The organism is Bradyrhizobium sp. 14AA (assembly GCF_054185205.1).
The window spans coordinates 1-57,671 of record NZ_JAVAYM010000014.1; the positions used below are offsets into that span (position 1 = coordinate 1).

42 protein-coding genes and 6 pseudogenes (1 of these 48 running past the window's edge) are annotated in these 57,671 nt (G+C 58.2%); 29 read left to right on the forward strand and 19 right to left on the reverse strand.

Annotated elements, in window-relative coordinates; all coding sequences use genetic code 11:
• Positions 1-712: 712 nt before the first annotated feature.
• From RAD15_RS23995 to RAD15_RS24010, 4 genes and pseudogenes are all read right to left on the reverse strand, one after another.
• Positions 713-1,137 (reverse strand): annotated as a pseudogene (locus RAD15_RS23995) (aldehyde dehydrogenase family protein); the annotation flags it as partial.
• A 1,415-nt stretch (positions 1,138-2,552) separates the two neighbouring features.
• The gene (locus RAD15_RS24000; protein ID WP_458180674.1) at positions 2,553-3,335 is read right to left on the reverse strand and encodes an enoyl-CoA hydratase-related protein; all 783 of its coding nucleotides are present in this window, start codon (positions 3,333-3,335) and stop codon (positions 2,553-2,555) included.
• A 365-nt stretch (positions 3,336-3,700) separates the two neighbouring features.
• Positions 3,701-4,489, reverse strand: coding sequence for a carnitinyl-CoA dehydratase (locus tag RAD15_RS24005; RefSeq protein WP_458180675.1), 789 nt, complete (start codon positions 4,487-4,489; stop codon positions 3,701-3,703).
• Positions 4,490-6,030: 1,541 nt separating this feature from the next.
• Positions 6,031-6,333, reverse strand: coding sequence for a transposase (locus RAD15_RS24010; RefSeq protein WP_458180676.1), 303 nt, complete (start codon positions 6,331-6,333; stop codon positions 6,031-6,033).
• 450 nt (positions 6,334-6,783) lie between these two features.
• Here RAD15_RS24010 and ectB point away from each other — a divergent pair, with 450 nt between their 5' ends.
• Together ectB and RAD15_RS24020 are read left to right on the forward strand one after the other, a co-directional pair.
• Positions 6,784-8,061, forward strand: a complete 1,278-nt coding sequence (gene ectB / locus RAD15_RS24015) for a diaminobutyrate--2-oxoglutarate transaminase (RefSeq protein ID WP_458180677.1) — start codon at positions 6,784-6,786, stop codon at positions 8,059-8,061.
• A gap of 623 nt (positions 8,062-8,684) precedes the next feature.
• A complete protein-coding gene (locus RAD15_RS24020) occupies positions 8,685-8,840 on the forward strand; it encodes a hypothetical protein (protein ID WP_458180678.1) in 156 nt (51 codons plus the stop codon).
• 763 nt (positions 8,841-9,603) lie between these two features.
• Here the strand turns inward: RAD15_RS24020 and RAD15_RS24025 are convergent.
• The 7 genes from RAD15_RS24025 to RAD15_RS24055 form a co-directional block, all read right to left on the reverse strand.
• Positions 9,604-10,623, reverse strand: a complete 1,020-nt coding sequence (locus RAD15_RS24025; protein WP_458180679.1) for an ATP-grasp domain-containing protein — start codon at positions 10,621-10,623, stop codon at positions 9,604-9,606.
• Positions 10,624-11,396: 773 nt separating this feature from the next.
• Positions 11,397-12,986 (reverse strand): IS66 family transposase, encoded by a 1,590-nt coding sequence (tnpC, locus tag RAD15_RS24030; RefSeq protein WP_375849598.1) that lies wholly within the window; start codon positions 12,984-12,986, stop codon positions 11,397-11,399.
• Between the two features lie 69 nt (positions 12,987-13,055).
• The gene (tnpB, locus tag RAD15_RS24035) at positions 13,056-13,409 is read right to left on the reverse strand and encodes an IS66 family insertion sequence element accessory protein TnpB (protein WP_375849596.1); all 354 of its coding nucleotides are present in this window, start codon (positions 13,407-13,409) and stop codon (positions 13,056-13,058) included.
• On the reverse strand, positions 13,406-13,828 hold the full coding sequence (gene tnpA, locus RAD15_RS24040) for an IS66-like element accessory protein TnpA (protein WP_375849594.1): 423 nt from the start codon (positions 13,826-13,828) through the stop codon (positions 13,406-13,408). The genes tnpB and tnpA overlap by 4 nt, the downstream gene beginning before the upstream one ends.
• A 960-nt stretch (positions 13,829-14,788) precedes the next feature.
• Positions 14,789-15,043, reverse strand: a complete 255-nt coding sequence (locus RAD15_RS24045) for a hypothetical protein (protein ID WP_458180680.1) — start codon at positions 15,041-15,043, stop codon at positions 14,789-14,791.
• A 662-nt stretch (positions 15,044-15,705) separates the two neighbouring features.
• Positions 15,706-16,914 carry a pyridoxal phosphate-dependent aminotransferase gene (locus RAD15_RS24050; RefSeq protein ID WP_458180681.1) on the reverse strand — a complete coding sequence of 403 codons (1,209 nt, stop codon included), beginning with the start codon at positions 16,912-16,914 and terminating at the stop codon, positions 15,706-15,708.
• Between the two features lie 1,253 nt (positions 16,915-18,167).
• Complete coding sequence (locus RAD15_RS24055; RefSeq protein WP_458180682.1) at positions 18,168-18,371, reverse strand: hypothetical protein; 204 nt, start codon at positions 18,369-18,371, stop codon at positions 18,168-18,170.
• A gap of 820 nt (positions 18,372-19,191) precedes the next feature.
• Between RAD15_RS24055 and RAD15_RS24060 the strand changes: the two genes are divergently transcribed.
• Both RAD15_RS24060 and RAD15_RS24065 read left to right on the forward strand, forming a co-directional pair.
• On the forward strand, positions 19,192-19,974 hold the full coding sequence (locus tag RAD15_RS24060; RefSeq protein ID WP_458180683.1) for a class I SAM-dependent methyltransferase: 783 nt from the start codon (positions 19,192-19,194) through the stop codon (positions 19,972-19,974).
• A gap of 701 nt (positions 19,975-20,675) precedes the next feature.
• Positions 20,676-21,077, forward strand: coding sequence for a hypothetical protein (locus RAD15_RS24065; RefSeq protein WP_458180846.1), 402 nt, complete (start codon positions 20,676-20,678; stop codon positions 21,075-21,077).
• A 296-nt stretch (positions 21,078-21,373) separates the two neighbouring features.
• On the opposite strand, the pseudogene RAD15_RS24070 reads toward RAD15_RS24065, so the two are convergent.
• A pseudogene (locus RAD15_RS24070) lies at positions 21,374-21,509 on the reverse strand (IS481 family transposase); the annotation flags it as partial.
• 97 nt (positions 21,510-21,606) lie between these two features.
• A pseudogene (locus RAD15_RS24075) lies at positions 21,607-21,831 on the reverse strand (transposase); the annotation flags it as partial.
• A gap of 265 nt (positions 21,832-22,096) precedes the next feature.
• Between RAD15_RS24075 and RAD15_RS24080 the strand changes: the two are divergent.
• On the forward strand, positions 22,097-23,314 hold the full coding sequence (locus tag RAD15_RS24080) for an IS110 family RNA-guided transposase (RefSeq protein WP_458180834.1): 1,218 nt from the start codon (positions 22,097-22,099) through the stop codon (positions 23,312-23,314).
• Between the two features lie 336 nt (positions 23,315-23,650).
• Here RAD15_RS24080 and RAD15_RS24085 read toward each other — a convergent pair.
• Positions 23,651-24,650 (reverse strand): annotated as a pseudogene (locus RAD15_RS24085) (IS256 family transposase); the annotation flags it as partial.
• A 373-nt stretch (positions 24,651-25,023) separates the two neighbouring features.
• Here RAD15_RS24085 and RAD15_RS24090 point away from each other — a divergent pair.
• The 7 genes and pseudogenes from RAD15_RS24090 to RAD15_RS24120 all read left to right on the forward strand — a co-directional run bounded on the left by RAD15_RS24090 (position 25,024) and on the right by RAD15_RS24120 (position 33,682).
• A pseudogene (locus RAD15_RS24090) lies at positions 25,024-26,089 on the forward strand (IS630 family transposase).
• A 298-nt stretch (positions 26,090-26,387) separates the two neighbouring features.
• Positions 26,388-27,440, forward strand: coding sequence for a KamA family radical SAM protein (locus RAD15_RS24095; protein WP_458180684.1), 1,053 nt, complete (start codon positions 26,388-26,390; stop codon positions 27,438-27,440).
• A gap of 744 nt (positions 27,441-28,184) precedes the next feature.
• Positions 28,185-29,213, forward strand: a complete 1,029-nt coding sequence (locus RAD15_RS24100; RefSeq protein ID WP_458180685.1) for a radical SAM protein — start codon at positions 28,185-28,187, stop codon at positions 29,211-29,213.
• Between the two features lie 163 nt (positions 29,214-29,376).
• Positions 29,377-30,768: a hypothetical protein gene (locus RAD15_RS24105; protein WP_458180686.1), complete on the forward strand. Its 1,392-nt coding sequence runs from the start codon at positions 29,377-29,379 to the stop codon at positions 30,766-30,768.
• 1,212 nt (positions 30,769-31,980) lie between these two features.
• Positions 31,981-32,322: a hypothetical protein gene (locus RAD15_RS24110; protein WP_458180687.1), complete on the forward strand. Its 342-nt coding sequence runs from the start codon at positions 31,981-31,983 to the stop codon at positions 32,320-32,322.
• A gap of 335 nt (positions 32,323-32,657) precedes the next feature.
• Entirely contained in the window at positions 32,658-32,918 is a 261-nt protein-coding gene (locus RAD15_RS24115) for a hypothetical protein (RefSeq protein ID WP_458180688.1), read from the forward strand.
• On the forward strand, positions 32,915-33,682 hold the full coding sequence (locus RAD15_RS24120; protein WP_458180689.1) for an amidohydrolase family protein: 768 nt from the start codon (positions 32,915-32,917) through the stop codon (positions 33,680-33,682). Before RAD15_RS24115 ends, RAD15_RS24120 begins: the two co-directional genes overlap by 4 nt.
• Positions 33,683-34,359: 677 nt before the next feature.
• Here the strand turns inward: RAD15_RS24120 and RAD15_RS24125 are convergent.
• The 3 genes from RAD15_RS24125 to aepX all read right to left on the reverse strand — a co-directional run bounded on the left by RAD15_RS24125 (position 34,360) and on the right by aepX (position 37,150).
• Complete coding sequence (locus RAD15_RS24125; RefSeq protein ID WP_458180690.1) at positions 34,360-35,136, reverse strand: LysR substrate-binding domain-containing protein; 777 nt, start codon at positions 35,134-35,136, stop codon at positions 34,360-34,362.
• A gap of 172 nt (positions 35,137-35,308) precedes the next feature.
• Entirely contained in the window at positions 35,309-36,067 is a 759-nt protein-coding gene (locus RAD15_RS24130) for a phosphocholine cytidylyltransferase family protein (protein WP_458180691.1), read from the reverse strand.
• Positions 36,068-36,337: 270 nt separating this feature from the next.
• Positions 36,338-37,150 carry a phosphoenolpyruvate mutase gene (gene aepX / locus RAD15_RS24135; protein ID WP_458180835.1) on the reverse strand — a complete coding sequence of 271 codons (813 nt, stop codon included), beginning with the start codon at positions 37,148-37,150 and terminating at the stop codon, positions 36,338-36,340.
• Positions 37,151-38,069: 919 nt separating this feature from the next.
• Here aepX and RAD15_RS24140 point away from each other — a divergent pair.
• From RAD15_RS24140 to RAD15_RS24155, 4 genes and pseudogenes are all read left to right on the forward strand, one after another.
• Positions 38,070-38,243, forward strand: a complete 174-nt coding sequence (locus tag RAD15_RS24140; protein WP_458180692.1) for a hypothetical protein — start codon at positions 38,070-38,072, stop codon at positions 38,241-38,243.
• Positions 38,244-38,478: 235 nt separating this feature from the next.
• Entirely contained in the window at positions 38,479-39,561 is a 1,083-nt protein-coding gene (locus RAD15_RS24145) for a cytochrome-c peroxidase (RefSeq protein ID WP_458180836.1), read from the forward strand.
• Positions 39,562-39,785: 224 nt separating this feature from the next.
• Positions 39,786-39,935, forward strand: a pseudogene (locus RAD15_RS24150) (TrbI/VirB10 family protein); the annotation flags it as partial.
• A complete protein-coding gene (locus tag RAD15_RS24155; RefSeq protein ID WP_458180693.1) occupies positions 39,932-40,264 on the forward strand; it encodes a DUF2274 domain-containing protein in 333 nt (110 codons plus the stop codon). The pseudogene RAD15_RS24150 and the gene RAD15_RS24155, both read left to right, overlap by 4 nt.
• 57 nt (positions 40,265-40,321) lie before the next feature.
• Here RAD15_RS24155 and RAD15_RS24160 read toward each other — a convergent pair whose 3' ends face one another.
• Complete coding sequence (locus RAD15_RS24160) at positions 40,322-41,191, reverse strand: phosphonopyruvate hydrolase (protein WP_458180694.1); 870 nt, start codon at positions 41,189-41,191, stop codon at positions 40,322-40,324.
• A 46-nt stretch (positions 41,192-41,237) separates the two neighbouring features.
• Positions 41,238-42,380: an aminotransferase-like domain-containing protein gene (locus RAD15_RS24165; protein WP_458180695.1), complete on the reverse strand. Its 1,143-nt coding sequence runs from the start codon at positions 42,378-42,380 to the stop codon at positions 41,238-41,240.
• 167 nt (positions 42,381-42,547) lie between these two features.
• On the opposite strand from RAD15_RS24165, the gene phnF reads away from it, so the two are divergent.
• The 13 genes from phnF to RAD15_RS24230 all read left to right on the forward strand — a co-directional run.
• Positions 42,548-43,303, forward strand: a complete 756-nt coding sequence (gene phnF / locus RAD15_RS24170) for a phosphonate metabolism transcriptional regulator PhnF (RefSeq protein ID WP_458180696.1) — start codon at positions 42,548-42,550, stop codon at positions 43,301-43,303.
• A 359-nt stretch (positions 43,304-43,662) separates the two neighbouring features.
• Positions 43,663-44,829 carry an ABC transporter ATP-binding protein gene (locus RAD15_RS24175; RefSeq protein WP_458180837.1) on the forward strand — a complete coding sequence of 389 codons (1,167 nt, stop codon included), beginning with the start codon at positions 43,663-43,665 and terminating at the stop codon, positions 44,827-44,829.
• On the forward strand, positions 44,829-45,749 hold the full coding sequence (locus RAD15_RS24180) for a carbohydrate ABC transporter permease (protein ID WP_458180838.1): 921 nt from the start codon (positions 44,829-44,831) through the stop codon (positions 45,747-45,749). The genes RAD15_RS24175 and RAD15_RS24180 overlap by 1 nt, the downstream gene beginning before the upstream one ends.
• An 8-nt stretch (positions 45,750-45,757) precedes the next feature.
• Positions 45,758-46,579 carry a carbohydrate ABC transporter permease gene (locus RAD15_RS24185; RefSeq protein WP_458180697.1) on the forward strand — a complete coding sequence of 274 codons (822 nt, stop codon included), beginning with the start codon at positions 45,758-45,760 and terminating at the stop codon, positions 46,577-46,579.
• A complete protein-coding gene (locus RAD15_RS24190) occupies positions 46,576-47,850 on the forward strand; it encodes an extracellular solute-binding protein (RefSeq protein ID WP_458180698.1) in 1,275 nt (424 codons plus the stop codon). The genes RAD15_RS24185 and RAD15_RS24190 overlap by 4 nt, the downstream gene beginning before the upstream one ends.
• 327 nt (positions 47,851-48,177) lie before the next feature.
• Positions 48,178-50,313 (forward strand): TonB-dependent receptor, encoded by a 2,136-nt coding sequence (locus RAD15_RS24195; protein WP_458180700.1) that lies wholly within the window; start codon positions 48,178-48,180, stop codon positions 50,311-50,313.
• Between the two features lie 27 nt (positions 50,314-50,340).
• Positions 50,341-51,024: a MotA/TolQ/ExbB proton channel family protein gene (locus RAD15_RS24200; protein WP_458180701.1), complete on the forward strand. Its 684-nt coding sequence runs from the start codon at positions 50,341-50,343 to the stop codon at positions 51,022-51,024.
• 3 nt (positions 51,025-51,027) lie between these two features.
• A complete protein-coding gene (locus tag RAD15_RS24205; protein WP_458180702.1) occupies positions 51,028-51,423 on the forward strand; it encodes an ExbD/TolR family protein in 396 nt (131 codons plus the stop codon).
• A gap of 13 nt (positions 51,424-51,436) precedes the next feature.
• Positions 51,437-52,198 carry an energy transducer TonB gene (locus tag RAD15_RS24210; RefSeq protein ID WP_458180703.1) on the forward strand — a complete coding sequence of 254 codons (762 nt, stop codon included), beginning with the start codon at positions 51,437-51,439 and terminating at the stop codon, positions 52,196-52,198.
• 34 nt (positions 52,199-52,232) lie between these two features.
• Entirely contained in the window at positions 52,233-53,237 is a 1,005-nt protein-coding gene (locus RAD15_RS24215; protein ID WP_458180704.1) for a succinylglutamate desuccinylase/aspartoacylase family protein, read from the forward strand.
• Between the two features lie 53 nt (positions 53,238-53,290).
• Positions 53,291-54,520, forward strand: a complete 1,230-nt coding sequence (locus tag RAD15_RS24220) for a hypothetical protein (RefSeq protein ID WP_458180705.1) — start codon at positions 53,291-53,293, stop codon at positions 54,518-54,520.
• A 329-nt stretch (positions 54,521-54,849) separates the two neighbouring features.
• The gene (locus RAD15_RS24225) at positions 54,850-56,559 is read left to right on the forward strand and encodes a DUF1592 domain-containing protein (protein ID WP_458180706.1); all 1,710 of its coding nucleotides are present in this window, start codon (positions 54,850-54,852) and stop codon (positions 56,557-56,559) included.
• A gap of 12 nt (positions 56,560-56,571) precedes the next feature.
• Positions 56,572-57,671, forward strand: partial view of a DUF1552 domain-containing protein gene (locus RAD15_RS24230; protein WP_458180707.1) — the 5' portion only. Its footprint extends 244 nt past the window's final position; 1,100 of the gene's 1,344 nt are visible here — the first part of the coding sequence; the start codon lies at positions 56,572-56,574; its stop codon lies beyond the right edge, outside the window.

Sequence of the window (57,671 nt, forward strand, 5' to 3'; positions counted from 1 at the left end):
TCTACCAGCCGCGCTCGCCCCGTCTCCGCAACCCCGACCCGCTTCAACGGGCCGAGCGCTACCGTCTTGCCGTATGGCCTCAAAAAGAGAGTTGACATCAATCCGCAATTAAAGGGCCGATTGACATCGAACCGGCTACTTGTCGGAGATGGCATCTACCCCGGCTGGGGCGAAGGACCAAGTATGGACCCCAAGGAAAGAGACCCTCGTGTTCTCAAACCCGGCAAGTTCCTCCATATTGTACCGGTCCTTTCCCGGAGGCTGATGAAAGTGTTGGGTTTAATGCAGCCGTGCTCGTAACGAACATCGACGCGCAGATCGTCTCTGATTTCTCGCGCGAACTGCAATATTGATGGTGTGATATGAAAGGATTGTCCTGCACAACCTGCAGGTTTGCGGGCGAGGCCGACGACTAGACGAGGGTGGCTTGCATGCCGACGTGACATCACAACCCACTCTCCGATTATTAAGTGGGTTAGAAACGATCCTTGTGTCAGCGGGGTAGGAGGAACAGCTTCGTAAGAAGCCATTGCCCAGATCGTAAGTGATATGGCCGACAAGGTGGACTCGCGCACCAGGAGGAAATGGCTAAGGATTTCGGATCATTTCATCGGTTGGAGGCAGCAGGAACGGTGACGCGAGAATGGGCCTAAGCCCAAAATAAATTGGTGATCGCGAGGCTCGGCGCCCGGCCCACAGGAGGTCACTGGGATTAAAGCCCCGCCATCATCACGTATTTGATCCCGACATATTCTTTCATGCTGTGGCGGGAGCCTTCGCGTCCCAAGCCGCTTTCCTTGACGCCGCCGAAGGGAGCGACCTCGGTTATGATTCGGCGGCCGGCTCGAAGAACGAGCGTCCCAGCGCATGGCGCTTGCCGACGGTCACGACCTTGGCGCCGCGCTTCACCGCATCCGCGATGTGCCTCTCCGTCTTGTCGACCAGCTCCATGTTTGATCAGCGGCCTCTGCACCACGCCTCGTTCCGTGCCGTCGCCGATCCTCATTGCCGCGGCCTTCTTCGACAGCTTCTGCACGAACTGATCATAGATGCCCGCCTGGGCGTAGAGGCGATTGGCGCACACGCAAGTCTGGCCATGTTGCGGTACTTCGAGACGATTGCGCCTTTGACCGCGGCATGATGACAAGGCAGACGCTGCACGACCAGGTGGATGACCTGGAGCAGATCTACGAGCGCATTCATCCGAGGCTCATGAGGATTGTAGCTGCCGTGGAGGCTCATTCCCGTCTGGCGGGCATTCGTGCGGATCACATTCAGCGGCAGTCTTTCTGGATGATAGGGCTGGGAACGTCGCTCGTGGGACTGCTCGCTTTGCTATTTGGTCAGCGGATTGCCAGGACGGTCGCCTCAATGACGTCGGCCATGTGTCAGCTTGGCGAGCGCCCGGCTTGGTGTCATTCTGCCGGGCCTCGGGCGCGAAGATGAGCTTGGTGACATGGCTAAAGCGATCGAGATGTTCAAGCTGCGAGCGAGAGGGCGCAACTGAGCTCGATGCAAGAACCAAATAGAATCGAGCGGGTTGCGAGTCGGTCGATGAGTTTAATATGAATCTGCTCGATCTCCATCGAGACGGCGAGTTATCTGGTCGGAGAACGACTCTGCGGACCGGAATGACGGCTTCACTGGCTGTTTCAACGCGATAGCGAATCTCTTCCTCGGATCGGACCGCTTGATCGCCGGTTCAATTGATGAGACCGCTCGTGATCTCGTCGAATCTCTATCAGTTTCTCAGTAGTTCACCATCGCTTCTGCCGGCAGAGATCATGCCTCTGGACTCTGGCAGCCTACGATCAGAAGAAATGAACATTTTCGAGTTGATACTTTGCGATCAGCTCCACAAATGTACAGTTCGTGCCACGTTCAATACAGATGCTGCAGTAACGGCGACGTCCGCGAAGGAACATTGCACGTCGTAAGAAACAAAAACGAATTCGTTTCATTGACTGAGCGGAGATCGGTCTTACGTTTTCAACGTCAGGCGAGGGCATCGCGCCACGGTAGAGTCCCGGCGGGGTTGTGCGAACAAAGTCGGAAATCTGAACCAGGAACGCCAAGTCGACGATCGCTCACGCGATCGCGAAAGGCGGAGTGTTTGGCTACTGGATCATAGGAACGAGGAGTGAACGATGCGAAATGCGAGAATTGTTGGGACGTCTATTCCGCGGGAAAACATTATCAGGCGCGGGCCTCGGCCACTGCTTGTCGCTCAGCCAAAACAAATTCCTGCTCACGATCCCAATCGTCCACCAAAGAGAATCAGTATCGTATATGTCACAGCAGAGAATTTAATGAGTTCTCACCTTAGTTAGTCCGGTTGAGCACACTCTACGCTCTCGGCCTGGACACATTCATGATGAAGTGTTCTTCGAGCGCAATGGCCGGGCCGAACATGAATCGTGCCGAGGTGGCAAAGCGCACGTTCCGGAAATCTCTTTCGGGTAGCGCCCGACTTGTTGCCGGCGGATCAGTATGTTGTGGCAAAAGACAACGACACAGAAGCTACTTTTAATGCGAACCTGATGATGTGAACGCTAGCTTCCTGTGAAGTTTGGGGCTCGTTTCTCGACGAAATGCGCGACGCCTTCTTTGTAGTCATTCGAAGCGCAGGCAGCCCGCATCTCCTTGTCGGCCAAGGCACATGCTTGAACGAGCGACTGCACGTTCGTATCGTAGATCTGCCGCTTGATTACACCTATAGAACGCGGCGAGGCGGTCGTCACCATCTCGCGCGCGATTCCTTGTACTGCCGCAAGAAAATGTTTCGCAGGCAATGAGCGGACCAGCCCGAGGCGCTCCGCTTCGCGTGAATCGATGACGCGCGCCGAGCAGAGGAGGTCGAGCGCGTTCATCATGCCAATCAGGCGAGGGAGCATCCAGGATATACCGAATTCAGCGATTAGACCGCGTTTGGCGAAAGACGTCGTGAGCTTTGCCCCCTCGGCCATATAGCGGAAATCGCCAAAGGCGCAGAAGACTAACCCGATTCCTGCGACCGGACCGTTAATCGCCATAAAGATCGGTTTGGGTACGGCCAGCAGATAGGCGAATGTCTGGTCATAGTTGTCAGGGTTCCGTAAATGCACTGCCTCGTCATTTTGCTTCGGGGTCAGGAGCGACATGTCGTATCCAGCGCAAAAGCCGCGCCCGCCCCCCGTGACCACGATGGCTCGGACGTTGTCGTCGGCAGCTGCTGCAATCATTGCAGCGCGTACTTCCGCATCCATTAGGGGGGTCCAAGCGTTCAGTCGATCTGGACGGTTTAGCTTGATATTGGCGACAAAGTCGCCGACCGAATAGAGGATTTCCTTGTACAATCTCAGTCCTCTCCATTGGGCCCCGAAGTGGGCTGAGTCAGCGACATCGTCACTCACTGTGATTCTTGGTGATGCAGCATCTTTAGCGTTGTAGAGCCGCGGCGTTCTCTAGATCAACCTATGCCACTTGATTACATTGCCCACAGATGGGACGAGAGCGGCTTTCCATCAGGCGTTCGGTCCGATGTCCGCATAAGAGCGATTTCAGGATGAACGCCAGCCTTCTAGTGCGAGCCGGTGACCGAAATTATCGGGAATTGCGCCGCACAAGCTAAGACCCTTCCTGGCCTGTCGAAGGTTCCGCCTGCGCCATTGGGATATTCCGGCAGACGCGCGGGATAGAACACCATCTTTTCGCAATACCGCTATCTCCCCTTCCAAACCGGATCGCGCTTTTCGGCAAAAGCTCGGGGACCTTCAAGTTTGTCCTCTGAGCCGTAGAGCATGTCGACTGTCGCAAGCTGGCGACGTGTGACCCGGTTCAAGGCGTCCTGGAACGTGAGCGACTCGGCCACGCGCGCAGTCTCCTTGATTGCTGCTAAGACCAGTGACGGGCCGCTGGCGAGCAGCCGCGCGACTTCCCAGACGCGTTCTTCGAGCTTCTCCTTGGGCAGCACCTCGTTGATCAGGCCCCAGCGATGCGCCTCGGCAGCATCCATCCAGCGCCCGGTGAGCAGGAGTCCCATTGCGATGTGATAGGGAATTCGTTTCGGCAGCTTGATCGTTGCCGCATCAGCGATCGTTCCAGCACGGATCTCCGGCAATGCGAAGGAGGAGTGTTCTGAGGCATAAATCAGGTCGCAGGAGAGCGCGAGTTCGAAGCCTCCGCCAACCGCCATGCCGTTGATGCAGGCAATCACCGGCTTATTGAGATCGCGCAACTCTTGCAGTCCGCCGAAGCCGCCGACGCCACAGTCGCGGTGAGCCTCGTCTATCTCGCCGCGGGCCGCCGCCTTGAGGTCCCAGCCGGCGCAGAAGAACTTGTCGCCCGCGGTCTTGACAATAGCGACGTGCAGGGTTGGATCGTCACGGAACGCCTTGAACGTCTCTCCCATCAGCCGTGACGTAGGCGCGTCGATCGCATTGGCCCTCGGTCGATCGAGAGTAACCTCGAGGACAGTATCTTCCCGGCGGGTAGTGATCACGTCAGACATTGCTTTCTCCAAGGACTACCATCGCGTCGATGATCCAGGTACCCTTGCCTTCTGCGCAAATGATCAGTGGGAGATATCGAGTTCCTTTATCTACGGGCATTCTTCTGTACGAACTCGACAATGCCGGCAATGATCGATTGCTGCCGCGACTTAACCACGGTGTATCAACGGAATTGGGTACATGCTGACCCAAGCCGTCTTCATGTCGATCCGGACGAAAGACGTCCCCTGCTGTTTTTGATGTCTGGATTGATCCTGATCTAGCAAACGATCCAATTGACGTCCCGCGGCGATGTCGTCCAGACGTTCGGACGTTGACGAAGTAGTGGCGGCCCTGGCGCACCGCGCTCGTCCAGAGGGAAGCGAGATCGGAGCCTAGGCTCGGCTCGGAGAAGCATTGGCGCCACAAATCCGTAGGCAGACAACAGACACTCCGTAGCCGAATGTCACCCGCGCGGGAGCCGCCCGAACCTCTTCTTCGAAAATGTACTGTTTCAAGGGAGACCACCAGGGTCCTCCATATCGTTGGGCCAAGTCGGGACGCCCTTCTTGCTGACGATGCGCGCCCCCGCGTTCTTCTCGTTGTCCGACCACCGCCGACCTTCGCCGCTGCGAACGCCTGGCTGCGACAGCTCTCATCCAGCAATCGGCGTGCCAGTGGCGAAACCCCGTTCGCCAACAGAAAACTGCGTAGCTAGCAGCCCCTGATCTTGGAAGTGATGCTGCGGCTTGTCGGAGTTCCGACCCCGCCGTAGCCAACCGGACACCGTTTGCGAGACACGGGCTGTTACTAGCTACTTTCTGGCGCAGAATGCGTCTTTATCGAATTGAAACGATCTGGAATGCATGCTGGAACGACGACACCCCGCCGGTATTGCCGGCGGGGTGTTCATAAATTCGTTCGTGATCCTCGGTGCGTTTCTAGTGACGATTTCTCGTTGATGGCGCGACCGATGGTGATGAGATTATCGGAGATCACGCGGAGTGCGTCCCAACGCTTCATTCCATCTTCGTCTTTGTAGCGACAGCGGTTGAGCCCGTGTCGCCGCTTCGACACGCTGATGCGACCCTCGCGCCGGTCCGCCATTGTCTGACCGCGATGGAACCAGCGCCTTTTTGTTCGCGTCGGCGCTCAACGCTCTTGGTGAGCGGTTGGGCACGCAGACGCGCTTGACGCCCTTGGCTTTGGCTGCGGCCCCGTTCCTGCCGGAATAGAACGCCGCGTCGGCAGCACGGCACGCGTGGGGCACTTGTCAAAGACCTCGAGGTCGATCACGATCTGATTTTCGGTCTCCTGCAACTTTACCATCTTGCGGAGTTCGTTGGAGGCTGCTGGCTTTGCCTTTTTGCGGAGGATCTCCGTAGACGGTTCAAGCAAGCTCAGCAGCTTGCCCTCTAAGTGAGTATCGCTGCGATATCCGAGCCTTGGTCTGTTTCATGACCTGATTTACCCATGGTACGATCGTATCGATCTCGTGGCGCAAAGGATCGGGCCTCAACTGCCCCGTGGCATTGTTGGCCTGCTTCACTTCCGCGGCGATCTACACCGAGAACTGCCTCCTGTCCGAACACGCGGCTGCTCGAGTTGAGCAACTGGTCGTCGGTACAAAGCCGGGACTCGCCTGTTCAGTACCATTCGTCCGGGTCCCAAACGATAGCCGCCAAGTCAGCAGCAACGAACGCGAGATGCCATATCGCCGCGCCGTCGATGATACGGCGCGCGGTGTCAGCAAACTCTCCAAGGCGATCTTGCGTTTCTCTTCATCGGTCCATCGACGGCGCCGACCAGTATGAACAACCAATTTGAGCACTGCACTTATTGCTGTCCATCTGGACTGTTGCACAGCACTCGCCTTAACGCGACGAGGCGGCCGTTATCGGAGGGAGGGCCAAAGGAGAAAAAGCGCAGGAATATTTGACAGCGATATCGTGGCCTGTCTGCGATGCGCTTTCGTAGTCCGCCTCCAGCACAGTCTCTGGAATCCAAAGTACACTCGGGTTTGACATGAGTTGTACTTGGGTTTCAACATCGCCACTCGCATTTACCGTTCACCTTTCCGAGGCTTCCGAGTCGAGGACGACACCACTCGCAAGGAGTTGAGCCTTGCATGCCTAATCTAAGGCCAGATGACTACTGGTCCTAGTAGGTGCGCTGCGTGGGTTTCCCAGGTAAGCGAGGCGAGCCGTTCTGAGAGGTAACTGGTCGGTCAAACACGCGGCCTGCCGACACCAGCGAGCGGAATCCGATGCAGCATGCTTGGCCGCCTAGCGGCATACTTGCGAAGGAGACGGTGATGAGTGGAGTGATTGGTGGGTCACGCAATTTGCGGGCTCTCGAAGCTCTAGAATCAAACGTCCGCGTGTACTCACGATCATTCCCGACCCTTTTTACTCGAGCGCGAGGCTCCACTATGCTAACGGAGGATGGTCGGAAGATAATTGACTTCTTCTCCGGTGCTGGAGCGCTGAACTACGGTCACAATAATCATCAGATCAAATCTGCCATTACCGAGTATTTAGCGTCTGACGCCGTAGTCCACGGCCTTGACATGGCCACTCCTGTAAGATTGGAATTTATGCAGACTTTCGGCTCTGTAATACTTCGGGAGCGAAGTATGCAATACCGTTTCCAATTCACGGGGCCGACAGGTGCTAATGCTATCGAGGCAGCATTAAAACTCTCGCGCAAAATTACAGGCCGTCAAAATATCATTTCATTCACTAATGGATATCATGGACTCAGTTTAGGAGCGGCCGCCGCGAGCGGTAACCGCTTTTACAGGAAAGCCACTGGGATCTCGTTGTCCGGTACAACTTTTATGCCCTATGATGGCTATCTTGGGCCAGTTGACACCGCTGACTACCTGCAAAAGCTACTGAGGGACGAGGGCAGTGGCATCGATCGTCCGGCTGCCATTCTCGTCGAAACTGTGCAGGGTGAGGGAGGAATTAATGTGGCCGGAAAGGAATGGTTGCAATCAATTCAGGACATTGCAAAAGAGGCTGGTGCGCTTTTCATAATTGACGATATCCAAATGGGGTGTGGCCGCACTGGCGAGTTCTTTAGCTTTGAGTTTGCTCGATTGTCGCCAGATATAATCGTCCTGTCGAAATCGCTAAGTGGGTATGGTTTGCCATTGTCAATGTTGTTGATCAAAGACGGACTCGACGCGTGGCAGCCAGGAGAACACACTGGCACGTTCCGAGGAAACAACCTTGCACTTGTATCTGCAGCCGCCGCTCTAAACATATATTGGCGCTGCGGCACGTTGTCGGACCGAGTTCGCCGAACGGGACAACTGATGCGGCGCCGACTTGAGACTATTGCATCGGAGCACGGAAATAGTTTTGCTGTTCGCGGGCGCGGTATGGCGTTGGGATTCGATTGCCAACTGGCCGAAATCGCAGAGGCCACGACACGAAAGGGGTTTGAGAAGGGATTGATTGTCGAACGGTGCGGGCCGGTTGACCAAGTCGTAAAATTCTTGCCTGCGCTCACGATCGACCTTGAGATGCTCAATGAAGGCCTGGATATATTCGAGGAATCCTTGGCTGAAACGCTAGTCAATTAAATAGTGGCCGGGATCACTAGAGACGGGAATTCCGCAAAACCAGTCGTCATGGAACTATGTGTTTGTGGACGGATTCCTCGTTTGGGCTGAGTGAAACGAGGATGGTTACTCTGGCTAGATGGCGGCGGGGTTTGAATTGGCGTTGACTAACGAAGACATTCTCAAGCTGAGACATTGCCTGGCGGACCGCGATCCTGCGGTCGCGAGCCGAGCGACGCAGGCTGGTGGATAGGCTAGGATGCTCTGCTTGCCTATCGCGCGAGCCCGCCGTTCTTTGCCGGCGGGCGTGCCTTGCGTGCTCACATCAGATAGTCGAATGTACATCGAATGGGCCCTAGCTTAGGCCCGCTTTCGGCGCTTGACGATCGAGCGCGACGAAGGCAAGAAATCGGTGATCATGCCGGAGGCCAAGGCTTGGTTAGTGTTTCTGGCATGCGACAAGCCAAGGAGCACGGCTACCGCACGAACTGCGGACGACGCACCTTTTGGCATGCCATGCGCGAACACGCACCCTCGGCGGGGTACCAATACCGAGCCACGGTGGTCCAGCGGTACAGTGTACAAGATTCTCGGTCTAAGAGGAAATTGCACCCCTATCTAGAGCGATGCCGAGTTCGAGCAGAATGGTGGAGGTTCTGTGTGTCTATCGCGAGGGTCAGGTCCTGAAAACAGCCGCAGCCAAGTCGAAGAAATTGGGCAAGCCGGTGATGATCATCTCCTACGACGAAATGCCGGCGATCCAGGCCGTTGCGACCACCGCGCCGGATTTGCTCGATTAAACGAAAAGCCTTTCCGCACCCGTGTCAGGCCTCCAACGGGCCTTCTCGATTTTGGTATAGGCCTCATGGAACGCTCAGCTTGTTAGCTGGAATCGACCTGCTAACTGGGACAGTCCACGCCTCGTCATAGATCGCCACCGCGGCGGCGAGTTCATTGAATTTCCAAATTTCCCGATGCCGCCTACCCGGCCAACACCACGATCAAGTTATTCCTCGACAATCATTCCGCCCACATCTCGAAAGAAGCGACAAAACCAGAGTTTGGCTAGATACACGAACAGGCGGCCGCTTCGAACTTGCGTTCGCATCCAGGTGGATGATTTGATCCAGCCTGGCGCGGAGCAGATCGCCGGCCGCCGCCTATGGCTTCTTCGGTCGCGTCGTTCCCCTCCGGTGCGAGCAGAGAAATGCCTGCTGATTCGAGGGGATATTCCAGATGAATTCTGCAAGCTTTCAAGGCATCCGTTCGCGAAAGCTTGCTATCCCAAAACCGAAGCCGAATCTCGATCAACAGCTCGGGCCTCTTTTTCACGGGCAACTAGAGAATGATGCATTCTCCCGCTGGATCTTTATCTTTCCGGACGAAGCGCGCAACTCACAACGGCACGCGGATTCTCTTCAAGGACGTAGCTCCGCAAATAAAAACTAGGTGGGAGCCGTGGCAGCTGCATCTCGTGCACTCTTAGGATCGCGTAATCTACTCTTCCCGGAAAAGTGGCTCCCCTTTCGCTCTCGTCACGTCCGGCCCAGAGTAAACTTCAAATCATAGTCCAACCTCATGGGGGCACGCAGATCTATTTTTCTTGAAATGAGAAATGACCAGTTTTGCAACCTTATCCGAACAGTCTATTCCAGAAGCCAATTGCGAGTCGTATAGTCCCCCTGGGTTTACAAGATTAATTTCAACTATATAAGGATAAGCCATGTCTATCCCTGCGAAGTTAATCCCGTGCACCATCAGCTTTTGACCGATCATTTCGGCGAGCTCGAGTTCACCGGAATGCAAATCGACTGAAAGAGGTTTCCCTCCTAGCACTATGTTCGACCTGTGATCGTCTGGATGCCCTTGGCGTCCATGCCAAGCAACCACTTTGCCGCAAGCAACGACGACGCGCTTTTCGCCTTGGGCCACTTCCGCAATAAACTGCTGAAGAACAGCGTATTCAGCTTTGAAGCCGCCTAGCTTACCGTAACTGTCCTCTTGTGCAATTGTGTTTCCGGTGAGGCATTGCAGGATCGCTCGAATGTTAGGTCCGTTTGGGGGTAGTAAGAAGACGTTTTGCCCACAAGTGGAATTTGTTGGCTTGGCCACCCACCACTGATCCGGGGTTTGTCGATACCGCTCCCACAGTAGGGAAAACTGGTTCGATGTATATGAAATCGCCCTATTTGCTTCTGGCACGATATAGCCCAATGCATGTTTTGGAGTTAAAAACATCAGGCCCTCGACGCTGTTAACAAATGCGGTAGTTCGAGAAGTCAGCCACAGCATTTGCCAAATATCGAGTGATACTCGATCCTGCGGATGGCTCGTGACCCAGACCAACTGGCATTCGTCAAGAAAAAAAGTGTGTCGATCTCCTCGTGCCGCAGAGCCGGGATAATATGGATCCCCGCTTTGAGGTAGCAACACTCCTCGTGTGAAAACGCGGTAGTTGTCTGCGGCGAGAGAGTTGAGCTCGCCGAGAATTACGTCACAGCCGAGACGGCGGAACGCGTTGCTTATAGGCGCATCGTTTTCACCTAAGCAATCGAGAGTGTTTGTGAGTATGAGCAATCTCATTGCGTTCTCCTACCTCGATAGAGCGAGCGGACTAGCTGCACGATCCCGAGCTTCAATATTGCGATGCCCGTCTGCCTCATCACGTAGCAACCCTACATCGGAACTCGTCTGAAGATAGACCGCGCTATTCGCGAAGGTGTGCTTCGTCGTCTTGACATCCGGGCCCACCTAGCATCGCTCAGTGTTGCTTCGTCTTTTAGCAATCCCCGTGCCAGGCGTGTCGTTGTTCGGTAGGCTACCAATCGTGCCTTGAAAAATCGCAGTCCCGCGAAGGCGCCAGAATGTTGGAGCTGACTAGATTTGTGCCGCCGTTCGAAACCCGACAATGATCAAAACATCGAGCCAGCAAAACCCCGCTCGGCGATGAAGGGTTTGGTGTCAAGTAGCGTGCGGGTTTGACCCAGCTATTGCATCAGATGCCAATGTTACCGAAGCCGATCCTGGCTGCTTTCTCCATGATTATATTTGTCGAGTCGGCGCAGACCGCCTGCGAAGCGCGCCCTCCACCGCACTGTGGCGGGCGAGCGGCCTTGATCGCAATTCTTCACCAGTCGTTGCACCGTACGCAGCTGACCGCCGCCGAGTCGATCGGACGGGGCGCTTCCAGCCGAAGAGGATGTCGACTGGGGATAAGTGCGCAGCCGCCGCGAGCCGTTCCTCGATCATGAGAATATGCGGGTTTAGCATCGACGGTCGACGTGGCAAAGGCTGGGCCGCACATAGCGGCGCAGATGATTGAGCCGCTGCTCTCCCGTAAGCGCTCAGCCTGGGCCCTATTGAAGCTGGCTTGACGCCTTGCGGAAGCGCCACGGCATAAGTTCGCCGATTCTGCTATTGGGATGGCCGTCGATGATCGCCTCGAGTGTTTCGGCGGTGTAGGCGGCCGGATTGACGTCGTTGAGCTTGCAGGTGGCGACGATCGACGCGAGCAAGGCCCAGTTTTCTGCTCCGATTTCATGACCGGCGAAGAGAGCGTTTTTCCTGGTCAAGCAGACTGGCCGAATGGCGTTCTCGACCGGGTTGGTGTCGAGCTCGAGACGCCCGTCTTCGAGGAAGCGGGTCAGCCCCTGCCAATGATTGAGCGCATAGCGGATATCCTCGGCGAGCGTCGAACCGCTGGAGATCATCGACAGCTGTTTCTCGAACCACGACTTTAACGCGGCTACCATGGGCAGTGAGTGCTCCTTGCGCGCGGCCAAGCGGATGTCCGGCGATGAGCCGCGCACCATGGCTTCGATGGCGTAAAGCTGCGCGATGTGCCGAACGGCGGCCTCAGCGATCGGCGACTTGCTGTTGCGTACCAATTTGACGAAGCGTCGACGCAAATGGCTCCAGCAATGCACGAGCGTCCATGGCCCTTGCGGCCGAGCAACTTCGGTCAGCCGGTCATAACCGTCATAGGCATCGCATTGCAGGTAGCGTCCGCCAAAACCGTCGAGGAACTGCTCAGCAAAGGCACCGCTGCGACCGGGGGCATATCGGAACAGCACGATCGGCGGACTTGGACCGCTGTGGCCGCGGTCGTCTGAGGCGATCGCCCAGAAGTAGCCTTTCTTCGTTTGGCCGCGCCCCGGATCGAGTACCGGCGCCTTGGTCTCATCCATGAACAGCCGATCCGCCATGGCCAGGTGGTGGCGCATGTGGTCCGCGATGGGCTGAAGATGGAAGCAGGCGCGGCCAGACCAGTTGCCCAGTGTCGCCCGATCAAGCCGGATCCCCTGGCGCGCATAGATCTCGGCCTGACGGTAAAATGGCGTATGGTCGCCAAATTTGGAGACGATCACGTGCGCGATGGCCGCTTCGGTCGGTAGCCCGCCGGGCACGACGTGCTCTGGTGCGTGCGCCTGCACGACGGGGCCTGAGCAGCGGCGACAGATGTATTTCGGGCGGCGCGTGACCAGCACGCGCCATTGCGCCGGGATCACGTCAAGGCGCTGGCTGACGTCCTCGCCGATATTCGTCATGGCGCCGCAACCGCACGGACAGAGCGTGCTCACAGGCTCGATAATCCGCTCCACCCGCGGCAAATGGGCAGGCAAGCAGCCACGATTGCTATGAGAACCATGATCTGGCGCGTTCCGTGATCGGCCCTGGATCGCTGCCTCGGCTCTCTCCTGCGCGGCATCCAGGATGCCTTGCGCGATCTCCACGTCTTCGAGCGGCAAATGATACTGATCTGGTCGCAGCTTCTCGGATTTCGCACCGAACCTGTCGCGTCGCAATTCGCCGAGAATGATCTCCAGCCGGCGTCGGGCTTCTTCCGACGCCGCCAGCGCCCCCTGATGCTCGCTCAAGGCCGCCTGTGTTTGCGCCAAAAGCGCCTTCAGGCGTTCGTTTTCGTCGCGCAGCGCCGCGATGCTCATGCGCTATTTCGAGCACATCGCCGCCGCGCGTGCCACGATCAAAATAGCTGCCGAGTCATTCTGCCGCAGTTATCCCGCCGCCCGCGGGCGCCGTGCTTCTTCCGGGCGAACCAATCTCCAATCCAGCCCTTCGAACAAGGCAGCGAACATCGCCGGCGACATTCGCATCACGCCGTCCGCAATCGTTGGCCAAACAAACTTGCAACCTTCGAGGCGCTTGTGCACCAACACCAGGCCCGTTCGATCCCAGACCAAAATCTTGATCCGATCCGCTCGTTTCGATCGGAACACGAAGGCTGCGCCGCTGAACGGATCGAGACGGAGCATCTCCTGCACCTTTGCCGCAAGCCCATCGTGGCCACAGCGGAAGTCGATCGGCCGCGTTGCAACGTAAATCTTCAGATCAGCACCGGCCGCGATCATCGTGACGCTCGCACCGCACGGATCACCCGCGACAGCTGCTCACCATCAATGGCCGTATCCGTCCGCAGCACGACATCACCGATCGCGATCTCAAGCTTGATCGCCGGAGCCTGACGCTCCTCCAACGCACGTTCCACGACCAGCGGCGCGAATGTCGGCGGGGACGCCTCGCATGGCGGCAACATGCCTCGCTGTCGAAACCGCCGTCGCCAATCGTAGATCTGCCAGCGCGTCGCTCCGTGCTTGCGCGCAACCTCGGACACCTGGGCACCCGGCAACAGACTCTCGGCGACGATCCGAGCTCTCTCAGCTTCCGAACGTACGCGGCGCCCCGAAGGTCCTTCAAGAACTTCCAGACGGCTCACCGACCCTGCCGATGAGCCGTCTAAGTGGACGTCCTTTTTGCTGTCCGATCCCATCCCAAACCTCCGTCAAAGCCGGAGGCTTCTTCGCATAGCTATCCAGATCCCGAAGCAAGGGTTCCGGCTAAGCGCTTACGCTCTCCCATGGTCACCTGGCTCTTGAGCAAAGGCCACCACCGAATCACTCCGCACCTGCACAATAGTCGTCCCTAACATTCCGCTCCGCTGATTGCCCAATTCATTTGTCAGGTCGCGCGTCTGTACTAGCAGTGCCAGCGGATCAGGCTTGCGCTGGATCTCTTGCCATCGCCTGCGCAACCTCGACCATATCCGTCGGCACGAGCGCTACCACGCCCTGTGAGGCCGATTGAGCGCCGAGCAACGAGACTGAAGAGCTTGAGCCGCACACCAGCTCGTAGCAGTAGATCTGATTGCGGAATGCGTGATCCCGGGGCTGTTCGATGAGCCGCGCAGGATGCTTCCTGACCAGCCCAACAAGACCCCACATATCACGCGTTTTCCAACCCTGCCTTCGCTATCGAACAGGTGCTGGCAAAGCGCCTTCGAGCTGGCCGGCTGCTCGCAAGCAGGGAGCCGTTTCGCGGAAGGATTAAACGGGCGTTCGCTATGGGGCAAAATGGCCGAACCGATCGTCAACGCATAAATGCGCACCGCGACCTGACTGCCAATCGGTGCTGGTCGTGCGCCGTGATAGCTGCCGTCCATCCGCACGGTGGTATCATCGCAGGTGAAATTAGTGGAATCCAATGACAAGCAGCGATCGCAGCTGCGGCTTCCCCTCCTGGAACATGGCCTAGCGGCCCGTAAATATCCAAATCTTGCCGGATGTTAGGTACGCGGAGTTTGGAGGGCGGCCCTTGAATGGTTGCTCTTTTCCTTCATTCCGATGATCACAGATGCAAAGCGGGTCGTCGCGCGAACGCAATCCTCGCATTGCCGATCCGCACCAGATGGACGCGCAGCAAGGCCCGACCACTCAGGTTGCTCGACTCTTTATCAGGTTGCGCGCCTCGTGGCCGCGAGCTGCGCATTGGCCGAAATGTCGAGTTCGATCTCTCCCGCCACCTCGACGATCGTTTCTGGGTGATGGCCATTCTCGAGCAACGCATACTTGAACGCTTGGGCGCGATTCACGAATAGGCCGCCAAAAACGCCATTCTGTTCTCGAGCAACCCAGCTTCCATGGCGATTCCTGCCAACAAAGACGATCCGCGCTACGGGGCTGCGCGAAGGAGGCTCGACCAGATTCATGCAGTTGTCCTTCCACTAATTTGACGGTGTGCTCCTTTGGAGACTACGAGATCCATGATGTTTCTGCTCTATGCATGCAAAGATGTTTGATTGTCTGCCCTCGAACGTCTTCCCCATCGAATTGAATTTGGAGCAAGCCTAAGTCTCCCAAGAGCCGCGCAAGCGGCCAAAATCCGCGATCTGAGGAATCCGCACGATCTGCGGAATTCGGGGCTTGTGCCGATTGAGCACGTGAAGATGCCGTCCAATAGGGGCGCACTCGAGTGATAACTATAAGCTCAGCCTTGCGCTGACGATCAGCCCGGCCTCACTGCCCGTTTTCAGTTCGAAAGCTCCGGTAATGTCATTGATCAGCCCGCCCGTTGATGTCCGCCGCTGTGGCAACACGAGTGTTCGTCAGCGTATTCGAGATTGATATCGGGCAGGCCTCATCCGAAACTCCCGGAACGAACACACTACCTGTGTAGCTTGCTGCGTTCTCTCTCTCTCTCTCTCTCTCTCTCTCTCTCTCTCTAGCCCAGCAATCGGCATGCCAATCGCGAAATCCGGCGCGCCGTTTACTTAAAAGGAACGACGCCGACTGCTTGTCGGCTCGCGAGGCAGTGTGTAGGAGATATGTGCCATTGACTTACGCGAGCCACGTTCACCTGGTGTCAAATCTTTCAGATTGCGACTTGCCTGCTCTTGAAGCTATTCAGGTATTTAACGACGCGTTCTAGTCCCGTTGCCAGAAGATCTGGTGGAGCGCCAAAGCAGAGACGTAAACCGTTATCGTCCCCAAACACGCCTCCGGCAACGGACCCGACACCGACCTCCTCAAGGAGTAACCGCGAAATATCGTCAGTTGATCGAATCGGACATCGAGTCGGCAGGCTAGAAATAAGCCTGCTCAGATCGAGATAGAAGAAGATTGCTCCGTCCACATCCGGCGGAGTTACGTCGGATAAGTCAGACAAGATCCGAAGACCAGCCTTCCGAGCGTCGGACAAGCGCTGATGCATCGACCGCTCAAAGCTGCCGTCGCGACCTTCGAGATGGTGCAAGATTGCGTGCTGCGCAATCACATTGGCGTTGGAGGTCGTATGGCTCTGCAGTTTTTTCGCCGCGGAGACAATCTCCGGGGGAGCTGCGAGATACCCCAAGCGCCAACCAGTGACGGCCAGCTCCTTGGAGAACGCGTTGATCAGAATTGTCTGTGAGCGTACACCCGGATGCGCCATCACGATCGACTCGTGGCGGGGGGCGGTGAATACCAAGCTAGAGTAGCATTCGTCGGAAATGATCCAGAGCCGATAGTCAATTGCGATGTCGCCGATAGCCCGAAGGGTCGCTCGATCGTAAATGGCGCCGGTAGGGTTGTTCGGCGAGTTGATAATAATAGCTTTAGTCTGCGATGTAACAGCGCCACGTATTGCATCGATGTCCGGAATGTATCTCGGCGGGCGCGCATCAACGAACAAGGGCTTCGCGCCGGCCATAAAAACCTGTGACGCGAATGTCTGCCAGCAGGGGCGAACGATAACGACCTCATCGCCTGGATTAACCACGGCCAGAATAGCGTCGAGCAGCCCCTGCGTCGCGCCCGCAGTCATAACAATGTGATTCGCAGTCCAGTCGATTCCTGTTTCCGATGACAGCTTCGTAGCGACGGCTTCGCGAAGCTGCGGCATTCCGATGGAATCTGTGTAGCGATTCACTCCGGCCTTGATCGCAGCAATTGCTCCTTCACGGACGGATGATGGTGGCTCGCTAATAACTTCGCCGATCGCCAGATCGATGACTTGGCGGCCGGTTGCTGCAACTAGGTTAGCTACATCGTGCGCCAGGGCAGTACCCGAGCTTGAAAGCAAAGATATCCGTTGTGCCAACATGTGGGCTTCATCCTTCACCGGTTCGCGATCTGATTTCTCAGGATGCTATTCCGAATGGGCGGTTACGTCTCAACTTGTCGGGCTGCGGAGTTGATCCCAACCTCTTGTACCATTCCGTTTGAACGCGTTCGCATTTCAAGTCGGTCCCGTATACCGCTCGGAGAGCGGTAAGCGAGAGTATGGCTATAAAGGGTTGCGCTCCGGGGCGAGATAGTAGAACTGGCGACTCGGGCGAGCACGGCCGTGACTCCAAGAGACCGCTCAAGCATTATGCTCGGTGATCGCACCTGATGTTTCGTTATGCAAGTTGAGCAAAAGTGACGACGCGCGGCAAGTAACTGCTTCCGCCACGGTCGCCAACTAACCGAAATTGATTTTCCATGTCGACTCGATCTGCTCATGAAGCTCAACCTACGCGCATCAATACCGTTACTTGTCATGCGTCTGTGTCCGAGATCAATGACCAGCTATGGTAGTTGACTGCGGTAAAAACATTAGCAGGCTGCCGAGTCGTGAAGGGCGAATTTCCTCGTGTGTGCGGCGAGGATGAGCCAATCGAAGGGGCGTAAACGGGCTGCATGCGCGGTTTTCGGTGTCGTTTCGTCTCAATGTTTGAGGCTCCAGACAGAGTGATCCCGTTGCTGCGAACATCTTCGGAATGCGAACGAGGTTGCAAGCGGCGGCGGTGAGCACGCAGAGCAACTCGACCAGGCCGGCCACAGTACCGGGTCTTCCGCAGTCCGCCGATCGTCGTGATCCCGAATGGTTCTTCGATCCGTTTGCACTTGATCGTGCTGCAATAGCAGGGATTCCGGCCGTGCGCGCGTCGACTGCCGAGGACATGCCGAGTGCAGCCGAGCGCGCGGCAACCGGCGACAAAGTCGGCGATGTCCGTAGCTCTTGTCGGTGCTCACCGTGGTGCCCGGCTTGACATTGTCTTCAATCATGTCGAGCGCGGTCGTTCGCTCCGCCGTCCCCGTGGCCTCGGTGAGGCCGCCTTGACGATCGGCCCGCTGCGGTTCTCCATCATCAGAGACCCCTACGTGGTAGAGCTTGACCTCTTTGCCAGCGCCTTGCGGAATAAGCAGGCATCGGGATCGGTCGTCGTGGACTTCGTGTCTCGTCGTCCCTGCGCTTCTCGCAATGAAAGTCGCGCTCGCCGTTGCGCCCCTGACTACTGCCAGATCGCTTGCCAGTGGTGGAATCATCGCCATCCTTCCGCATGAAACCCTTTATGCTGGCCCATGCATCGGTCAACGTGCGGTCGACCGGAAAGTGCTTGCTGGACAAGGGGCCGCAAACCGGCGGCCGCTTTTAAGCACGGTGAAAAAGTACTTGGCCGCAATGCCGCCATCGAGGAACCGATCCCGCTTCTTGCAGAACACGGTCGTATCCCGCGCCGGAGTCATCGAAGGAATCACATCGTCACGCATGATCCTCCGTACAGTCGTGGTCATGTCCGGCATCGACGGTACTGTGTGAATACGTCGTGCTGCCGTCGTGATCGCACCTTCATTTTAGAGGAATTAATGACGATGCCTCGTTAAGGTGCAGATCGCGGGCAATGGACGCTACTGTCTGAATGCCGACACATCTTGTCTGGTTTGTCGGGTTCGCAACACAAGCTCGTTGGGCCAATCACTCACTTTGCCTCGCGGGTTAATAGCTGAAAGCGATCGCGCACTTCTTCCGGCCTCGATCAATCAAATTGGCACGAGTTTTGATTTATTTGTTGGGAGGCGGCGGCGGGCTGCCAACGGGGTTCATGTCGCGTGTGACCGCGATAGACGGAACGAACGAAGGAAAGCAACATGTCGGGCCAGCGTCAGATTGCATTCTTCGCGAAGGAGGCCATTGGCAGGTCCGCCTCAGAACGAGTTTGCAGATGCCTATATCAACGGACGAGAATCCGCCAGGTGTTTGCGTGGTGCTGCCGTAAGCCGGCCGCACGGCGCGCGGGCGTGGGAGATCTCCACGACTTCGCAACGGCAAAGCTGCTACGCGTCTGTTCTTTTCCTCGATCGGCAGAAAGATACAGAGGGTCACAAGGCGCCGACCGTTCGACTGTTTGCCGCAGCGAGACAGCTGGACCGAAATGGCAGGCGGTCTCGCGCTTACTAAGCGATCTCGTGACGATGCAGCGAGTTGCAGGAGATCATCGGCTTTGTCGCCGTGACACGCAGGCGCAGCAGCGTGATGTTCTGACGGCAATTCGCATAAAAGCAAGTTGCCGTGGCCGCGGCACCCTAACCAATCATCAACTTGATGGAGCAGAAAATGCAAGTTGCGAAGACGGCGTACGTTGGAAGCTTTTCCGAAGTAGCAGAGTATTATCCGGCATTCCCACCCTATTCACGGCGACTGCTTGACATACTTGTTGATCAGGTAAAGCACCTCACCGAGCGCCCGATCTTCGGGGATCTCGGCGCCGGGACGGGGGCGATTGCCTATGCTCTAGCTGACATGGGTCTTTCAGGCTATGCAATCGAACCTGAAAGTCAGATGGTTGCGGTGGGGCAGAGGCTCGGCGCAACTTATCCAAGCGTGTCTTGGATCAATGCGCCGGGAGAATGTACAGGCCTGGCCGACAATTCGCTAGATTGGGTTTGCTACAGCACGTCGTTCCATATGACGAACGCGAGCGAAGCGCTTCGCGAAACGATGCGAATCTTACGACCTCGGGGGTTCTTCACCATGATATACGTTCTTCCGGATCTGGCGACTGATCCCTTTCAACTCGAAATCGAAAATCGTATACGCGACATGGCCCCGGCTGTACGACGGGCGGTTACTCCACTCTTCGGTCAGATGGGAAGCTACGAGGCGCTCCTCAACCAATATCCCGACCTTGGGAACTGCGTCTATCTCGCTACCACCGAAGGGGTATACATGAGCGAGGACCGGTTTATCAGGTATTGGACTGGGAGGCGTGATATCCCGAGTCAGGTTTCCCCGGAGGTGTGGAATTCCATACTACAAATGATCGCGGAGACGTTCCGAAGGTGGCGGCCGGCCAGCCTGCGATTTCGCTCGACAGCATGGCATGCTGAACGTACGTGAGGCGATTGCCGTGAATCTCAAGAAAGCAATAAGTCGAATTCCGCAGGAATCGCTGTCCAGTGCGCAAATGGTGACGTCCTCATCGATCCAGCGGGACCAGATCGAGGTCGAATCGCCGCGATGATGACCGCTTCAATCTCTCAGTTTTTTCATAACGCCGCACAACTACCTGCGAAAATCCTGGTCTGATCGCGTGCGCGAATCGGCTTCCTCGGACTGTGGGAGCATCGCTCGACGAGTTTCCTCGAGTTGTCATTTGACGAGAGAAGCAGCCGAAAGGCGAGCTTTGCGCGTCTCCCTGTGAAGCTCCGCTCGCGTCGGAGCCCGGGATGTCCTCATGACCAGCTTTAGGCTTGAACAATCTCTGTGGCTGCGTTTGAGTTGGCGACAAAGAGCACATACTTACGGGCGACGTGCGCGGCGTGCAACCATATCGACTTCTCCTCAACCACGCCGACGCACCGCTGCGCTTTCGCTTCCGGGGGCTTACCCGTGATGATTTCGCTGATGGGACCGCTGATGTGCCACCTCAAATCCGATCAGTCGTAGATGCTCATTTGATTGTCCCTCAGCTTTGTGGGCGTTATTTGAGACTGCGCCATTTGGGGGAGCTCGTGCGTTTAGTCGTCAGAAATCCGAAAGCAGCGACTTTTCTTTCTAGGAACGCCTGAGTGGGGACGGTCGGCGCAGTCTCATCCTGATTGTCGCTGAAGTCTCACCTTGATCGCCGCCGCCCAACCTTCAAGGACATGAAGGTTGCCGAGCGACGCGCCCGTATCGTGCCGCATGGTTACGGTCAGGCGCGAACGATTGCGACCGGGGTCGGCCCAGTCGAGCTGGCGCGGGCCAAGATTCGCGACCGCGGAGCGACCAGCGATATCGCAATTGTTGATGGGAGAGCGTTAGCAAGGTCAGCGGTTTCGGAGTGGTACTTGCGAGGACGATCAGGTGCTACGTTCGATAGCTCACACATGAAGAAGAACTGTGACCACAAATCGGCGGCTGCCAGCCGCGCTCTGCTCACCAGGGTGATCGTTGGAACGCCGATCGGCCCCGCCATCGCGTTTGCCGGCAAAATCAATCGCCGGCATTCCTCGAATTAGCCCGTAATCTCAGGCTGTTCGCGTTACTTCACGAGCGACTGCACAATCGGCTCTGCTATCGCGGAGACCGTGCCATCCTTCGCAAGCCTAGCCTGGAGCGATAAAGATTGCGGACCGAGAGCACCAGCAAATCTCAGTTGATCGCCATGAGCACCGCCCGTCCTATCCGCGAAAGGCGCTCGACATAATCCGAATCCGCGGGGCTTGCAGGCTTCATTGTAGCCCTACGTAGCCTCCCGGACTAGCTGTTTAGTCCCGGCATTTGTTGGAGCGGGGTGGAGCTTGAATCGTCCCCCGGGGCCAGTTGAGCGATCGGCGGCGGTGTCGCGCTGCTTTCATTTCGCGACGTCTTCTGGTTGATTCCGTAGCGCTTGCGAGCGCTCTCTTGCTCTCTTGACTATTTTGTAGTGCTCGACGGACTGCCTCAGTCATTGTGGCGCAGCCGTGTAAAACTATGCTATAACGGATCGTGTCCCCGGGCGTGGTGTAGCTGGTGTGTCACCTGCTTCAGCGGAAGGAGCCGGGCCGGTCAGCTGGCGATAGCCGGAAGGCTGACGGTTGGATCATCGCTCAATGGCGCGATGGTTTCCAGCGTCATGTAGCGGGCGCGCTGGACCGCCCATTCATCGTTTTGTTCGAGCAGGATCGCGCCGATGAGGCGGACGATGGCATCCTAGTTGGGGAAGATGCCGACCACCTCGGTGCGCCGCTTGATCTCGCCGTTGAGACGCTCGATCGGGTTGGTCGATCGGGTTGGTAACCGGTATGAGATTTCTCGGTGCCAACGTTCCGCTGCGATATTTTACATCGTGGCGTATGGTGCGACCATCGGGACAGAGGCACCGGGAGCACGATGTGCGGGCAGGCCGATACACACGATGAGCCGAGAGCTCGAGTTAGTAGCTGGCCGCCTCTGCGACTCGCCCGGTTGCGCCGAGAGCGCGAATCCGTAGTTGTCGTGTCGCCCGCAGCTCCCGTCATGTGTCTGGCAGGAGGTGCGAATGCGACGGGTAATTGGCATCGATGTCCACCGAACCTTCGGGGAGGTGGTATTTTGGGAGAACGGCAGGCTCCGACACGCGGGCCGCATCGATATGACGCGGACTGCGCTGGAGGGATTTGGCAAGACCCTGCTGGCCAGTGATGAGGTTGTGCTCGAAGCGACTGGCAACAGCATGGCGGTCTCGCGAGTGCTGGCGCCCTTCGTGGCGCGGGTAATTATCGCCAATCCCCTGCAGGTGAGGGCGATCGCCCAGGCTCACGTCAAGACCGACAAGATCGATGCTGGCACGCTCGCCAGTCTGCAGGCGGCGGGATACCTGCCGCAGATCTGGACGCCTGACGCGGAGACCGAACGCAAGCGCAGGCTGGTGGCGCGGCGCTACCAGATCGTGCGGCACCGTACGCGGCTCAAGAACGAGGTGCATTCGGTCCTGCACGCACACCTGATCCCGAAGTGCCCACATGCCGATCTGTTCAACGCTCGCGGCCGGGCGTGGTTGACTGCTCAACAGCTGCCGGACGATGAGCGAGCGGCCATCGATCGGCACGTCCGTGAGCTTGACCGGCTGGCGGAAGACCTGGCCCTGCTCGACCGCGAGATCGCGCAGGACGCAATCGAAGATTCCGCCGTCAACAGATTAATGACGATCACCGGCGTGAATCTGGCGGTCGCCGCCGGCATCGTGGCGGCGATCGGCGACATCAGCCGGTTCAACAGCCCGCAGAAGCTGGTGAGCTATTTCGGGCTGAATCCGCGGGTGAGGCAGTCCGGGCTGGGAGCGGCCCACCACGGCCGTATCAGCAAGACTGGCCGCAGTCATGCGCGCGCCATGCTGGTCGAGGCGGCCTGGGCAGCGGCCAAGGCGCCAGGTCCACTGCATGCTTTTTTCGTGCGCATCCGTGCCCGGCGCGGCCATCAGATCGCCGCCGTCGCCGTGGCTCGCAAGCTCACTGTGCTCTGCTGGCATTTGTTGACGAAGGACGAGGATTACCTGTGGGCGCGCCCAGCGCTGGTCGCCAGCAAGACCCGCGCGCTGCAACTTCAAGCCGGACATCCACAACAGAAAGGTAGCCGTCGCGGACCAGCCTACGCCTACAACATCAAGGCGCTGCGCGACCGCGAGATGTTGATTGCCGCCCAAGCGGAGCAAAGCTACGAACGCTTCGTGTCGCAATGGAAACCGCGGCGGCCAAAACCCGGCGCGCGGGCGCCTCAGTCCGGCAGGACAAAATAGGCAGTCCGGTGACGCTTGCAGCCGACGCGTCACGCTTCGCCACGAGGTCGCCCGCGCCCGACAACCATAGTCGCGGCTGACGGCAAGGTCTAGCCACGCCAGGAATGCAGTCCCGTTCCACGCCAGCGTGCCGTCGTGCTCGGGCCGGTCAAGGCCAAGCCGTGCGGTGGCCGCGAATGCGGCCAGCCTTGACCGCCCCTGCGCGCGGCGGCTGCGAGATCGGTGGCCGGGACGGAAGAATGCCCCGCCCGTGGCCGAACAAAAGAATGGACGTACGGCGATCTCCGCAATCGTCGTCTCGGCCATGAAGAAATCGCTTGTCCATCTCATCCGTCGCTTGTCCATCTCATCCGTTGAGTGCAGCTTGGTTCGATGCTGCTGGGAAGGTCATGTAGGCGAGCACGTCGGTCTCGGCCTCGTCGAGGAAGCCAGAAAGCTTGGGCAGCTTGGGGCGAAGCTCGTCAGCGACCTTCCGCCACTGCGCTCGTGCGGCGTCGGCATCGTCCTGGGCGAAGGCGGTGGCAATGAAGGCGGAGACGACGCGCCGGCCGCTCTTGCCGGCATGAGCCAGCGCGTTACGCATGAAGTGCACGCGGCAGCGCTGCCAACTAGCGTTGAGCACCTTGGCCACGGTGGCCTTGATGCCCTCGTGGGCGTCGGAGACGACCAGCTTGACGCCGCGCAGGCCAGGCCGGGCGAGCTTGCGCAGGAATGCCGTCCAGAACGTCTCGGCTTCGGAGGGCCCGACGTCCATGCCGAGAACTTCGCGCCGGCCATCACTATTGACGCCGACCGCGACAATCACCGCCACTGACACGATGCGCCCGTTCTGGCGCACCTTCACGTAGGTGGCATCGATCCACAAATACGGCCAGTCGCCCTCGATCGGGCGGGCGAGGAACGCCTTCACCTTGTCGTCGATCTCTCCACACAGCCGGCTCACCTGGCTCTTGGAGATGCCGGTCATGCCCATCGCCTGCACCAGGTCGTCCACCGAGCGGGTGGAAACGCCTTGCACATAGGCTTCCTGGACGACGGCCGCGAGCGCCTTCTCGGCCATCCGGCGCGGCTCCAGGAAACCCGGGAAGTAGGAGCCCTTGCGCAGCTTGGGAATGCGAAGCTCGACCGCGCCGGCGCGCGTCTCCCAGATCCGGTCGCGATAGCCGGTGCGCTGCGCCAGACGTTCGGGGTTCTTCTCGCCGTAGCCGGCCCCGGTTTGGCTTTCGACTTCCAGCTCCATCAGGCGCTGGGCGGCAAAGCCGATCATCTCGCGCAGCAAATCCGCATCGGGGGTCTTCTCCACGAGCGGTCGCAGGTTCATCATCTCGTCGGTCATCGGTGGTTCCTCGGTTGCGTTGGCGTGTCGCAACCCGATCCTACCGGAGAACTGCCGGTGACCACCGCAAAGCCGCCCGCCCGCTACGGCGCTATTGGGGGCGCGTACGGGCGGCTTTGCTCTACTGAGCTACACCATCACTGGGGACACGACCCTATAACGCATCCTTCGAATAATACGAAGAATGAACCAGCAAGGCTTGGAACTAAGTATCCAGACCATTACACATGCGAAAGCCGGATCACCAATCGCGGCATCACACCGGCCCCGAAGGATTCGGCCCCAACAGCGCCGCAACGTCATCGTGGAGAAGAATTTCGGAGCTCCGCGCATCCGATAGCGCACATCGGCGAGCCATGTTTTCGCGATGGGGATGATACCCGAAGCAAGAGAAGTCCACCTTTCGAGGAAAGATCGCAAGGTGCTTGAGGAACGTTGCCGCTCACCGGTGACGTTGCAGCGCGATTTGAAGCGGGCGCGGATCGTTCTTTTGGCGGCTGCCGGTCGCAGCACCCGATCGATCGCCAGGGAGGTTGGGGTCCAGCCGCGGATTGTCAGCCTTTGGCGGCATCGCTATGCGGATCTTGGTCTTGAAGGTCTGCAAAGCAAGCCCCTGCCGGGCAAGCAGCCGATCTATACGAAGGCCACCGACAAGCGGATTTTGAAGTTGCTGGATAAGTCGCCTCCCGCGGGATACGCGCGCTGGACTGGGCCTCTGCTGGCTGAGGAGCTTGGCGACGTCGACGTGCAATATGTCTGGCGGTTCTTGCGCAGCAACAAGATCGATCTGGCGGCTCGCAAGTCCTGGTGCTAGAGCAACGACCCGCAGTTTACGGCCAAAGCTGCCGACGTGGTTGGCCTCTATGTCGCCCCGCCCAAGAAGGCCATCGTCCTATGCGTGGACGAAAAGCCCTCGATCCAGGCCTTGGAGCGAGCGCAGGGGCTATCTAAAACTGCCCAATGGCAGATCCCTGATCGGGCAAAGTCACGACTACAAGCGGCACGGCACGACCACGCTGTTTGCAGCGCTGGAAGTCGCCACCGGGAAGATCCTTGCGACGCATTCGAAACGACGCCGCCGGGTCGAGTTTCTCGACTTCATGGATCGCGTCACCGCAGCATTTCCGAACCGCCGGCTTCATGTCATTCTCGACAACCTCAGCAGCCATAAAAAGAACGAGGAATGGCTCAAGGCGCATCCCAATGTGAAATTTCACTTCACGCTCACCAGCGCGTCCTGGCTCAATCAGGTCGAGGTCTGGTTTTCGATCTTGCAGGGGCAGTCGTTGAGCGGCGCCTCATTCACAAGCCTCAAACAGCTCGAGCAGCACATCGATGCCTACATCAACGCCTATAACGACAGAGCCGAGCCATTCGTCTGGACCAAGAAAAAGGTCCGCCAGCGCCCCTTCAAAGGCCGCCGTATCACCCAGCTATGATTCCGGGTACTAGCTGCTGCAAGCTCGTCGAACTGAACTGCCACGTCGTCTGTTGCAAGCCGCGCCCCCGGAACCAGACGGGAAACTCTGCCGCCATTGAGTGTTGGTGCATTCCAACATCGCGTCCTCAACCATCGGTTCCGATACCTCTCACCAGAGTAGGTAGGTTTCGATCTACCATTGATGCTGTATCGTCAGTAAATAGCTCACCTTACCGGTTACGACGGAGCTCATCACCATAGGACGAGGTGCAGCAATGAGAGCCCCAACTAACGCCCTGCATTTTACAGGACAAGTCATGAAGTTCATCGAAGGGACGCGTGCAGTTACCGAGCCTGAACTTCAAGCCAACAACATCACCCGTTATCATGTCACAAGCTTCTATCGCGAACAGATTACCAACAGTGGTTACTACGACGAGCTCAAGTACATTGTGGAGCCCTCAGTTGAGGAGTTCGATAGTCCTGGCAGTCTGGATACGAGTGGCGAGCACAACAATACGGTCGTACCCGGACTGCAGCACAAGTACGACCAGACTGGGTTGTTGCTGGTAACGGACCGTTGCGCGTCGTATTGCCGGTATTGCTTTCGCAAAAGAATTGTCGGTAAGAATTCGGATGAAATCGTGCCTGATTTCACCCAGGTTGCGCAATATATCGGCGACCATCCTGAGATGACGAACGTGCTGCTATCGGGAGGCGACCCGTTCGTGCTCAGCACCGGGAAGCTCAACAAAATTCTCGATCATCTGCTGCCTATCCCACATTTGGATTCAATTCGATTCGGCACAAAGATGATCGCCTATGAGCCCAAGCGGTTTGAGGATTCCACTCTAACGGCATTGTTCCAACGAATCCATCAAGCAGGCAAGGCGGCAATAATCGTTACACATTTCGATCACATCGGTGAGATTTCGCTCGACGCGGAGCGCATAATTTGTGCTTTGCGCGCACAAAGCGTGCAATTCCTCAATCAGGCCGTGCTGCTCGCGAAAGTCAACGATGATCCCGAGGTCTTGGCGAGAACGTTTGCCAAATGTCACCAGATCGGGGTGCGACCCTATTATCTGTTCCAGGGCAGGCCGGTGAAAGGCGCGTCGCACTTCCAGGTTCCACTGCGCCGCGGAGTAGAGATTACGCGCGGCATCAACCAACGGCTCAGCGGCATCCACAAAACATTCAAATACATCATGTCGCATTACACGGGAAAAATTGAGATTCTCGACCTTGGAGACGATGGCCGCGTTTATATGCGATATCATCAGAACAAGGTGCCCGCAAAGCTCGGAAAGATCTTTTCGCGACCGTACATCGAAGCGGCCTGCTGGTTGGACGATTTGCCCGAAGGATGAGAACATACAGCATGTAACGTCGACTGCCGCCGCAGACTGCGGGGACTGCAAACGCCCAGCCCTCTATACGGCTCAACACGCGGCGGTGGGGATTGCCGCGCTCGCCCAAGGAATGGCCGGAATGCGATCGGCGCGGCGGTGCGCCGCCAGTTCATCTTGGTGGAGCGCATGTTCGCCCGTCTCACGGACTTTCGCCGTATCGCGACCGCTACGACAAGTTCGCTGGCGCCTTCATGGCTCTATTGAGTCCGGACCCTAGCGCACGAGCTTTCCGCGGCAGGCTGAGCAGAGATTATTCTGCCGCTCGGCGTAGCGCTCGCAACGCTGCCGACCTCGCCTCGTATGTAAAATTCTTATTTGCTCGCGAGATTACTCTTCCAGTTCTGCAAGTCCGCCGAGAGCGTATTGCTTATGTCTACTGCAAGCCGTCGCGGTCGTGCTGCTTCAAGAAGACTAGCGAAGTACGTTACGGTAGCTGCGGATGAATGATGAGTATGTATGATCAAGGGAACGACCATCGCCAGCAATGGGTGGCTGACCCGCCGATGTGAGCCGGACGGCCTGTCAGGGCTCGTAGCTTGCGGAGGCCATGTGTGTCTGTCTGAAACCAAACACGTCTGATGTCGGGAATCCGCCAAGCTGTTTGGAGCGGGACATTCCACCCTCAAAGTCGTCAGCGATCCGGCGCGCCGCACTGGCATAAATCCTGCTGCAACCTTTCTGGGAGAAAGCTAGGAGGATGCCATGCCAAGCGACCATCCGTTACCCATTGTCTTCAACCACGCGAGAATTTGCGTATCTTTCTACTGCAATCTTCATTGCGAGCACTGCTATGTTCCTGAAGAGTATCGGGATCAATACAAGCGGCTTTTGGAGCCATCACAATTATCTATTGAGGAGATGATAGATTTCATCGATCTTCTCGCCGACAAATATTCCCTGAGAAAAGTCTCATTGACGGGTGGCGAGCCGCTTCTGAAATTGGTGTTCCCGCGCACGGCAGCCCTGATGGCCCATGCGAACAAGCGAGGCCTTCACGTGCAACTGAACACTGGAGGGCTCGGCCAGGTGCCAATTTATGACGTCGCCTCGTTCTTCGACGATCGCGAGAAGCTGACGTTACAGTTCAGCTTTGACGGCGCAAAGCGGAACACGGTGGACCGCTTCCGGGGTAAGGCGGGTGTTTACGATTCTGCGCTCCGGCAGATGGCTGAGGCGGCCAATTGCGGGGCCTTGGTGCAGGCCAGGATGACTGCCAACCGGCACAACATCGGTGAGGCGCTCGACGCCTACCGGCTCCTGTCGTCAATCGGCGTCTACTCCTTCAGGGTTAAGCCGATGTTCGCCTCGGGCGTTGCTCTCGGCAATGAGGACGCGCTCTTGGGCTCGGCTGACGAAATTCGAGAGCTGCAGGAAGCCCTGATGGAGATTGCTGCGCAACCCAGCTCAGCGCGCCTCGAACTGCCGCCGCCGATTTTCATCGATACGTCGCAGCCGCAGCCAAACGTCAGATATACCGAATGCGACTGTGGTGCCACCGCGGTCTACCTCTCTACAAACGGCGATTTGTATCCCTGTTCCTTCGTCGTCGGGGATCCCGATAGCCGCGAGTTCCTCCTCGGCAACGTCCGATCGCCGGAATTCGATCTTGAGAAGGTTTGGCGTACCTCGCCGGCTCTCAAGAAATTTCGGGCGAACAGCGGCTGCGGCCAATGCCCGAGCCAGGTCGCCCTCCTGAAGAATGTCGAGAACCGTGCGCTTGCCTGCGCCTGACCGGGCGAACGGTGAACGAAAGGCGGTCTCAATATCGGCGGTTCTCGGTGCGCGAGGAGGCAGGCAGTATCCCACCTTATCAGCGTCCGTCAGGTCGCCCCCCGTCTGGCCTCATCGGGTCCGAAGTTCTGATTGAGGCAAAAGCGAGAGAGTATCAGAAGGCATGCGAGGAGATATCATTCTCGTCGGGCTCGGTGCTTATGCCCGGGCGAGATATATTCCTCTAATCGAGGAGGCCGTCTCCAGCGGTCGAGCATCGGCCTTCCATGTCGTCGAGCTCGACAGCGTGCGAGGCGATGTGGATGCCTTTTTCTGGACCCGCTCCTGCAAGCCGGCGAGCCTCTCATGGGTACCCGATCTCCGGCGACGGGCGATCTGGTATTCCGGCCATGGGGAGGACGTCCTGACGGCTGTGGCACGTCCAGGCACGAAAGTGATCGTCGCGACCGAACCCAAGGCTCATTTGGGCTACCTGCGCGCGGCTCTTGGACTTGGCCTTGATTGCCTGGTCGACAAGCCCGTCGTTCTGCCCATGGGGTCGAATGGACGCCCTGCCGCGGACCGTCTGGTTGGTGCGGTAGCCGAGCTCAAGGAGATCTGCAATCGGACTGGCGGTCGTTGCGTGGTCATGACGCCGCGCCGCTACAACGCAGTCTACGAATTGATTGGACGCTATGCGCGCCGCGCCTCCCGAAACCTTGGCACGCCGGTCACCTATATTGGTATCGAGCATCACGCGGGAGTGTGGAACACGGAGGAGGAGATTCTCTCCCGGGAGGACCATCCTTACCGCTACGGCTACGGAATGCTTTGCCATTCCGGCTATCACTACATCGATATTCTCTCCGGTCTCCTGGCTCACAATGAGGAGCACTTCGGGAGGCTGGCGGTCGAGCTGGATGTCCACCGGGCGACCGCCGCCGATCAGGTCGGGCAGGTTGGCCCGGATCCGGTGAGCAGGCTTTGCGGCGACGCGCCAGTCGCTCGACTGTTTCCCGCGCCACTGTTCTGGGGCGAGACGGATATTGTCTCGTCCGGAGCCGCAAGGCGTCCCGGAAGCCGCGAGACCGTCTGCCTGTTTCGGCTCGACCTTCTGCAGACCAGCGTGTCGCTGCGCAACTGGCGGCAATTGCCAACCGATGTTTACAACAAGAACGGACGGTATGGGTCCGAGACCATTCGCTTGAATATTGGTCCCTTCGCAGCGATTGAGGCCAGGATCTTCAAGCGCGCACATTTGAGCACGGAAGCTCATCCGCAACTGAGAAGGGAGGCGCACATCACGCTTTGGCGGAATGCCGGTTTCCTCGGCGGGGCAGCCTTACGTGAACGGGTTTATCCCGCGCGGGACACACTTATCCGAAACGCTGATCTGGGCGCTGGCCGCGAAAGGCTGTTTGACGATTGGCTGGCGGGACGGAGCGACAAGAGTTCCCTCGATTCGCACACGCGGACGATAGCGCTCTTTGCTCACTATTTGGCAGCGCTCACGACGGATGGAGCGAACAGAGATCAAGCGCCCCCATTACGCACTGTCAGCAAAGTGCCGGCATGAATGTCGTTGCTTCGGCTTCAGCGCGCCGTCGGCATTCTGGGCTCGCCGTGTTCGCCGGAAACGGTCCGACCTTGGCCATCGTTGATCGTGACCGGGAAGGGGAGGCGCTTGGCCGTGCGTACGGCATGCCAGATTTATTTTCCGACCAACTGCGAGGCGAATGATGAATGGTGACCGTCACGACGTCCTATTTGACGGCAGCCATCCTCTGCCCAGCAACTACCGGGCGTACAGGCAGTCGGTTCATACACGCCTGGTGAAGATCCTTCGGCAGAATCCGGGGTGCCGCTTTCTCGAGATCGGCGTAGGGCCGACGTTCAGGCAGGAGCGGTTCAGGACGATCAGCGAACTCGGCATCCACTATGTAGGCTTGGACTTCGAATCGTGTCTGCGCCCAACGCCGGGCCGATCTAGCGGCGGCCGGCATCGCCGATCGAAGCATCACCTTTCTGGGAAATCCATCGGGAACATACCCATTCAACCTGATTAGGCTCGCCAGGAATCGAGAGACGTTTGATATCGTCTATCTCGATGGTAGCCATTCAATCTATGTCGATTTCGCGGCCGCGATTGCAGCAGTGCGGTTGTTGAAGCCTGGCGCCTTGTTCCTTTTCGATGATGTGAGGTTTTGCTTCGGTAGGAGATATCTGATTCAGACCACGGCTCAATATGCTGATGCCAATGAGAACGGGCCGTTGACCGAGGATGAGGCCAGCGAGCCTCACGTCACGATCATACCCCGAGACTATCTGATCCTTTGTTCAGCTTTGTGGTGGAGAGTCGTGGTCGGATCCTGATTAAATCGCACTCCGCGCGCCCGAGTCTGCACCCTGGATGCGGATTTGACGGTTCTCGCACGATCGGGCTCCGCGATCGACACCGCTGTCACGAACGAAGCCCGCATGGTTCGCCATCTTGGCACGCCTGAAGCTGCCGCCATGGTCATTCGAGGTCTTGAACTTGCAAACGTTCCCGACTGTCGTGTCGTCGTTCTTTCGAAAATCGATGATCGAGCTATGATCAAGGAGCCCGCGGGCAAATCAGCTACGAGCTCGGCACGGCGCGTTTCGCGCTCCAGGCGCCGGCTGAGATCGCGCCGCGCTGCAGGCAAGTAGTGCCCCGATGTGCTCGGTCATGGCCTTTGGTTTCTGGTTCACGTGTCCAATTTTTGCAAACCCCTGCCTGCGTGCGTTGCTAGAGTGAACGAGGCCCATGCTGCTTCGTGTCGACGGCGTTGATGTCCCGAGCCTAGGTCAGGATGGCGTTGCTGGTGAGTTCGCTGCTGTTATGGCTGACCACTATCTTCGATCTGCCATGCTCAATCGCCGGCCGCTTAATTCCTGCGGCCATCCGGCTGCCGGAAAGCGAGGGGCAGGTGCGATTGCCTTTCGATCGCCCGCGCAATCACAAACCATGGCGAAGATAGAATTCTCCGGAATCCTGCGTAGTGGTGCAAATATTGCTGGATTTCTGCGTGAGTTGATCCTGCGTTGCGAGCTTGCAGCAAAAGGAACTGCTATCCGGATTGGAAAATGTCTTAGGCGAGATTGCTAAGGGAGTTCGGTGTTACCAAGGAAGTCATGCTGGACGCATAAATGTCGTGTAGGCCTTACGATTAGAGCCCACCGCAACATATGGCGGTGGCCGGCCACAGTGCGGCAATCGAGACAAATGTCGGCGGTGGCATTGGCGGAAGGAAGACAATTATACGCACGGAGTTGCGAACGATTTCTGGAGTTCGCTCGCAAGGTATTTGCATTGCGCGAAATGATCGTAAGGCCTCAAAGGGGCGGGCCTTCCGAAGGGCATCACTGCAAGAGAACCGGATTGTCGTGACTTATCTGCATCCCGTATGTGTTTTCCGCAACGAGACTTGCATCGCTGGCCAAATGACCAAGAAGAGCATCTGCAGCGAGCCCGTATTTGCAGTGGCGCGCGAGCACTCGGTGTACGGATTCGGCCCCACTGGTGAGGGCATGGCGGCCAATGTCCATCGCGCGGACTCGCAGCCGGACATCAGCGGCAGCGTGCTTGAGCAGGAGCTGGAAAGTCTCCACTCTCGCGCTGGCATCGAGGATCTGGACAGGTATGTGAGCTACGGCCTTGCGAGCGTTATTCAGGCGGAGCTCTGCGGCGAGGGCGCTTCATGAGGATCGACTGCGAGGTGCATGCTTTCGATCTTAAGAGCCGGCAGGCTGCGCCCATCATCGACGGCTCCATGGAAACGCTGGAAAGCACCGCGCGCGAGTCCAGGATCACTGGGCTGGTCCTGGTCCAGCCTGCCTTCCTGAACGGCGACCCGGCCGAGCTCTTCGCCCAGGCGAGCCAGGCCCGGATGCCGGTGAGGCTCATTGCGCCCCTCGTTCAACCGCTGGCGCCTGAAGTGCTGGAGGAGTGGGCTCGATCAGGCGCCGTGGGTTTGGCGCTAACCTTCACCGATCCCGATCCGCTGGCCGAATCACTCGAGGCAGCGCTCCAGCTGGGCCTGCATCTGGAGGTGTCGGGTGGCCTCGATGGACATGAGCACCTGGCAGAGTCGCTCCTGGCCGACGGCCATCGACTGGTCTTCCGCGATTTCGGACGTGTGGACAGCACCCGCGATCCCGCCTGGGATCCTCGCCTCGCACGACTCCTGGCGCTCGCCAAGGGAGCCGAGGTGTGGGTAAAGCTGTCGGGGATCGGACGCGTCCCAGATAGCTGGGCCCAGGCAGCTGCGGGCAGGATGCTGCAGGAGCTCGGGCCGAAACAGCTGCTCTGGGGGTCGGAGTGGCCGCACGTCGCAGCCGACCACGCCTACGCGCCATCCTATGCGCAGACATTTGAGTGGCTTGAGGAACTCGTCCCGGACGAAGACGCTCGAGAGCGGATCCTGGGCGAGACGCCTGCCGCCCTTTACCGACTTTCCGTGTCTTAAGACCTGCATGCCGAAATGAGCATCGTCCACGGGCTCGCCTCTGAAAGAGATTTCGCTCAAGGAAACTTGGCAGATCGAAGCGGTCCATCAAAGCTTTCCGAGAACCCACACCGAGTGCGCGTAAAACCAGTGGAGCGGAAGAGGAAAGCCGGCACCGCAGAGGTTTGGCTATGGATGCAGACGTCCAGATTACGGGTGGAGATTATCTGTTGAGGGGCTGATGATATGTCTGATCGATTTCCAATCTTCGAAGTTATCTTGGAACAGCGCAGACGAAGGTGGGTGTGGTCCGTTCGCACGACCGGAGGCACGCTGGTCATGACAGGTTCAAGAAGCAGCCGATCCGCGGCTCGCTATGAAGCCGACCGGGCGCACTTTTTGATGCTGCTGAGCGCGCCCTACCATTCGCGGCTCTCGGAGCGAATGATCCAGGCTAGTCAACAGGTTCGCGCGCGGCGCTCGCTTCCGCCCAAACTTTAGAGTCGGTTGACGTTCGGAATCGCGCGCTGGTAAGCCGTTTCCGTCGGGTCTTGGACTTAGCGAGAGCCGGCCAGATAACGGCGGTGATGAATGTTCCCCTCCACCGCTCGATATGGCTGCCGCTGAGGGGCCGAGGAAGAGCGGTCTCAATAGCGAGGGTTTGCTGCGTTAGAGGCGCCGCGATTGCTCACGCGATGTCAGGCGGCTTCGAGGAGGGTGGCCTTTTTGCAAAGACGGACGAGCCACCGGCAAAAAGCCCGAGAGATTTCAGAATTGTCGCTGCGGTCGACAGCATAGGCGCGATATTGCATCCCGCTGCCAGTCCGTGATCCCGGTACCACGTGCAGAACGCCTCCGCGTACCAAATCGCTGACAACAATTTCAGGCGCCACCAGAAGGCATTTTCCCGTCATGACCGCCGGCAGAGCAAGGCAATTGTGATCGTATCGCGCGCCGGTCTTGACGTCTGCAAAGGTCAGGCTCATGGCCCGCAGCCAGGTGGGCAGTATGTCGGGGCGCGAGGTGATGTTCAGAATTGGCATCGAGCGAACGATCGTGAGGTTCCTGCCATTCACGTGACTTGGCGAGCCGACACAGACGAGTTGCTCGTTGTAGACCTCCCAATCATCGGCCGGTTCGATCATGGAAAGATCGCGCGTAATCAAGACGTCGTAGTCGTCTGACGATGTCGGCTGAGATAGCGAACTCGTGACATCCACGATGACGCCGCCCATCTCAGCGGAAAATGCCTGGAGATTCGGAATCAGAAGCGAGTAGGCGAACGTCGAACGCGACGTGCGCACCACAATCCGATTGGCGCTTGGGCGCGTCCGCCGGCGCATCCGTTTTGCGGTGAAACACACCGTGTCCAATGGTTCAGCGACCGTGTTTGCAAAAAGCCTTCCGAATTCCGTCAATTCGCTCCGCTTGCCGCCTCGCGCGATGAGGTCCGTCACCCGATAACCCAGCAGCACGGCGAGATTAACGGCTGACGGACTGGTGTGTCGGTCCTAACGCACCAGGCGCGTCCCCTTCCTCGCGCGATCGCGGCGCACACGCGAACCGCGTCGAGGGGCACCATTGTCGCTGGCCACCTGGACCTGCCACTTTGCCTGAAGTTCATTCGGCGCGACCGCAGACGTTCGCTCAGGCGAAAATGCGCTCGGCCGTGCGTAGATCCTCGACGCTGTCGATTTCGTACCATTTGAGATCGTCGCAACGAGCCGCTGCGAGCTTTAGACCCCGCCTTTCCACCAGGTCGGCAAGAAGCTCCTCGATGTACGCCTGCCGAGCTCCCGAAGCGATGATATCGTCGAGCGCCGGGACGATTGTTTCCCTAAGGGTCGAGGCCGAGAAACGTAGCAGGTTCATCGTCTTGAATAGTCTTGCACCATCCGCCGCAATATTTGCGGCGGTTTGCTTCATGCGGAAAGCTGAGATGAAGCCGCTATCCGACAACAGAACTGCTGTCCCTTCCATGAACTCGTCGAAGGGGGCTACCGCAGCCATATCGGTCGCCGGTCCGAGTAATAGGTAACGCAACGCGTCCTCCTCGAAAAAGACATCACCCTCAAGAAGAAAGCAATCGCCGGAAAGAAGTGCGTCGCGTGCCAACCATAAGGAATATGCGCTGCCGGTGTGGTCGAAGACGGACGACTCCACATAATTGATTTCAAGCTCACCAAAGCGGGTGCCGCAGGCATATTGAATAGCATCCTTCCGGTAACCGACGACAATCGTTACCTCCTCGACCCCGACCGCTTGCAGATTGCGGAGAGCGTTGTGAAGGATCGGAGTGCCGTTGACCTCGACCAGGGGCTTGGGGCGCAGATCTGTCAGCGGACGCAGGCGCGAGCCCACGCCGGCCGCTAGAACGAGGGCCGTCCTGGGAGCATTGCTAGACATTGAATGTCCGTTTCACTGGCATGGGATCGGCATTTAAGGCGTTAGGGGCTGATCGCAACCTGGATATCCGTGTGGAGAAACCAAAGCAGCGGCAACGCAGAGAGAGTGATCAGTGAGAGCCGTCGCGCCATTGTGTGATATCTCCGGTGTCGGGAAGGCAACCTCAGGCATCGATGGACATTCCCGTGGAGCATATGACGATGGGAAGCGAGGCTTGGCTGGCAAGACTTGGTCAAGAACGGGTACTGCGAGCAGGGAGAGTGGGATAGGTCAGGGGAGGTTGAGATATCGCGCTTCCGCATTGGCAAGTTCGTCGTACCTCAACAATTCAAAAATGTCGTCGAGAGCTGCAATATTTGGCTCAACGCCGGCAATGCTCTCTTCCGCAATGATGCGATCGCAGACGTGCCGCATGGCCAATATTGCAGCCCGGACGGAGTGGTTGGCCCAAATCACTGTGGAGATGCCGGCATCACGGTATGCAGAGACAGGTGTGGAATAGTATTTCGTTGGAACGATCACGACAGGCAGGCGGCTTTGCCAGGCAGTTGCAAAAGAGATGATCTCCTCCGCGGTGCTCTTGCGCGAGTGAATAAGGATCGCATCGGCACCAGCCGCAGCGTAAGCGCTAGCTCGTGAAATGGCTTCGTCCAATCCATGGCCGGCTATCAGCGCTTCGGTCCGCGCCACCAGGACCAAGTCGTCCGCCACTGTATCCTTTACTGCGCGCAGTCGACCGGAGAACTCGTCGACATCGGCTAGCGGATGCCGATCCCCAACAAACGAGTTGATCTTCGGAAAACAGCTGTCCTCCAGCGCAATCCCGGCAGCGCCCCGCTGTCGGAGTTTGCGTGCCACAAGGCGCGCATTGTTGAAATTCCCGAACCCGCCGTCGCCGTCCACGAGCACAGGTAATTCGGTCGAGTCCACTATGCGCTCGACCACGTCGACGAACTGACTCCATGAAGCCTCATTGGCATCGCGGTAGCCGAGAGAGCTTGCAATTGAGAGGCCCGAGGCCCAGAGGCCTTTGAAGCCCGCGCGCTTGGCAATCGTGCCCGAAAGCGCATCATGAGCTTCCATCAGGAACAAGAGGTCGCTCCCGGAACAGATCTTAGCGCGAAGCTCTTGCGAGAGTGAGGGGCGCGCGCTTCGCTCCGGGCAATTTGCGACAGCCGATTTTGGTTGATATTGCATGCCAAATTCCTTGCAGATGCATTTTACCTGTCGGGCGTGCAATGCGTGCTTGGTCCAGGTCTCGATGACCAAGTCGTTTGGGCGATCCCGCAGCTCAATCGCCAACTGACACAGGTTTGTCATCTTGAGCAATTGCCAGCGCTGGTAGTTGACCGCGGCACAACGCGTTCCATCTTCTTGTAAAGGGGCGGCTACCCCTCAACAAATCCCAGGACATTCGATCGTTGGCCGCTGAAAAGTCGAAGAGCGCACGCGTTTGACAGCCAGCGAACCTCGTCTGCTTGCAGCTTCGCGTGTTGCACGACATGGGGAAAACCTGGTGGTCCCGACTTACTCCTGGCGTTGCCATGCGTAATCCACCGAAATCGTGGTCGACGTCTTCCATCCCCGGTTGAGAGTGGTTGCAGTCGTTCACTTCTGTTGTGTGTCTCGCTCTCGCACAGATGCAGTGAGCAAACGCACCCCCAGCCGTCCTCGTTCGATATCAGCCAATTTCCGGGCCATCGAAACAGCGGTGTCCGATCTACGACGTAGCGCGCTTCGACCGCATTATGCGACGCAATCGATCATTGATGTTCCATAGCGTTTGTCTCCAAGCTGGCTTCGCGAGCACCACAACTGGTACGAGACTTGCTGTTCTCATCTCAGGTTCTCGGAAGTTATGGAGGACCGCGTGCGTGGTGTCGTCTCTATGAAGAAGGTTGCCGACGTCGCGCAGCTTGCGTGCGTCCCGTAAACAACAGCTAGAAGGAAGCAAACCATTAGCAGCTTATCGCAGCCCCAGTTCCAGCGGAGGCAGTCCCGCGTGAACGACGGCGACCTGATCTCCACGAACGACATCCAAGAACGCAACAATCTTCGACGTGCCCTATTTCGGGAGTGGAAGTCACAGATCCTGCTGCTGGTACCGCTTGAGCCGCTCTCGCGCGTGTGGGGCGGCGCGCGTTCGGGCGACCAGATCCGGCGAAGTGCAGCATAGAAGTGCTCACACAGGAGCCACGTAGGCGGACGCAGATATGCCGCAGCTTGTACCGGCGTATCGTGCCAAAAGATCGGCATCACGTCCCATAGGTCTACGCGTGAACAAAGACCGAGACGTCTTGCTCTGTTTGAATACTGACTGTGGGGCCTGAAGCATGAATATCGAGTGGAGTTGGGCGCAGGCGAGCGCCGAATGTGGCATCGTGCTCTCGAATTACCCGGAACCGGTATCGATGAGACTTATTCGAAGAAAGTCAGCGGTCCCGGTGCTTCGCCTTGTACGCACGCTACGTGTTGCGGTCGTTGCGATCCTGATCTCATCATCAGCTGGTGCGGATGGCGATTTGATGGGAGCTGCTCGTCAGACTTTCAAGCCGATCCCCTCGGTCGTTCCTGCGGTGAAGGACAACCCGGTCACCCACGAGAAGGTCGAACTTGGTAAGATGCTGTTCTTCGATCCCCGCGTGTCGGCTAGTGGGATCATCAGCTGTAATACCTGTCACAATCTTGGTACAGGCGGAGTCGATGCGGGTCCGACGTCGGTTGGTCACGGCTGGCAACGAGGGCCACGTCGGGCTCCCACCGTCTATAACGCAGTCTTCAATGTGGCGCAGTTCTGGGATGGTCGCGCCGCAGACCTCAAGACGCAAGCAAAGGGGCCCGTGCAGGCAAGTGTCGAAATGAATGCGACGCCAGATCATGTGATCAGCACGCTGAATTCGATGAACGACTATGTGGGCATGTTCAAGAAGGCATTCCCAAACGAGGTGGCGCCGGTCACCTTCGACAACTTCGCGCGGGCAATCGAGGCCTTTGAAGCGATTCTCATTACGCCCGCGGCCCCTTTCGATCAGTACCTTGAAGGCAACGCGACTGCTCTCGATGATCAGCAGAAAGCAGGATTGAAGCTATTCATGGAAACAGGATGCTCCTCCTGTCACAATGGAATCAACGTGGGCGGACAGGATTATTTTCCGTTTGGTGCGATCGAAAAGCCCAGCGCAAGCCTGCTTCCCACCGCCGACAAAGGCCGATTCGCGGTCACAAAGGTGGCGAGCGACGAATACGTTTTTCGTGCAGCGCCGCTCCGCAACGTCGCGTTGCGACCGCCATACTTCCATTCGGGTCAGGTCTGGAGCCTGAAGCAAGCTGTTGGCGTGATGGCTGAAGTTCAGCTTGGCGTTAAGCTCGGCGACAAGGAAAAGAACAATATTGTCGCGTTTCTGAATTCGCTGACCGGGCAGCTGCCCAAGATCGAGTATCCGATATTGCCCACGCGGACCGACACGACGCCGCTGCCGTCGCTGGACAAATAGTAGGTGTCTTCCGTGCGGCATTGCTCGTTGTTGAGTGTGTCGACTGCGGTGCGGGAGGCCAGGCGTCGGCTACACATGACGTTGCAAACGAGACAACGATATGCAGGATGCGAGAAATAAGTGACAAATCAGGAACTGGCAGAGATCAGCTCCAGCGCGCACAAGGGAGGACGCCCGCAACTTACCCATGAGGATTGGCCTCCGTAACAGCACCGCTAATACTGGCGAACAGTGTGTCGGTGAACCGCCAACAGATCGTGCTGCGCCAGCTCAACATCAAGCCGACGCTGACCATCCAGCCAGGTTTCCCGGTCCACGTTATCGTCACGCGCGATTTCGTGCTGACGTCTTACGCTCAGGGAAGTACGCCATGACAAACCTCAAGTTTGGGCCGCCGGCCGATGACAAGCCAGTGACGCTGACGATCGAGCTGCCGGCGGCGGTTTACAGGGATCTTCAGAGCTACGCGGAGATTCCGACGCGTAGTGGAGGCGCGACCAAGCCGATCGAGCCCGCCAAGTTGATTGTGCCGATGGTCGAGCATTTCATGGCGACCAACCGAGCTTTAGTGAAAGCACGGCGACATGCTGCGCAGTCCGTCCCTGAGCAGCCGAGAGATCCGGATAGCGCGCGCGAAGCAGATCGAGGAACAGACGCAGCGATGCGGATTCATAGGCCTTTTTCAGCCCCGGCGTCGTCGTAGTCGAATAGATGGCGCAGCGTCGTGCAAACGCGAGGCAGCTAGGACAGTTCGAAGAAGTCAGCGCAGGAACTGCTTCTCGGCGATGTTCACCCGGTCCATTCCCTGCAGGCGGAAGATTTCTCCGACGGAAACGATATCCTTGTTGACCATGTGAATGCCGCCGTCATGGCGAATGCGCGCGAAGACGTCCTTCATTGCCGTCACGGACGCACGGATTGCGTGATTGCCGTAGATCACCATCTTTACCTTGCCCAGGGCGGAGATCCGGGCCTCATTCATCTCGGGATACGCGGTGGGCACGATGGCGATTGGAGCATTGCCACTCCAGGCGCGCACAAAGCTCTCCACCTCATCCGGCGTCTTCTGCTTGGAGTGGATGAGGATCATATCGGCGCCAGCCGCCTCGTAAGCTGCCGCACGCTTGAGTGCCTCCGCCTCTCCGAGACCCGCAATCAATGCTTCGGTGCGAGCAATAACCAGGAAGTTGGGGTCTTGCCGCGAGGCAAGAGCCGCAGCGATTTTGCCCTGAAACTCCTCGATCCGGAGCAGCTCCTGCCGGCTCGTGCTCGCAAGGCTGGACACCTTAGGAAATGTCTTGTCCTCTATGACGACCGCCGCGGCGCCGGCGCGCTCGTATTCGGCAATCACGTGCGTGACGTTGATGGCGTTGCCATAGCCGGTATCGATGTCTGCAACGATGGGCAAATGCATAGAACCTGACATCGCACGTACCATGTCAAGGTGCTGAGTCATGCTGACGAACGACAGATCCGGCATACCGTAAAGGGCGGAGAGCTCAAAGCCGGACGCCCAAATTCCATCGAACCCGGCCTCCTCGGCAAGTTTTGCGGACAAGGGGCTATGAGCCGCCATGACGTGCAACAGGTGATTCCGAGTTAATGCTTCTCGCAATTTTGAGGTCTCCACTTAAATGGCGTGTTCACAAGGCATGGGGGCCAATCGCATTGATAGGCTATCCGAGGGGACCGCGATTGAGGGTATTTGCCAGGCGTCTGATACCGACCTCAGCAGCTCCCAGGCTCGTTGGCGTTGAAAGCGACAATCGCACAGCGTTTGGCACGACCTGATTGTCAACGGCAAACCGCTCGGCGCTCCGGATCAAGACGCCGGCAGCTGCCGCCGCCCGTACAAAGCTGTCGCAGCTCCACGGTGCCGGCAAAGGCAACCAGACATGCATGGATCCGGGTTTGGACACAAGACCGAACCGACCCAGTGTGGCTCGTGCGACGGCCTCCCGCGCTGTACTCTCCTCTCGGATCGCCTCGGAAATTAAATCGGCCCTGCCCGAACTTGTCCAACTCGCAACGACGGCGGCCAAGAGTGGAGCGGCGGTCCAGAACGAGAGCCGCTCGACCGGTGCCAGCGCCGAATCGCAATCCGCTCCCGAAGGCGCCACCACGTACGCTAAGCGTAAGCCGTGTGCGAGTGCCTTTGTCGTGCTCATGACATACCACACAACATCAGGCGCAACCTTGGCAATCGGTGGAACGGCATCAGGATGCAAGCGTCCAAGGGCATCGTCCTCGATGATTGGCACGCCGTAACGGCGAGAAAGTTCTGCAAGAGCGAGCCGGCGGCACAATGGCATGATCGCCGTTGTCGGATTCTGCACCGTGGGATTGCAGTACAGGGCGCGGACCCCGCCCTTCCGGCAAGCTCTTTCGAAAGAGTCAGGCAGGATCCCGTCCTCATCGACGTCAAGCCCCACCAACTCCAGGCCGATGATACCGCCAAGCTCACGCAAGGCGCCATAGGACAAGCGTTCGGCCAGCAATCGGCCACCTTTGCCAACCAGGTGATGCAACAGGACGAGCAGAGCGCTCTGCGTTCCGTTGGTCGTGAGGATGCGTTCGATATCGACGGCTTCACCAAGCCGTCGCGCCAGATAGCGCGCACCACCTAGTCTTGCACTTGACGAGCCGCGCGCGATGCCACCATGGATCAATCGGTCGAAGCCGTGTTCAGAACGAAGCCGCTCGACCGCGCGAACCAGTTCGGCATCAAGCCCAGACACCGCAGGCGGTAACGAACGAGTAAAATCAATCGGCAAGATCTCATGATCGGGGCGGCAAATTTGCGGTGCTTGGATTTCCATAAGAAGCTGGGTTTATATCTGCCAAGGGGATGACTCGCAGCAGAGTCTGGCCGCGATGGTGTTTGAGTCTATAACCATACGACGTATGCGTGTCAAAGGTTCTATACAGCTATTCGCAAAACAGTCTACATGTGCCCCCGGCGCCGGACTTGATAGGAAATGCAGTAGTGAAGGAAAATTCAGATCGGATTGAGCGGGCGGGTATCAGCCTATGGCGACAGGTCGGGGATGCGCTGGCCGAGGATATCGCAAGTGGCGCCTTCGCGGCGGGCGAGCGCCTACCTTCTAGCGAGTTGCTTGCTGCACGCTTCAGCGTCAATCGACACACGGTATTGAGGGCCATTGCACATCTGGAAGCGGAGGGCTTTCTAAGGATCGAACGCTCGCGCGGTGCCTACGCCGTTGTAAATCCCATTGAATTGCGACTCGGCGCCAGAAGTTGGTTCGAGCAGAACCTGCGGGACGGCAATCGCACGCCTTCGCGCACGATCATTGCGATCGAAAAGGTGCGCGCCTCGCTCGAGCTCGGGACGGCACTCCAAGTCAAGCCCGGCAGCCAGGTCCTCTTCGTGACCCTGCTGGGTGAAGCGGATGGGTTTCCGGTCAACTACAATTACAATTATTTTCCGCTTCAGCGCATGCCTGGCGTGGAGGAAGCGTTCCAGGCCATTGGCAAGGCGCCCACCGCCGACTTTTCTTTCGGCAAGATATTCAAGTCGATCGGCGTAAAGGACTTTCGGCGCAAAACGATCCGGATTCGCGCGCGACCGCCGAGCCGCGACGAGGCAGCGCATCTGAAAATGCCGATGAGCGCTTACATTCTACTGACGGAAGTCGTTCAGGTTGACAGCAAGGACAGCCCGGTCGTGTATGCCGAGACCTGCTACAGTGCCGGCCGCGTGAGCTTGCTCGTCGACATCTGATCCGTTCGCTTCGGGGGTATGGTGCCCGAACGATGGGTCCCTCGTCCGAAGGGTGCACTATCCCGGAAGCTGGCCGACACGGGCGGCAGCGGCGGTCGTATGCAGGTCCGGTGGATCGGAGGTGTTTGGTCCGGCCCCCGCACCAGCACCGTCAGCTGCCAGCTCGTTGCAAGTATCCTCTGGAAATCTCTTGCTCATCATTATAGAACGATTGATCGGCCGTAAACCCCTAATTCGGCCCGCTTGAGGCCATGGGGCGCGGGGGATCGAGCCGAAGGCGTGTCCGTCATCAAACGGTCATGCGGCAATGGTTCTATAATCATGACGGCCGATCGGCGTCCAGATATATGGGGAATCTTTTGGCAGGCGTATCAATCCGCCGAGTGTCTAAATCGTTCGGCTCTGCCTCTGTCCTAAATGGGATATCGCTCGATATCCACGATGGAGAGTTTCTCACTCTTCTAGGTCCATCAGGCTGCGGTAAATCCACCCTCCTCAGAATCATCGCGGGGCTCGAGCGGCAGGATTGCGGCACGATCGAGGTTGCCGGCGTCAAGGTCGATCACCTTCGTCCCAAGCAGCGCGATGTTGCGATGGTGTTTCAGTCATATGCGCTCTACCCGCATTTGACTGTCTCGGAAAACATGGCGCTGCCATTGAGAATGCGCCGGCTTTCGGCCTGGCAGCGACTTCCCGTCATAGGTGCTCTGCTTCCAAAGGCTCGCTCGGTGAGCACCGGGATCAAGACCGAAGTGGCTCGCACCGCAAAGGCGCTCGGGATCGACCATCTCCTCGCGCGCAAGCCGAGCCAGCTTTCCGGTGGCCAGCGCCAGCGCGTGGCCGTTGGCCGGGCGATGGTGCGTCATCCCGCAGTCTTTCTCATGGACGAGCCGCTCTCCAATCTGGACGCGAAGTTGCGTGTCCAGATGCGCGGCGAAATCAAGGAACTGCATCGTCGTCTTGGCGTAACCTTCATTTACGTCACCCACGACCAGACGGAAGCCATGACCATGTCCGATCGCATCGCGGTCATGCTGGATGGTCAACTCGCGCAGGTCGCCTCGCCGCAGCAGATCTACGCCTGTCCGTCCGATCGCCGTGTGGCCGAATTGATAGGTACATCCAAGATCAATCTGATCGAGGCAACAGCAAGAGGGGAGGGACGCTTGGCTGTCGCAGGCGCTACGCTTGCGCTCAACTATAAGCTGGACTCCGGAAACAGTGTCACGCTCGGTATCCGCCCGGAGTCGCTGCAGTTTGCCGACCGCGGTGGCTTGAACACATTAACGGGAAGACTGCGCTATATTGAGCACGTTGGCGCCGATCTGTTTGCTTATGTCGACGTGTTGGGCGCGAGCGAACCTTTAGTTGCGCGCCTTCCGGTCGAGCTTGCCGCAAACTTTCAATCCGACCAAACCGTGCATCTGCGGGTTCGACGCGAACAGGCCTTGCTGTTTTCCGCCGATGGGCGTCGGCTTTCTGAGGGCAGCGGTCAAGTTACACAGCTTCGGAGTTATGCGGAGTGATGTCGGAACAGTTATCTGTCGTCGACCGACAGTTGCGGGCCGATCCAGAAGCTTCGGAGACGTTTGCCGGCTATCTCCTGGTGGGGCCGGCTTTGGTCTTCATCCTTGTGTTGTTCATCTTGCCGGCGGGTGCCGTTCTGGCGATCGCCATGACCGACTGGCATCTTGGGGCAAAGACGCTGTCGTTCATTGGCGCAGCGAACTTCAGCAGTCTGCTTGAGGATCGCGCCTTCCGCGCGGCGCTCGGCAATACGGCCATTTACGTCCTTATGGTTGTGCCAAGCACGTTGGTTCTCGGACTGTCCCTGGCGCTCTTGATCGAAAGCGGCAAGAGCTTGCGCGCTTTCTATCGCGCAATCCACTTCTTGCCGTTTATGACCTCGCTCGCAGCGATGGCAATCGTGTGGGAGGCGCTGCTGCATCCCACGATCGGTTTGGTAAATCAGGTATTTGGGGCTGTTGGTTTGCCGACAGCCAATTGGCTGCGTAGCGAGACGACGGTCTTGCCCATACTGGCCGTCGTCGGCATCTGGCAAAGTCTCGGCTTGGCCCTGGTGCTATTTCTCGCGGGCCTCAAAGCCATTCCGCAGGACCTCTATGAGGCCGCCGATATCGATGGCGCCGATGGGGTGTTGGATCGCTTGCGGGTCGTGACACTCCCGTCGCTGGTTCCGGTCTCCTTCTTCGTGGTCATTGTCGTGACGCTCCGCGCTTTCGCAACCTTCGATATCGTCCAGATCCTGACAAAGGGAGGGCCCGATGACGCTTCGGTCATGCTTTTGTACGCGCTGTACCGGGAGAGTTTCGAGTATTTTAGGACCGGTTACGGAGCAGCCATCGCCGTCATCTTCCTGATCATTGTGATTGCTCTTGCCGCGCTTCAGACGCGCGTCGTGAACCGCCGGGCGCCCCGACCATGACCCCGCCCATGAAGAACCTGCGTGGCGTTGCTCGCCACGCTATACTGCTCACGACCGGCTCGCTCGTTCTGGTGCCATTTATCTGGATGGTGAGTCTGTCGCTAAAGCCGCCGGCCGAACTCTTCTCGTCCAGCTTTACATTGCTGCCAGAGCATTGGTTCGCGGTGGAGAACTACACCAGCGCGCTCACCGCGGCGCCTTTGCCAAGATACATGCTGAACGGGGTGCTCGTATGTGTGGCGATCCTTCTGCTGCAAATCATCATTTGCGCGCCAGCCGCCTATGCGCTTGCCAAAATTCGTTTCGTTGGCCGCCAAACCTTCTTCGGTTGCGTGCTGATCGGTCTGCTGATCCCGCATCAGGTGTTGGCATTGCCATTGTTCATTCTCTGCTACTGGTTCGGAATTCTGAACACTTATGCCGCGCTCATCTTCCCGTTCGTCGTCTCACCCTTCGGCATCTTCCTGTTCCGCCAGTTCTTTATGTCCATCCCCGACGATATTGTTCACGCCGCTCGCCTCGATGGTCTTTCAGAGCTGAGCATCGTGTGGCGGATTATGCTGCCCATGTCGTTTCCTGCCGTCATCACCTTTTCGATTGTTTCGGTCGTCAGCCACTGGAACGATCTGTTCTGGCCACTCCTCGTGGTGCACTCTCAAGAGTTCATGCCTCCGTCACTCGGCATCGTCACCTTCGCCAATGCAGAAAGCGGCAATGATTACGGCCCCTTGATGGCAGCGGCTAGTCTGGTTGTCGCGCCATTAATCATTTCGTTTTTTGCCGCGCAGCGTTGGTTTATCGACGGACTCACGGCCGGAAGCATCAAATGAACGTTCTGAAGATTGTGAGCCTGCGTTGCTTGCTTGCAGCGGTAGTCGTCGGAGGCGTTTTGATCGGACACATTGCCTGCGCCCATTCTGCCGTCTTGCGAGTCTCCGCAGCGCCCTCGACGTTCTCAAAAACCTTTCGCGCCCTGGCATCCGCGTTCGAGCGAGAGAACCCCGGCGTTCGCATCGATCTTGACGTCTCGCAATTCGACCAGCCTGCGATCATGCGACAAACTCTGCGAATGGCAATCTTCGGTGACTTGCCGGACGTCTCCTTTCAGGGCTCGAACTATCTCCGCCTCCTCGCCGACCGCGACTTGCTGGTCCCGCTGGACCAGTTCATGAATGCCGATCCTGCGTGGAATCCACAACTCTACTCCTCCTCGATCGTATCCGCCGGCCGCGTCGGGAAAACGACCTACGGTCTGGGTGTCGGGATGTCCTTTCCTATCATTTTTTATAACAAATCTCTCGTCTCAAAGGTTCAGGAGGGAGCTGGTTCAATCCCTAGCAATTGGGATGACATGCTAGATGTCGCCAGACGCATTCAGTCAGAAAACATCCAGGTCCTCGGAATTTTCTCCGAATACAACTCATTCATGTTCCAAGGGCTGGTGGGCTGCTTCGGCGGATCCATGATGAATTCCGACGACTCGCGGATCAGCTTTACGGACAGCGCCGGCCGAGAGGCAATGGAGTTGATACGTCGCATCGGTCTCGCCGGACAAGCGAAGGTCGACATGACCAAATCGCAGGCGCGGCAGGCGTTTGCGGGAGCCCGGATCGCAATCCTGCTAGATTCGAGCAGCAGCCTTGCATCCTTTGAAAATGAGGTGGCCGGCCGCTTCGAAATCGGCACGGCTCCGTTGCCGATGACGGGAACCGACGCGTCGCTTCCAACCGCAGGCATAACGGTCGTGATGCATACGACTGATCCGGCGCGACAAGCCCTTGCATGGCGTTTCATGAAATTCGTAACCGGCGTAGAGGGGCAAACTGTGGTCGCAACGACGACCGGCTATGTTCCCGCCAACCAAACCGTGATCGCGAAGTCTGGGTCTGTCGCCGATTACTATGCGGCGCGTCCAAATGTGCAAGCGGCGCTGCGTTCCATCCCGCGTGGTCGAGGCTGGTATGCCTTCCCGGGCGAAAATGCTGGCCGGATTGACATGATGATCGAGGATCGCGTGGGCGACGTCATGAGACTTCGACAACTTCCCGCTCCGGCGCTCGATCGCCTTGCCAAAGACATCAGCACTCAGCTGCCGAAATGATGCGATAGATCGTTGGCGATGCGATCCGGCGTTCGTTGACATCCAAAAACGAGCGCATTCGCAGCTTTTGCGCGCCGTCGTTTGGTAGAACCTAAACCCGTTGCATTGGCTTGAGCGCCGCGTGCCCTCGCTTTGCGATTGCGCCAGATATTGTCCATCCCTCAGCAGCACCAAGCAGCTCGCCGGTGCACCACCAAGCGAAAAAATGCGCGATCTTCTGATTGTCACAAAACCGTATCTTACCAACTATAATTATAGAACTAATAGAGAGGCGCGCCGCTGACGATGAGGACGTGGCGATCAAACGGGCAGCAGGAGGGCCTATAGATGCGACGAGTCTCAAGTACCGCAGGCCAGCGGGGTATCAGGCGTCACTACGCGGCGCTTTGGCTGGCTGCAAGCGTTCCGCCGGTGATTGGGGCGACTGGTGCGCGCGCCCAGCAGACGACGGACCTTGGGACCGTCGAGACCTCGGACAATGCCGGCGACGTCAATTCCGCGGTCTATCAAGCGCCGACGACAACGCCCTTGACCGTGACGCAGCCGACCTCCGTCATCAGCAGGCACTATATCGAAAACAATATTTCGGCGACCAGCAACTTCGACAAGGTCATCAACGTCGCGCCAAGCGTGTCGACTTCGCCCAGCGGATCCGGTGGGGATGATAGAAGAATGTCGATCCGCGGCTTCCAGGTCGGGCAGTTCAACGTCACCTTCGACGGAATTCCGTTTAGGCCTTTCAATCTTGCTCCGCGTCTCGGGGCCTTTGTCATGACCAATGATCTCGGACAGGTCGCCGTCGACCGCGGTCCGGGCACGGCGTCGACCGTGGGTGACGCAACGTTTGGCGGCACTGTGGGGCTGCAGACCAAGTCGCCGATGTCAACCTTGGCCACGACAGCGACGACGGGATACGGCAGCTTCAACACCCAGCTTTACGGTCTTGAATTTGATTCCGGTCAGATCAAGGGTGCGAACGGTGCGTCGCTGTTCCTTGACACGCAGTTCACAAAGAGCGACGGCTATTACACGAACACTGGGAAGGATCGCGAAAACGCCGCGCTGAAAATTCAGCAGCCACTCAGCGACAGCACGACGCTCACTTTCGTATCGATCTATGATGATCAGATCCGCAATTATTTTTCGGGCGCTTCGCTCGCTCAAATCGCCGCTTACGGCCCGAACTATGGACTATCCTCTGCCCCGAGCCAGCAGAATTATGCGGGCTACAATCACTGGAGGCTCCAGACCGACTTCGAATATCTCGGTCTCAAATCCGACTTCGGCGACGGCTGGCATGTCGATAACAAGGTCTACACGCACGCATACTACACCTCAGCACTGCTTCTGGGAAATGATGTCAGTAACAATTCCAAACTAGGCACGGTCTACGGCGCCAGCAACGTACCCGGCAGTTTCAACCCCTCAAACTATCGGGCCTATGGCGACGTGCTTGCGCTCACCAAGGACACCTTTTTTGGCGATGTGAAGTTCGGGACGTGGGCCGAGCACCTCCTGGGCTACCGGGCTGTCATCAACGCCGACATGACACTGCAGCAGCCCATCTCGACCAAGTACGCCCAAGGCCTCCAACTCGATACTGTTCAGCCCTATGTCGAGGCGGACTGGAAAGCGCTGCCGGACCTCACCATTACAACCGGCGCAAAGTACGCCTACGTTACCCGCGGCTACGCATCGCTCAAAGATCCTTACACGGGGGGTCCGTTGGACTACTCCCAGACTTGGGGAAAGGCTCTGCCCTCGCTCGCGGCGAACTATAAGCTGGCGCCCAACTGGTCGGTTTATGCGCAGGTTGCGGAAGGCTTCTTGACGCCGCCTTTTACGTCCCAAGGCTCCAATGTCCAACCGCAAACCACCTGGAACTACCAGGTTGGCACGGCATACCAGAGCAAGGCGTTCACGCTTGCTGGCGACGTCTACTATATCAACTTCAACAACATGATCGCATCACAGACGATCGGCGGGGTTACCAACTACTTCAATTCCGGTGACGCGATCTACCAGGGCGTGGAACTCGAAGGAACGGTCCACGTCGGCAGCGGGTTCAGCCTTTTCGCTAACGGAAGTCTCAATAGCGCGAAGATCGTCAAGACGGGGCAATGGGTTGCCCAGGCGCCGAACGCAACGGCTGCAGCCGGCCTGATCTACGAAGAGGGGAGCTGGTATGCCTCGTTGACCGACAAATGGGTCGGCCAGCGCTTTGGCGATGTCGGCGAAAAGCAACCGCTATCGCCGTTCAATCAGCTCGACATGGCCGTCACCTACAAGGTCAAGAACCCGCTGCCCAATCTGGCCGCGGTTACGGCAAAATTTGGGATCGATAACCTACTCAACAGTCACGCGATCGTAGACTTTGCAGGGTACTCCGGCGGATCATCGACGCCGCTGTTCTACACGCAGGTCGGCCGAAACATCTATAGCAGCCTGTCTGTGCAGTTCTGACAGCAAATCACCACCAAAGGAAAGAACATGACTCTGGACCGTCTCACCGAACTCGCGGCGCAGTCCGACGGCATTCTCTATGTAATGGCCGTCCTGCTGTTGATCGCGCTCACCGTGATTATCGATCGCTTCTGGTTTCTTGGCCGGACCATCCGTCGCGGAAAACGCGTCACCAGTACGGTTGCGCAATTTGGGTACCTGGACCGGAAGACGCTAGCAGACCTCGTCGAGAAATCGCCGCGACTGCCACATCGCGCTTTGCTGGAAGTGCCGCTGCAGCATCCCGAGCTTAAGGATCCGCATCGATTGTCCGAGCTGCTGGAAGAATCAATCCTATGGCAGGTTCCCAGGCTGGATAGCCGGTTGTGGCTCCTCGACACCATCGTGACGCTGGCGCCTTTGCTTGGCCTTCTCGGCACCATCGCTGGCATGGTCAAAGCGTTCGCGGTCCTGGGCGATGCCGGCAACGCAGCGACCCAGATCACCGGCGGCGTCGGCGAGGCTTTGATCGCGACCGCATGCGGTTTGCTCATCGCCATCGTCGGCCTCGTTTGCTTCAACAGTCTCAACAACTGGACGCGGCTCATCGTTCATCAACTCGAGACTTTGAAGATTTCCATGGTCAACCGCCTCGATGCTCCTCGGACAGCTTCAGGGGAAAGACGTGCTTACAATCCCGCAATCCATCCAGTTGCGAATACGGGGACCTAACCGATGCGATATTTGGAGGTGCGGAAAGGCCGCATAGAAATCATTCCGATGATCGACATCATGCTATTCTTGCTGGTGTTCTTCATCATGATCACACTGCGCATGATCCCGGCGACCGGCATCGCCTCGCAGCTTCCGCAAAGCAGCACCACACAGGATCTGCCCCACCCCAAGATCGTCGTTACCCTGTTTGCCGACGGCGCCATCGAAACGGATGGTCAAAAACTGACTGTCGACGATCTGACGGCCAAATTGGCCGCCGAGCCGGACCGAGAGCACGCTGCCGTTACCATTGCCGGAGCCGGCACCACAACGCTGCAGAATCTGCTCGCTGTGATGGACGCGTGCCGCAAAGCCGGCATTGTCCAGGTCGGGCTCGCCGCGAAGGACGCCAAGTAGGAGTGCAATCGTTGTGAGCATCGCGACAGCCGACCATTTCAGCCCACCGCAGGAACGCTCCGCGCTACCCGCGTCCTTTGCCGTCGCACTATTGCTGGAGGGCCTCTGTTTTCTTGCGGTCGTCGGCTGGCTCACACAACGCCCGGCTAAAAACGAACAGCCGGCGCCGACCATGCAGATCTCGCTGGTGGCTGCTCCACCGGTGCCGGCCGATGCTCCGGCGGATCCTCCTCCGATGGTCGCGGAAACTCCGCCGGTGCCCGAAGAGACCCCCCCGGTACCCGAAGAGCCTCAGGTTACGCCACCGCCCCCGGAGGTCCCTCCACCGCCGGCAGAGCTTGCTCCACCAGAATCCACTCCGCCGCCTCCGAAGGCGGAGGCGCCGGTCGTGCGGCCGAAGCCGGCAAAACCGCCGCAGCAGGTTCACCGGAAACCGGCTCCGCGTCCCGCGCAGCAACAGGCGGCGGCTAGCTCAGCGCCGAGCGCCGGCGCGATGTCGAGCTTTCAAGGCCAGATGCGGCGAGCCGTCGAAAGCGCGCTGGTCTATCCGGCATCCGCGCGCGCCTCAGGTCAGCATGGTCGTGCGCGCGTCACGTTTGCATTTCTTGATGGACGCGTGTCAGGAGTGAGCTTGGCGCAATCAAGCGGCTCTTCGCTTCTCGATCAGGCTGCACTCGCCACCGTCAGAAGCGCGCATTATCCGGCTCCGCCCCCCGAACTGAGCCATCAAACGCTTCATCTCAGCGTTTACGTTGAATTCAAGGCGGGACAGTAATCACCGAAACGATATTTTCGAGCGGAGGGCCGCAGTGAGATTGAATATAGACCTCGACAGGAAGGGCAAACAAACAGGAAGCATCAGCCTTGCGTCGTCGATGAACGATTCTGCTTACCAGCAGATTCAAATACCCATCGTCGCGTTGAGCAACGACGAGGGGCCACGGATCCTGCTCATGGCGGGAAACCATGGCGATGAATTCGAAGGCCAGATCATATTGACGAGGTTGGCGCGCGAGCTGGACCTTCGTCACGTCCGCGGGCGCCTCCTACTTCTTCCCGCGATCAATTTGCCGGCGGCATTGGCCGGCACGAGAACGTCGCCGCTGGACAACGGCAATTTGAATCGCAGTTTCCCCGGCAATCCCCGGGGCACGCCGACCGAACGTATCGCAGACTTTATCGAGAAAACGCTGATTCCAAATTCTGATTTTCTCATCGATCTTCATTCCGGTGGAAATTCGCTCAACTATTTGCCCGCTCCAAGCGTCACCGATACTGAAGACGAAGCTGTCCGAACCAGACTGCTCGGCATACTCCGCGCCTTCGGATCGCCTCTCGGCTACGTCTTCTCCGAGCCACCAACTACGGACGTGGGAACGATTGGATCGTGCCGCCGCGCTGGTATCGAGCGCCTTGGCTCGGAGCTCGCAGGCGGGGGCGGGGTATCGCCGGAAGCGGTCGCGCTCGGAGAAGCCGGCGTGCTTCGCGTGCTCACTCATCTCGGAGCACTCGATTCCGCTGCCATCGCAAATCTGCCTCCACCAAGTCCAATGAAAATCCTCAGGCGACCTGGTCCGTACACCAGTTATTACGTTTACGCCGAGAGCACAGGCGTTTTCGAGCCGTTCATCGAGCTTGGCGCGCGCGTTTCGCCAAACCAGCCGTTGGGGCAAATCCTCACGCCGGAAGTACCTTGGCGCGAACCGTTCACGGTCCACTCAAATGTTTCCGGAACGCTCATCTGTCGGCGTGCGATGGGTCTTGCACGCAGGGGCGACGGGCTGATGGTCTTTGCTGAAGACCTTGATGGCTGAACCAGCACCAGATCGGCTCTCGTAAGTCCGCCGCGCTTGGCACACGGATTACAATGAAAACAGGTTTAACACAGCACGACCTGGACGGCCTGCTGCCGGCGGAGTTTCTGATAGAAGTCTCCGGCATTCCTGCCATCGCATATGTGCGTCCCGGCTTGCCAGGATCTCCTACTATCGTCGGACTTCCTGGCGCAGGCCATCTGGCAAGAGTGTTCTACGGTCACCCGGGCAGCCGGGCAGAGGATTTTCTCGACTACTGGCTCGAGAAGATCGGCATGGGTCTCATCGCCCTTTCCTATCCATCCGATCATCGTGCTTTCCAGCGCCACCTGCCAGATCTCACGGTGACGGATTGGGCAAACGCCGCCGTGGCGATCACGGCCGAAATCGTCAAAACGAGAGGTTTGCGCGGTCCGATTGTGCCGCTCGGATGGAGCATGGCGGGCCGGGCCAGTCGGGCGTTCAATGTCGCCGCGCGCCGTTTGGGTCTCGAGATGCCCGGTTTCATCGCACTCGCAGCGACTCCGCCATTGCCCGGCATGGTTCGCCCGGAACCAGAAGGAGTGCCGTTTACGTCGGAAGGTTTCTGGAGAACCGGGACGGATGATGTCGGTCTTTCCCTCCGCAACGAATCCTTTCTCCGTGACATCAACTGGCGGGGGACAGAGATCATCGACGCTGCCGGATATGCGGCGTACTACGTTGTGAATACTCCGATCAGGTTGCGGGGGGAGCCTCATCAGCGAGCTTGTCTGGAAAACAACTCCCTCCTCGATACAATCGCTGATCTGGGAACTTTCAACTACGCCGAGTATCCCTTCACCGGCGTGATCACACCTACGCGCATAAGCGATGCACGGCATGCTCTTACCGATCATGCGACGTGGGGTTTCCTGAACGGCCAGAAGCTCTTCACCGAATATTCTGCCGCAAAATCGATGGCGGCAACAGACGTCGCATGGAGCCGTTTGCGAGACTTAGCTTCGCAGCTCCCAAGCCGACTTTGTCGACACGTAGAGGGCGGTCATTTCTTCTTTCTTGGATGCGAAGGCGCTGCGCAAACCGCATCGCATATTGAGGATCTGTGCAAACAATTCGAGGAGTTGCAGGTGACCATGGCGCCGCTCCTCGCATCAGGAGAAAAGTTGGAATGCGCTGTCGCGAAGGACACCAGGATTCTTGTCGTAGTCGTTCGAGAGACAGAGCTGAAGGAAGCAGAGCGTTGCCCGATCCTGAGAGACGCAACTTCCTTGCCCTTGCTGTCAGGGCAAAAAAGGCCATGACCGAGTACCAGCCTCCGGTCACGCAGCTCCTGAAGACGCGCTCCAAGCACAGTAGTGAACCCGAGCACGGAGCAGGAGAAAGCGCTAAGCGGCAATGGGCCACTTGGAAGGTCGGCATCCCATCAATCGAAGTCGATGCCGATCGACATGTCACGGAATGGTCATTCACATGTATTAGTGTTCTATAATTCTATAACCGATAGATAGCCGGAGGTGCGTATGAGCGCAGCAACGACTTGAGTGGGAATACTACGAATTGCCCGCACGATCGCTCACGCGGTCAGGACGAATGAATCGGCTGGGCAAGCGTACGAAGGAGCGATGCTATTGTGACCATAGGCAAAGAATTCGAGGGCGCGTTCAGGAGGTGGATACTCTCCACCGTCGCAAACGCGCGAGGCGCGAGCCGGGACGCCTGCGTGGTGTCCTTTTTATCTCTCACCGTATTGGCGCCCGATGCACTCGGCATTGCGTCCGCCGCGGCTGCCACCAATGCCCAAGTCGTCAGCATGAGGCGCCTGACTCAAGCGGAGTATCGCAACTCCATTGCCGACATTTTCGGGAAGGAGATCGAAGTGCGAGGCTCCTTCGAGCCGACTATCCGGGTTGGCGGCTTGCAGGCGTCCAGCACCTCCGTGCTTTCGGTGACGCCCGTCGGCTTCGAGTCCTTCACCAAAATGGCGGACAGCATTGCCGCTCAGGTTTCGGGGGAAAAATACCGCGCCAAGCTGCCCTGTGCACCTAGGGCTCCGAACGAGCCCGATGATGCCTGTACCACCCAGGTGCTGAGCTTTTATGGCCGACAATTATACCGCCGCGCCTTGACAGAGGTCGAGATCAAAAGCGCCGTCAACCTGAGTCACGGCTTGGCTCAGTCGCAGAACGATTTCTACGCCGGCTTGCGCTATGGCCTGGCTAGCTTGCTTCAGGCGCCGGATTTCGTATTTCGCATGGAAACGGTTGTGCCGGCCGGCAACGAGCAATTGGCCCTGGATCCTTACAGCCGGGCGACACGCCTCAGTTACCTGATGTGGGATTCCACGCCGGACACAGAATTGCTCGAGGCGGCCGGGAGGGGTGACCTCGACACGCCTGCCGGGCTTGAGAAGCAGGTCGAGCGGCTGATGTCCTCGCCGCGGCTCGAGGTCGGCATGCGGGCCTTTTTCAACGACATGTTGGAGCTCGACAATTTCGACACGGTATCCAAGGACAGCATCCTCTATCCCAAATGGAGCTCAGGCATCGCGGCCGCGGCGAAGGAAGAGACGCTGCGTACCGCCATCGACCTGGCGCTGCATGAGAATGGCGACATGCGCGACCTGATGACCACGCGCAAGACCTTCCTCAACCGCGACCTCGCGGCTGACTATCAGCTGCCGTTCCAGTTCAAGGGCGACTGGGTGTCGTACGAATTCGCTCCGGATTCCGGGCGCAGCGGCATTCTGACCCGCGCCAGCACGCTGGCCATGTTCTCTCATCCCGGCCGCAGCTCGCCCACTAAGCGCGGCGTGGCAGTGATGGATATCTTGCTGTGCGAGCCCACGCCGACCCCGCCGGCCAATGTGGATTTCTCGGTGGTCAATGATACCAGTGGCCCGTTAAAGACCGTGCGCGAGCGCCTGATGGCCCACACCACCAACAGCGCCTGCGCTTCTTGTCACACTCACAGCGATCCGATCGGTCTGTCGCTGGAAGGCTTCGACACCATCGGTCAGCGCCGCACCATGGAGAATGACAGGCTGATCGATGTATCGGCCACGATCCAAGGAAAGCATTTTGTAGGTGCCGAGGGGCTGGGCCAGTTCCTGCACGACAATCCCAAATATACGGCCTGTCTGGCGCGCAAGGTCTTCGCCTATTCCCGCGGCGAGAATAGCGAAGACATTCCCGCTTCCGCCTTCCGGACTGCCAACAAGGCTTTCAAAGAGTCCGGTTTCCGCATGCGTGCCCTGCTGAAGGCCATGGTCGAGGACAAGGACTACTTCCGTGTGCCTCTACCCGAAGCCGCTGGGACCGCGAGCAAGATCACGCCCCAATAGAAGGAATCCGTCATGAAGGTTGATCGCAGATTTCTGCTTCGCGGCACATGTCAGGGCGCCTTGGCCGTCATGGGCTTGCCGTTCCTTGATTGCTTCCTGGACAGCAAAGGCAAGGCGCTCGCCGCGACCGGACGGCCGCTTCCCAAGCGCTTTAACACTTTCTTCTTCGGGCTGGGCCTGACGAGCAAGCTGTGGATCCCCAAGATCGCCGGCAAAGAATATGAGATGACCTCCCAGCTCAAGCCGCTGGAGCCCTTCCGCAACAAGTTGAACGTGTTTAGCGGACTGCGTGTCCCCCTGGACGACAATCCTAACTACCAGCACTGGTCCGGCGCGGCGGCTGCTGCCACGGGCATTTCTCCCACCAAGCTGAACGAGTTCGAATCCAAGACCATCGACCAGCAGATCGCCGACGTGATTTCGCACGGCGCCCGCTTCAAATCGATTTCGGCTTCCGCCGCCGGCGATCCCAAGCAGAGCCTTTCCAGCCTTGGTGCCGCCAATGCCATTCCGGCAGAAACCTCGCCTCTGGCGCTTTACACCCGCCTGTTTGGGCCGGGTTTCCAGGATCCAACCAAGGGCGACTGGAAACCCGATCCGCAAGTCATGATCCAGCAAAGCGTGCTGTCGGTGGTGGCCGACAATCGCAAGCGGGTCATGCAAAATCTGAGTGCAGCCGATCGTGCCCGCATGGATCAGTATTTCACCTCGGTGCGAGAGGCCGAATTGCAGATGGCCGCGCAATTGCAGCGCCCTGAAATCAAGGCCAAGGTGACCATTCCCCCGGCGCCCCCCGAAATGGTGTGTAACAACGCGTTGCCGAACCTGCGTAGCGTCACTCCTTTGATGGCGCGGCTAGGGGCCTTGGCCCTGGCAACCGACCAGACCCGGGTGTTCAATCTCAGCGTCTCGGAGCCCACGTCCCAGATCTTCGTGCCCGGGGATTCGCTGGGTTATCACCAGTCCACTCATGAAGAGCCGATCGATCCCGTGTTCGGCTATCAGCCCAAGGTCGCACAGTACAATCTCGACAACATGGAACTGTTTGCCATGCTCCTAAAGGAACTGGATGCGGTTCCCGAAGGCGACGGCACTGTCCTCGACCACAGCCT

Coding starts and splice junctions, on each gene's coding strand:
- tnpA (WP_375849594.1), bottom strand. CDS start 13,828: ATGGGATCGGACAGCAAAAAGGACGTCCACTTAGACGGCTCATCGGCA.
- RAD15_RS24130 (WP_458180691.1), bottom strand. CDS start 36,067: ATGTCTAGCAATGCTCCCAGGACGGCCCTCGTTCTAGCGGCCGGCGTG.
- RAD15_RS24115 (WP_458180688.1), top strand. CDS start 32,658: ATGACCAAGAAGAGCATCTGCAGCGAGCCCGTATTTGCAGTGGCGCGC.
- RAD15_RS24025 (WP_458180679.1), bottom strand. CDS start 10,623: ATGAGATTGCTCATACTCACAAACACTCTCGATTGCTTAGGTGAAAAC.
- RAD15_RS24195 (WP_458180700.1), top strand. CDS start 48,178: ATGCGACGAGTCTCAAGTACCGCAGGCCAGCGGGGTATCAGGCGTCAC.
- RAD15_RS24155 (WP_458180693.1), top strand. CDS start 39,932: ATGACAAACCTCAAGTTTGGGCCGCCGGCCGATGACAAGCCAGTGACG.
- RAD15_RS24180 (WP_458180838.1), top strand. CDS start 44,829: ATGTCGGAACAGTTATCTGTCGTCGACCGACAGTTGCGGGCCGATCCA.
- RAD15_RS24055 (WP_458180682.1), bottom strand. CDS start 18,371: ATGACCACGACTGTACGGAGGATCATGCGTGACGATGTGATTCCTTCG.
- RAD15_RS24020 (WP_458180678.1), top strand. CDS start 8,685: ATGGTGGAGGTTCTGTGTGTCTATCGCGAGGGTCAGGTCCTGAAAACA.
- RAD15_RS24165 (WP_458180695.1), bottom strand. CDS start 42,380: ATGGAAATCCAAGCACCGCAAATTTGCCGCCCCGATCATGAGATCTTG.
- RAD15_RS24190 (WP_458180698.1), top strand. CDS start 46,576: ATGAACGTTCTGAAGATTGTGAGCCTGCGTTGCTTGCTTGCAGCGGTA.
- RAD15_RS24045 (WP_458180680.1), bottom strand. CDS start 15,043: ATGAATCTGGTCGAGCCTCCTTCGCGCAGCCCCGTAGCGCGGATCGTC.
- tnpC (WP_375849598.1), bottom strand. CDS start 12,986: ATGAGCATCGCGGCGCTGCGCGACGAAAACGAACGCCTGAAGGCGCTT.
- RAD15_RS24200 (WP_458180701.1), top strand. CDS start 50,341: ATGACTCTGGACCGTCTCACCGAACTCGCGGCGCAGTCCGACGGCATT.
- RAD15_RS24185 (WP_458180697.1), top strand. CDS start 45,758: ATGAAGAACCTGCGTGGCGTTGCTCGCCACGCTATACTGCTCACGACC.
- RAD15_RS24050 (WP_458180681.1), bottom strand. CDS start 16,914: ATGTTGGCACAACGGATATCTTTGCTTTCAAGCTCGGGTACTGCCCTG.
- RAD15_RS24105 (WP_458180686.1), top strand. CDS start 29,377: ATGCGAGGAGATATCATTCTCGTCGGGCTCGGTGCTTATGCCCGGGCG.
- RAD15_RS24145 (WP_458180836.1), top strand. CDS start 38,479: ATGAGACTTATTCGAAGAAAGTCAGCGGTCCCGGTGCTTCGCCTTGTA.
- RAD15_RS24005 (WP_458180675.1), bottom strand. CDS start 4,489: ATGTCTGACGTGATCACTACCCGCCGGGAAGATACTGTCCTCGAGGTT.
- RAD15_RS24205 (WP_458180702.1), top strand. CDS start 51,028: ATGCGATATTTGGAGGTGCGGAAAGGCCGCATAGAAATCATTCCGATG.
- tnpB (WP_375849596.1), bottom strand. CDS start 13,409: ATGATCGCGGCCGGTGCTGATCTGAAGATTTACGTTGCAACGCGGCCG.
- RAD15_RS24120 (WP_458180689.1), top strand. CDS start 32,915: ATGAGGATCGACTGCGAGGTGCATGCTTTCGATCTTAAGAGCCGGCAG.
- RAD15_RS24100 (WP_458180685.1), top strand. CDS start 28,185: ATGCCAAGCGACCATCCGTTACCCATTGTCTTCAACCACGCGAGAATT.
- RAD15_RS24060 (WP_458180683.1), top strand. CDS start 19,192: ATGCAAGTTGCGAAGACGGCGTACGTTGGAAGCTTTTCCGAAGTAGCA.
- RAD15_RS24095 (WP_458180684.1), top strand. CDS start 26,388: ATGAAGTTCATCGAAGGGACGCGTGCAGTTACCGAGCCTGAACTTCAA.
- ectB (WP_458180677.1), top strand. CDS start 6,784: ATGAGTGGAGTGATTGGTGGGTCACGCAATTTGCGGGCTCTCGAAGCT.
- aepX (WP_458180835.1), bottom strand. CDS start 37,150: ATGGAAGCTCATGATGCGCTTTCGGGCACGATTGCCAAGCGCGCGGGC.
- RAD15_RS24220 (WP_458180705.1), top strand. CDS start 53,291: ATGAAAACAGGTTTAACACAGCACGACCTGGACGGCCTGCTGCCGGCG.
- RAD15_RS24110 (WP_458180687.1), top strand. CDS start 31,981: ATGCTGCTTCGTGTCGACGGCGTTGATGTCCCGAGCCTAGGTCAGGAT.